At 72.6% G+C, this 54,919-nt stretch carries 56 protein-coding genes and 1 riboswitch; of the genes, 33 read left to right on the top strand and 23 right to left on the bottom strand.

Translation table 11 applies throughout. From position 1 onward, the window contains the following. The first annotated feature begins 189 nt into the window (after nt 1-189). Nucleotides 190-2,928 (top strand): ATP-binding protein, encoded by a 2,739-nt coding sequence (locus tag Ade02nite_RS30565; protein ID WP_203771466.1) that lies wholly within the window; start codon nt 190-192, stop codon nt 2,926-2,928. Further along, on the top strand, nt 2,925-5,645 hold the full coding sequence (locus Ade02nite_RS30560) for a helix-turn-helix transcriptional regulator (RefSeq protein WP_239169187.1): 2,721 nt from the start codon (nt 2,925-2,927) through the stop codon (nt 5,643-5,645). The genes Ade02nite_RS30565 and Ade02nite_RS30560 overlap by 4 nt, the downstream gene beginning before the upstream one ends. Here the strand turns inward: Ade02nite_RS30560 and Ade02nite_RS30555 are convergent. From Ade02nite_RS30555 to Ade02nite_RS30545, 3 genes are read right to left on the bottom strand one after another with little or no spacing between them, the layout of a single operon-like run. After that, a complete protein-coding gene (locus Ade02nite_RS30555; protein WP_203771464.1) occupies nt 5,635-6,354 on the bottom strand; it encodes an SDR family oxidoreductase in 720 nt (239 codons plus the stop codon). The two genes, Ade02nite_RS30560 and Ade02nite_RS30555, sit on opposite strands and share 11 nt — an antisense overlap. Beyond that, complete coding sequence (locus Ade02nite_RS30550) at nt 6,351-7,835, bottom strand: MFS transporter (RefSeq protein WP_203771462.1); 1,485 nt, start codon at nt 7,833-7,835, stop codon at nt 6,351-6,353. Before Ade02nite_RS30550 ends, Ade02nite_RS30555 begins: the two co-directional genes overlap by 4 nt. Continuing rightward, entirely contained in the window at nt 7,832-8,440 is a 609-nt protein-coding gene (locus tag Ade02nite_RS30545; RefSeq protein WP_203771460.1) for a muconolactone Delta-isomerase family protein, read from the bottom strand. The genes Ade02nite_RS30550 and Ade02nite_RS30545 overlap by 4 nt, the downstream gene beginning before the upstream one ends. A 157-nt stretch (nt 8,441-8,597) precedes the next feature. Here Ade02nite_RS30545 and Ade02nite_RS30540 point away from each other — a divergent pair, with 157 nt between their 5' ends. From Ade02nite_RS30540 to Ade02nite_RS30530, 3 genes are read left to right on the top strand one after another with little or no spacing between them, the layout of a single operon-like run. Next, nucleotides 8,598-9,215, top strand: a complete 618-nt coding sequence (locus Ade02nite_RS30540; RefSeq protein ID WP_203771459.1) for a VOC family protein — start codon at nt 8,598-8,600, stop codon at nt 9,213-9,215. Further along, nucleotides 9,212-10,225, top strand: coding sequence for a zinc-binding dehydrogenase (locus Ade02nite_RS30535; protein ID WP_203771457.1), 1,014 nt, complete (start codon nt 9,212-9,214; stop codon nt 10,223-10,225). Before Ade02nite_RS30540 ends, Ade02nite_RS30535 begins: the two co-directional genes overlap by 4 nt. Before the next feature lie 6 nt (nt 10,226-10,231). Beyond that, nucleotides 10,232-10,927 (top strand): SDR family NAD(P)-dependent oxidoreductase, encoded by a 696-nt coding sequence (locus tag Ade02nite_RS30530; protein WP_203771455.1) that lies wholly within the window; start codon nt 10,232-10,234, stop codon nt 10,925-10,927. 3 nt (nt 10,928-10,930) lie between these two features. On the opposite strand, the gene poxB is transcribed toward Ade02nite_RS30530, so the two are convergent. Then, complete coding sequence (gene poxB / locus Ade02nite_RS30525; protein WP_203771453.1) at nt 10,931-12,661, bottom strand: ubiquinone-dependent pyruvate dehydrogenase; 1,731 nt, start codon at nt 12,659-12,661, stop codon at nt 10,931-10,933. Nucleotides 12,662-12,836: 175 nt separating this feature from the next. Here poxB and Ade02nite_RS30520 point away from each other — a divergent pair, with 175 nt between their 5' ends. The 3 genes from Ade02nite_RS30520 (at nt 12,837) to Ade02nite_RS30510 (ending at nt 14,896) form a co-directional block, all read left to right on the top strand. Continuing rightward, nucleotides 12,837-14,162, top strand: a complete 1,326-nt coding sequence (locus Ade02nite_RS30520) for a dihydrolipoyl dehydrogenase family protein (RefSeq protein WP_203771451.1) — start codon at nt 12,837-12,839, stop codon at nt 14,160-14,162. 69 nt (nt 14,163-14,231) lie between these two features. Beyond that, nucleotides 14,232-14,408, top strand: a complete 177-nt coding sequence (locus Ade02nite_RS30515; RefSeq protein ID WP_203771449.1) for a hypothetical protein — start codon at nt 14,232-14,234, stop codon at nt 14,406-14,408. Between the two features lie 56 nt (nt 14,409-14,464). Next, the gene (locus Ade02nite_RS30510) at nt 14,465-14,896 is read left to right on the top strand and encodes a TIGR03618 family F420-dependent PPOX class oxidoreductase (protein WP_203771447.1); all 432 of its coding nucleotides are present in this window, start codon (nt 14,465-14,467) and stop codon (nt 14,894-14,896) included. 197 nt (nt 14,897-15,093) lie between these two features. On the opposite strand, the gene Ade02nite_RS30505 is transcribed toward Ade02nite_RS30510, so the two are convergent. Further along, nucleotides 15,094-16,083 carry a hypothetical protein gene (locus Ade02nite_RS30505; RefSeq protein ID WP_203771445.1) on the bottom strand — a complete coding sequence of 330 codons (990 nt, stop codon included), beginning with the start codon at nt 16,081-16,083 and terminating at the stop codon, nt 15,094-15,096. Nucleotides 16,084-16,121: 38 nt separating this feature from the next. Here Ade02nite_RS30505 and Ade02nite_RS30500 point away from each other — a divergent pair, with 38 nt between their 5' ends. The 4 genes from Ade02nite_RS30500 (at nt 16,122) to msrA (ending at nt 19,540) form a co-directional block, all read left to right on the top strand. Next, complete coding sequence (locus Ade02nite_RS30500) at nt 16,122-16,652, top strand: RBBP9/YdeN family alpha/beta hydrolase (RefSeq protein ID WP_203771443.1); 531 nt, start codon at nt 16,122-16,124, stop codon at nt 16,650-16,652. 795 nt (nt 16,653-17,447) lie between these two features. After that, a complete protein-coding gene (locus Ade02nite_RS30495) occupies nt 17,448-17,951 on the top strand; it encodes a DUF4334 domain-containing protein (RefSeq protein WP_203771441.1) in 504 nt (167 codons plus the stop codon). Next, on the top strand, nt 17,948-18,970 hold the full coding sequence (locus Ade02nite_RS30490) for an NAD(P)-dependent alcohol dehydrogenase (protein ID WP_203771439.1): 1,023 nt from the start codon (nt 17,948-17,950) through the stop codon (nt 18,968-18,970). The genes Ade02nite_RS30495 and Ade02nite_RS30490 overlap by 4 nt, the downstream gene beginning before the upstream one ends. Before the next feature lie 69 nt (nt 18,971-19,039). Next, a complete protein-coding gene (gene msrA / locus Ade02nite_RS30485) occupies nt 19,040-19,540 on the top strand; it encodes a peptide-methionine (S)-S-oxide reductase MsrA (RefSeq protein ID WP_203771437.1) in 501 nt (166 codons plus the stop codon). 41 nt (nt 19,541-19,581) lie between these two features. Here msrA and Ade02nite_RS30480 read toward each other — a convergent pair whose 3' ends face one another. The 5 genes from Ade02nite_RS30480 to Ade02nite_RS30460 form a co-directional block, all read right to left on the bottom strand. Then, nucleotides 19,582-20,970, bottom strand: coding sequence for an FAD-dependent oxidoreductase (locus tag Ade02nite_RS30480; RefSeq protein WP_203771435.1), 1,389 nt, complete (start codon nt 20,968-20,970; stop codon nt 19,582-19,584). A gap of 33 nt (nt 20,971-21,003) precedes the next feature. Continuing rightward, nucleotides 21,004-22,548: a non-homologous end-joining DNA ligase LigD gene (locus Ade02nite_RS30475; RefSeq protein ID WP_203771433.1), complete on the bottom strand. Its 1,545-nt coding sequence runs from the start codon at nt 22,546-22,548 to the stop codon at nt 21,004-21,006. A 30-nt stretch (nt 22,549-22,578) separates the two neighbouring features. Then, nucleotides 22,579-23,532: an NAD-dependent epimerase/dehydratase family protein gene (locus tag Ade02nite_RS30470; RefSeq protein ID WP_203771431.1), complete on the bottom strand. Its 954-nt coding sequence runs from the start codon at nt 23,530-23,532 to the stop codon at nt 22,579-22,581. Continuing rightward, nucleotides 23,529-24,047 carry a GNAT family N-acetyltransferase gene (locus tag Ade02nite_RS30465; protein WP_203771429.1) on the bottom strand — a complete coding sequence of 173 codons (519 nt, stop codon included), beginning with the start codon at nt 24,045-24,047 and terminating at the stop codon, nt 23,529-23,531. Before Ade02nite_RS30465 ends, Ade02nite_RS30470 begins: the two co-directional genes overlap by 4 nt. Before the next feature lie 83 nt (nt 24,048-24,130). Further along, nucleotides 24,131-24,346 carry a hypothetical protein gene (locus Ade02nite_RS30460; RefSeq protein WP_203771427.1) on the bottom strand — a complete coding sequence of 72 codons (216 nt, stop codon included), beginning with the start codon at nt 24,344-24,346 and terminating at the stop codon, nt 24,131-24,133. Nucleotides 24,347-24,584: 238 nt separating this feature from the next. Between Ade02nite_RS30460 and Ade02nite_RS30455 the strand changes: the two genes are divergently transcribed. Genes Ade02nite_RS30455 through Ade02nite_RS30445 form a run of 3 tightly spaced genes read left to right on the top strand, consistent with a single transcriptional unit; the run spans nt 24,585 to nt 27,529 of the window. Next, nucleotides 24,585-25,646: a helix-turn-helix domain-containing protein gene (locus Ade02nite_RS30455; protein WP_239169186.1), complete on the top strand. Its 1,062-nt coding sequence runs from the start codon at nt 24,585-24,587 to the stop codon at nt 25,644-25,646. Between the two features lie 14 nt (nt 25,647-25,660). Then, nucleotides 25,661-26,824, top strand: coding sequence for a hypothetical protein (locus Ade02nite_RS30450; protein WP_203771425.1), 1,164 nt, complete (start codon nt 25,661-25,663; stop codon nt 26,822-26,824). 3 nt (nt 26,825-26,827) lie between these two features. Continuing rightward, on the top strand, nt 26,828-27,529 hold the full coding sequence (locus tag Ade02nite_RS30445) for a TetR/AcrR family transcriptional regulator (RefSeq protein WP_203771423.1): 702 nt from the start codon (nt 26,828-26,830) through the stop codon (nt 27,527-27,529). Here the strand turns inward: Ade02nite_RS30445 and ku are convergent. Beyond that, entirely contained in the window at nt 27,526-28,518 is a 993-nt protein-coding gene (gene ku / locus Ade02nite_RS30440; protein ID WP_203771421.1) for a non-homologous end joining protein Ku, read from the bottom strand. The two genes, Ade02nite_RS30445 and ku, sit on opposite strands and share 4 nt — an antisense overlap. A gap of 184 nt (nt 28,519-28,702) precedes the next feature. Between ku and Ade02nite_RS30435 the strand changes: the two genes are divergently transcribed. Further along, entirely contained in the window at nt 28,703-29,992 is a 1,290-nt protein-coding gene (locus tag Ade02nite_RS30435; RefSeq protein WP_203771419.1) for an ArsB/NhaD family transporter, read from the top strand. On the opposite strand, the gene Ade02nite_RS30430 is transcribed toward Ade02nite_RS30435, so the two are convergent. Then, nucleotides 29,989-30,435, bottom strand: a complete 447-nt coding sequence (locus tag Ade02nite_RS30430; RefSeq protein ID WP_203771417.1) for a CBS domain-containing protein — start codon at nt 30,433-30,435, stop codon at nt 29,989-29,991. The two genes, Ade02nite_RS30435 and Ade02nite_RS30430, sit on opposite strands and share 4 nt — an antisense overlap. Before the next feature lie 42 nt (nt 30,436-30,477). After that, nucleotides 30,478-31,692 (bottom strand): cation:proton antiporter, encoded by a 1,215-nt coding sequence (locus tag Ade02nite_RS30425; RefSeq protein WP_203771415.1) that lies wholly within the window; start codon nt 31,690-31,692, stop codon nt 30,478-30,480. 224 nt (nt 31,693-31,916) lie between these two features. Here Ade02nite_RS30425 and ligD point away from each other — a divergent pair, with 224 nt between their 5' ends. Together ligD and Ade02nite_RS30415 are read left to right on the top strand one after the other, a co-directional pair. Continuing rightward, nucleotides 31,917-33,041, top strand: coding sequence for a non-homologous end-joining DNA ligase (gene ligD / locus Ade02nite_RS30420; protein ID WP_203771413.1), 1,125 nt, complete (start codon nt 31,917-31,919; stop codon nt 33,039-33,041). Nucleotides 33,042-33,239: 198 nt separating this feature from the next. Next, nucleotides 33,240-33,698: an RICIN domain-containing protein gene (locus Ade02nite_RS30415; protein WP_203771411.1), complete on the top strand. Its 459-nt coding sequence runs from the start codon at nt 33,240-33,242 to the stop codon at nt 33,696-33,698. 106 nt (nt 33,699-33,804) lie between these two features. On the opposite strand, the gene Ade02nite_RS30410 is transcribed toward Ade02nite_RS30415, so the two are convergent. Continuing rightward, complete coding sequence (locus Ade02nite_RS30410) at nt 33,805-35,754, bottom strand: beta-galactosidase (protein WP_203771408.1); 1,950 nt, start codon at nt 35,752-35,754, stop codon at nt 33,805-33,807. A gap of 8 nt (nt 35,755-35,762) precedes the next feature. Next, nucleotides 35,763-36,758: a LacI family DNA-binding transcriptional regulator gene (locus tag Ade02nite_RS30405; RefSeq protein WP_203771406.1), complete on the bottom strand. Its 996-nt coding sequence runs from the start codon at nt 36,756-36,758 to the stop codon at nt 35,763-35,765. 128 nt (nt 36,759-36,886) lie between these two features. Between Ade02nite_RS30405 and Ade02nite_RS30400 the strand changes: the two genes are divergently transcribed. Further along, a complete protein-coding gene (locus tag Ade02nite_RS30400) occupies nt 36,887-38,062 on the top strand; it encodes a cytochrome P450 family protein (protein ID WP_203771404.1) in 1,176 nt (391 codons plus the stop codon). Nucleotides 38,063-38,066: 4 nt separating this feature from the next. On the opposite strand, the gene Ade02nite_RS30395 is transcribed toward Ade02nite_RS30400, so the two are convergent. Next, nucleotides 38,067-38,519, bottom strand: coding sequence for an Lrp/AsnC family transcriptional regulator (locus Ade02nite_RS30395; protein WP_203771402.1), 453 nt, complete (start codon nt 38,517-38,519; stop codon nt 38,067-38,069). Between the two features lie 131 nt (nt 38,520-38,650). Between Ade02nite_RS30395 and pdhA the strand changes: the two genes are divergently transcribed. The 4 genes from pdhA to Ade02nite_RS30375 all read left to right on the top strand — a co-directional run bounded on the left by pdhA (nt 38,651) and on the right by Ade02nite_RS30375 (nt 42,432). Then, nucleotides 38,651-39,703, top strand: coding sequence for a pyruvate dehydrogenase (acetyl-transferring) E1 component subunit alpha (gene pdhA / locus Ade02nite_RS30390; RefSeq protein ID WP_203771400.1), 1,053 nt, complete (start codon nt 38,651-38,653; stop codon nt 39,701-39,703). Beyond that, nucleotides 39,700-40,695, top strand: a complete 996-nt coding sequence (locus Ade02nite_RS30385) for an alpha-ketoacid dehydrogenase subunit beta (RefSeq protein ID WP_203771398.1) — start codon at nt 39,700-39,702, stop codon at nt 40,693-40,695. The genes pdhA and Ade02nite_RS30385 overlap by 4 nt, the downstream gene beginning before the upstream one ends. Further along, nucleotides 40,692-41,912, top strand: coding sequence for a dihydrolipoamide acetyltransferase family protein (locus Ade02nite_RS30380; RefSeq protein ID WP_203771396.1), 1,221 nt, complete (start codon nt 40,692-40,694; stop codon nt 41,910-41,912). Before Ade02nite_RS30385 ends, Ade02nite_RS30380 begins: the two co-directional genes overlap by 4 nt. 76 nt (nt 41,913-41,988) lie before the next feature. Beyond that, nucleotides 41,989-42,432: an RDD family protein gene (locus Ade02nite_RS30375; RefSeq protein WP_203771394.1), complete on the top strand. Its 444-nt coding sequence runs from the start codon at nt 41,989-41,991 to the stop codon at nt 42,430-42,432. On the opposite strand, the gene Ade02nite_RS30370 is transcribed toward Ade02nite_RS30375, so the two are convergent. Both Ade02nite_RS30370 and Ade02nite_RS30365 read right to left on the bottom strand, forming a co-directional pair. Further along, nucleotides 42,429-42,821, bottom strand: coding sequence for a DoxX-related protein (locus tag Ade02nite_RS30370; RefSeq protein WP_203771392.1), 393 nt, complete (start codon nt 42,819-42,821; stop codon nt 42,429-42,431). The two genes, Ade02nite_RS30375 and Ade02nite_RS30370, sit on opposite strands and share 4 nt — an antisense overlap. A 10-nt stretch (nt 42,822-42,831) precedes the next feature. Further along, the gene (locus Ade02nite_RS30365) at nt 42,832-43,659 is read right to left on the bottom strand and encodes an aldo/keto reductase (RefSeq protein ID WP_203771388.1); all 828 of its coding nucleotides are present in this window, start codon (nt 43,657-43,659) and stop codon (nt 42,832-42,834) included. Between the two features lie 108 nt (nt 43,660-43,767). Between Ade02nite_RS30365 and Ade02nite_RS30360 the strand changes: the two genes are divergently transcribed. Continuing rightward, complete coding sequence (locus Ade02nite_RS30360) at nt 43,768-44,211, top strand: MarR family winged helix-turn-helix transcriptional regulator (protein WP_203771386.1); 444 nt, start codon at nt 43,768-43,770, stop codon at nt 44,209-44,211. 6 nt (nt 44,212-44,217) lie between these two features. Here Ade02nite_RS30360 and Ade02nite_RS30355 read toward each other — a convergent pair whose 3' ends face one another. Genes Ade02nite_RS30355 through Ade02nite_RS30345 form a run of 3 tightly spaced genes read right to left on the bottom strand, consistent with a single transcriptional unit; the run spans nt 44,218 to nt 46,964 of the window. After that, nucleotides 44,218-45,108 (bottom strand): TIGR03619 family F420-dependent LLM class oxidoreductase, encoded by an 891-nt coding sequence (locus Ade02nite_RS30355; RefSeq protein ID WP_203771384.1) that lies wholly within the window; start codon nt 45,106-45,108, stop codon nt 44,218-44,220. Beyond that, nucleotides 45,105-45,989 carry a LysR family transcriptional regulator gene (locus Ade02nite_RS30350; protein ID WP_203771382.1) on the bottom strand — a complete coding sequence of 295 codons (885 nt, stop codon included), beginning with the start codon at nt 45,987-45,989 and terminating at the stop codon, nt 45,105-45,107. Before Ade02nite_RS30350 ends, Ade02nite_RS30355 begins: the two co-directional genes overlap by 4 nt. 51 nt (nt 45,990-46,040) lie before the next feature. Further along, nucleotides 46,041-46,964: a helix-turn-helix transcriptional regulator gene (locus tag Ade02nite_RS30345; RefSeq protein WP_203771380.1), complete on the bottom strand. Its 924-nt coding sequence runs from the start codon at nt 46,962-46,964 to the stop codon at nt 46,041-46,043. A gap of 63 nt (nt 46,965-47,027) precedes the next feature. Between Ade02nite_RS30345 and Ade02nite_RS30340 the strand changes: the two genes are divergently transcribed. The 9 genes from Ade02nite_RS30340 to Ade02nite_RS30300 all read left to right on the top strand — a co-directional run bounded on the left by Ade02nite_RS30340 (nt 47,028) and on the right by Ade02nite_RS30300 (nt 53,313). Beyond that, entirely contained in the window at nt 47,028-47,576 is a 549-nt protein-coding gene (locus Ade02nite_RS30340; protein WP_203771378.1) for a DinB family protein, read from the top strand. After that, nucleotides 47,573-48,034 carry a VOC family protein gene (locus Ade02nite_RS30335; RefSeq protein ID WP_203771376.1) on the top strand — a complete coding sequence of 154 codons (462 nt, stop codon included), beginning with the start codon at nt 47,573-47,575 and terminating at the stop codon, nt 48,032-48,034. The genes Ade02nite_RS30340 and Ade02nite_RS30335 overlap by 4 nt, the downstream gene beginning before the upstream one ends. A gap of 93 nt (nt 48,035-48,127) precedes the next feature. Continuing rightward, complete coding sequence (paaK, locus tag Ade02nite_RS30330; protein ID WP_203771374.1) at nt 48,128-49,438, top strand: phenylacetate--CoA ligase PaaK; 1,311 nt, start codon at nt 48,128-48,130, stop codon at nt 49,436-49,438. Beyond that, nucleotides 49,439-49,726, top strand: a complete 288-nt coding sequence (locus Ade02nite_RS30325; protein ID WP_203771372.1) for an antibiotic biosynthesis monooxygenase family protein — start codon at nt 49,439-49,441, stop codon at nt 49,724-49,726. Continuing rightward, nucleotides 49,723-50,400, top strand: a complete 678-nt coding sequence (locus Ade02nite_RS30320) for a hypothetical protein (protein WP_203771370.1) — start codon at nt 49,723-49,725, stop codon at nt 50,398-50,400. The genes Ade02nite_RS30325 and Ade02nite_RS30320 overlap by 4 nt, the downstream gene beginning before the upstream one ends. Continuing rightward, nucleotides 50,382-51,005, top strand: coding sequence for a hypothetical protein (locus Ade02nite_RS30315; RefSeq protein ID WP_203771368.1), 624 nt, complete (start codon nt 50,382-50,384; stop codon nt 51,003-51,005). Before Ade02nite_RS30320 ends, Ade02nite_RS30315 begins: the two co-directional genes overlap by 19 nt. Then, nucleotides 51,002-52,066, top strand: a complete 1,065-nt coding sequence (locus tag Ade02nite_RS30310) for an amidohydrolase family protein (protein ID WP_203771366.1) — start codon at nt 51,002-51,004, stop codon at nt 52,064-52,066. Before Ade02nite_RS30315 ends, Ade02nite_RS30310 begins: the two co-directional genes overlap by 4 nt. Before the next feature lie 55 nt (nt 52,067-52,121). After that, nucleotides 52,122-52,409 (top strand): hypothetical protein, encoded by a 288-nt coding sequence (locus Ade02nite_RS30305; protein ID WP_203771364.1) that lies wholly within the window; start codon nt 52,122-52,124, stop codon nt 52,407-52,409. A gap of 118 nt (nt 52,410-52,527) precedes the next feature. Continuing rightward, on the top strand, nt 52,528-53,313 hold the full coding sequence (locus Ade02nite_RS30300; RefSeq protein ID WP_203771362.1) for a hypothetical protein: 786 nt from the start codon (nt 52,528-52,530) through the stop codon (nt 53,311-53,313). Between the two features lie 28 nt (nt 53,314-53,341). Here Ade02nite_RS30300 and Ade02nite_RS30295 read toward each other — a convergent pair whose 3' ends face one another. Beyond that, nucleotides 53,342-54,016 carry a LysM peptidoglycan-binding domain-containing protein gene (locus Ade02nite_RS30295; protein WP_203771360.1) on the bottom strand — a complete coding sequence of 225 codons (675 nt, stop codon included), beginning with the start codon at nt 54,014-54,016 and terminating at the stop codon, nt 53,342-53,344. 2 nt (nt 54,017-54,018) lie between these two features. Continuing rightward, a riboswitch (cyclic di-AMP (ydaO/yuaA leader) is annotated at nt 54,019-54,167 on the bottom strand. Nucleotides 54,168-54,360: 193 nt separating this feature from the next. After that, a complete protein-coding gene (locus tag Ade02nite_RS30290; RefSeq protein WP_239169185.1) occupies nt 54,361-54,735 on the bottom strand; it encodes a hypothetical protein in 375 nt (124 codons plus the stop codon). Nucleotides 54,736-54,919 lie beyond the last annotated feature (184 nt).

The raw sequence follows: 54,919 nt of genomic DNA, 5'->3' as shown, positions 1-54,919 counted from the left end.
GTGTGCGGCTCCCTCGTCTATGCGCCCCGTCGGCGCGACATTCCCTCAGCCCGCTGTCTGCGGCGCCTGTCCCGCCGCGTTCAAACCTTCCCGCTTGAAACCGTGACGCAGGTCATAGGCTGCCGCTCGGCGTGTGGTCAAGACTGACGTGTCATCGCGTTGGGCCTGCTCACAGCCCGGGGGGAGCGTGTGCGGCAGAAGCAGTACGACAGCGGCGGGCTGCTCGTCGGGCGGCGGGCCGAGTGTGCTGCGCTCGACGGGCTGATCGCCGCCGTCCGGGCGGGTGAGAGCCGGGTCCTCGTCGTGCACGGCGCGCCCGGTGTCGGTAAGACCGCTCTCCTGCATCACCTCGAGGGTGCCGCGAGCGGCCTGCGCGTGCTGCGGGCGGTCGGCGTGGAGTCCGAGATGGAGTTGCCGTACGCGACGCTGCATCAGCTCTGCGGGCCGCTGCTGGACCGACTGCCCCGCCTGCCGCCGATGCAGCGCGAGGCGCTCGAGACCGTCTTCGGGCTGCGGGCCGGCACGCCGCCGGAGCGGTTCCTCGTCGGGCTGGCCGTGCTCAGCCTGGTGTCCGACGAGGCGCTGCCGCTGCTCTGCCTGCTCGACGACGCCCAGTGGATGGACCAGGCGTCCGCCCAGGTTCTCGGCTTCGTCGCCCGGCGGTTGCTGGCCGAGTCGGTGGCTCTCGTCTTCGGCACGCGGCGGCGCGGGCCCGCCCTGCTCGGGCTGCCCGACCTGGAGGTGGCGGGCCTGCGCGACGCCGACTCGCACGCGCTGCTCGACACCGTCACCCATTCCGCGCTCGACCGGCACATCCGCGACCGGATCGTGGCCGAGACCCGCGGCAACCCGCTCGCGCTGCTGGAGCTGCCCCGCGGCCTGACCCGCACCCAGATGGCCGGCGGGCTCGGCCTGCTCGACCCGGACGACCTGCCCCGCAAGATCGAGGAGAGTTTCCTGTCCCGGGTCGCCGGGCTGAGCGCGCAGTCCCGGTCGCTGCTGCTGATCGCCGCTGCCGAGCCGGTCGGCGATCCCCTGCTGCTGTGGCGCGCCGCCGACCGGCTCGGCCTGCCCGCCGCGACGGACGGCACCGACGGGCTGCTGGCGATCGAGGAACGGGTGACCTTCCGCCATCCGCTCGTGCGGTCGGCCGTCTACCACGCCGCGGAGGCCGCCGAGCGCCGCACCGTACACCTGGCCCTTGCCGAGGTGACCGACGCCGCTGCCGATCCCGACCGCCGTGCCTGGCATCTCGCGGCGGCCGCCGCCGGCCCGGACGACACGGTCGCCGCCGAGCTCGAGCGCTCCGCCGAGCGGGCGCAGTCGCGTGGCGGCCTGGCCGCGGCCGCCGCCTTCCTCCAACGGTCGGTCGCGCTCACCACCGACGTCGCCCTGCGCGCCGACCGCGCCGTGACGGCCGCCGGCGCCACCCTGCTCGCCGGCGACCTGGAGGGCGCCCGCCGCTACGCGGACATCGCCGAGCGGGAGGCGCGCACCGAGTTCCAGCGGGTCGGGGCCCACCTCGTCCGCGCCCGGATCGCGTTCGCCGCGGGTCTCAACCAGGAGGCGCCGCCGCTGCTGCTGACCGCCGCGCGCCGGCTCGAACCGTTCGACATGGAGCTTGCCCGCGAGACCTACCTGGTGGCGTGGGGGGCGACGGCCCTGCTCGCCGCCGACGCGGACAGCCTCCTGGCGATCTCGAAGGCGATCAAGGCGCTGCCGCCCCGGGCGGGCGAGCCACACGTGCTCGACCTGGTCCTTCAGGGCTGCGCGCTGCTCGTGACGGACGGCCGCGAGGTGGCCGTGCCGGTGCTGCGGCGGGCCGTGCCGGGGCTGATGGAGCTGCCCGCCGCCGACGTCCTCAAGTGGGGCTGGGTGGCCAACGGCGTCAGCTCGGCGGTCTGGGACGACCGGGCCATGCGCGCGATCTACCGGCGCTCCGCCGACGTGATCCGGGCCGCGGGCGCGCTGACCGAGTTGCCGTTCTGCCTCGCGTCGCTCGGCACCGCCACCACGTGGACGGGTGACCTCGCGGCGTCCGCGACGATCGCGGCCGAGGCGGACAACGTGGCCGCCGCGACCGGCGTGCCCATCGCGCCGTACGTACGCCTGCGAATGGCCGCCCTGCGGGGACGCGCCGAGGAGGCCACCCAGCTGATCGCCGTGACGGTCCGCGAGGCCGGGGCGAGCGGCCAGCTGATGGGTGTCACCGTGGCGCAGTGGGCCGCCGCCGTGCTGCACAACGGCCTCGGCGACTACGCGCGTGCCATGGCGGCGGCCCGCGCGAGCACCGAGATCGCCGAGCTGTGGGTGTCGGTCTGGGCCCTGCCCGAGCTCGTCGAGGCGGCGGCCCGCCTGGGCGACGAGGGGACGGCCCGCGAGGCCCTGGACCGTCTGGCGGAGGCCGCGGAGCCCTGCGACACCGACTGGGCGCGGGGCGTGCTGGCCCGGTCGCGGGCGTTGCTGGACGGCGGGGACGGGCTGTTCCGCGAGGCGATCGACCGGCTCGGCCGCACCCCGCTGCGCCCCGAGCTGGCGCGCGCCCATCTGCTGTACGGCGAGTGGCTGCGCCGCGAGGGCCGCGCCGCCGACGCCCGTGACCACCTCACGACGGCGTACGAGATGTTCGTGTCGATCGGCATGGAGGCGTTCGCCGAGCGTGCCCGCCGCGAGCTGCTCGACGCCGGCACGACCGTCCGCCGGCAGCGCAGCGAGCTACCCGTGGGCGACCAGCTGACCGAGCAGGAGAGGCAGATCGCGGTGCTCGTCCGCGACGGCTTCTCCAATCCCGAGATCGGCGCCCGGCTCTTCCTCTCGCCCCGCACCGTCGAATGGCACCTGCGCAAGGTCTACGCCAAGCTCGGCGTGACCTCGCGCCGCCGGCTGCGTGATGTCCTGCCCCTCACCGAGATCGGATCCTCGCATTGATCATCGACCGGCTCACCGAGCGCGCCGCTCTCGACGACCTTCTGGAAGCCGCCCGCGGCGGGGAGAGTCGTGTCCTCGTGCTGCGTGGCGCCGCCGGGATAGGCAAGACCGCCCTGATCCAGTACGCGGAGACGGCCGCCACCGGCCTCCGGATCCTGCGCACCGTCGGCATCGAGTCCGAGATGGAGCTCGCGTTCGCGGCCCTGCACCAGCTCGTGCTGCCCCTCCTCGACCGCATGGCCGGCCTGCCCGTGCCCCGGCGCGAGGCGCTCGAGATCGTGTTCCGCATGCGCGAGGGCGCCGCCCCCGACCCGTTCCTGGTCGGCCTGGCCGTGCTCGACCTGCTGTCGGACGCCTCGGAGCACGGCCCGATGCTGTGCGTGGTCGACGACGCCCAATGGCTCGACCGTGCCTCGGCGCAGGTGCTCGGCTTCGTCGCGCGGCGGCTGCTCGCCGAGTCCATCGTCCTGCTCTTCGCCGCCCGGGTGCCCGGGCCGGAGCTGCGCGGACTGCCCGAGCTCGAGGTCGCCGGCCTGCGCGACGCGGACGCGCATGCCCTGCTCGGCTCGGTGACGCACGCGCCGCTCGACCGCGGCATCCGCGACCGGATCATCGCCGAGACGCACGGCAACCCGCTGGCGCTCATCGAGCTGCCCCGCGGGCTGACCGCCACCCGGATGGCCGGCGGCCTGGGCCTGCTCACCGCCGACACCCTGCCCGGGCAGATCGAGGAGAGCTTCCTCGGCCGCGTGCGGGAGCTGCCCGCACCGGCTCGGCTGCTGCTGCTGGTGGCGGCCGCCGAGCCGGTCGGTGACCCCGATCTGGTACGCCGCGCGGCCGCCCGGCTCGGCGTCCCGCTCACCACCGGGGGCGCCGACGGGCTGCTGACCATCGACCACCGGGTCACCTTCCGGCATCCGCTGGTGCGGTCGGCCGTCTACCGCAGCGCCACCCCCGCCGACCGGCGGGCCGTTCACCTCGCGCTCGCCGAGGTCACCGACCGCGAGACCGCCCCGGACAGGCGGGCGTGGCACCTTGCGGCGGCCGCCACCGGGCCGGACGAGGAGGTCGCCGCCGAGCTCGAACGGTCGGCCGGCCGGGCCCAGGCGCGCGGCGGCGTGGCCGCGGCGGCCGCGTTCCTCCAGCGCGCGGTCGCCCTCACCGCCGAGACGCCCCGCCGGTCGGACCGGATGCTCGCCGCCGCCGAGGCGAGCCTGCGGGCCGGCGAGTTCGAGGACGCGCGCCGGCTCGTGAGCGCCCTGCGCGCCCGGCCGCTCGACGCGGTGCAGGGCGGCCGCGCCGGCGTCCTGGACGCGCAGCTCACCTACGCCTCCGCCGGCGGGCCCGCCGCCGCGATCCCGCTGCTGCTGGCGGCGGCCGGCCAGTTCGCCAAGGCCGACCCACGCCTGGCGCGGCAGACGTTCCTGCACGCGTGGGCGATGGCGAACCTGCACGCCGACCGGGACGTCCTCGCGATGGTGTCGCGCGCCATCCGCGACACCCTGCCGCCCGGCGGCACGGAGCCGCTCGAGCTCATCGTCGACGCGGTGTCCCTGATGGTCACCGACGGCCGCGCCGCCGCGGCGGGGCTGCTGGCCGAGGCCGCCGCGGCCATCCTCGACATGCCCCTGGCCGAGGTGGTCGGCTGGGGACGCGTCTCGACCGCCGCGTTCGTCGGCATCTGGGACATGGAAGGGCTGGGGACGATGGCCGCGCGTCAGGTGCGGCTCGTGCGGGAGGCCGGGGCGCTGCAGAGCCTGCCGGAGAACCTGATCGCGCTCGGGCACGCCCTGCTGTGGGCGGGCGATTTCGAGGCTGCGGCCGCCACCTTCGAGGAGGGCCGGACCATCTCGGAGGCGACCCGCCGCACCGCTCCCCCGCCGTACATCATCATGCGGCTGCGCGCCTTGCAGGGCCGCGAGGCGGAGACGACCGCGCTGGTCGAGCAGACCCTGCGGGCCTCGGCGGCGTCCGGCGTCGGCACCGGCCTGACCGCCGCCCGCTGGTCGGCGGCGATCCTCCACAACGGATTGGCCCGCTATCCGGAGGCCGTGCGATACGCCCGGGAGGCCGAGGAGAAGTACGACCCCTGGCACTCCGTCTGGATCCTGCCCGAGCTGATCGAGGCGGCGAGCCGCACCGGCGAGGAGGCGGTCGCGCGCGACGCCCTGGACCGGCTCGTCGAGACCACGGCCCCGTTCAGCGGCGACTTCCCGGCCGGCCTCCAGGCCCGCAACGAGGCCCTCCTCGCCGACGGCGACGAGGCGGACCGGCTCTATCGCGAGGCGATCGACCGGCTGGGACGCACGAGGTTGCGGACCGAGCTGGCCCGCGCCCATCTGCTGTACGGGGAATGGCTGCGCCGCCACCGCAGGCGCGCCGAGGCCCGCCAGGAGCTGCGCACCGCGTACGAGATGTTCGTCGCGATCGGCATGGACGCGTTCGCCGAGCGCGCCCGCCGCGAGCTGCTCGCCACCGGCGAGAGCGTCCGCAAGCGCACGGGCGATGCCGCGGCCTCCGGCGCCGAGCTGACCGCCCAGGAGCGGCAGATCGCCCTGCTCGTGCGGGACGGCTACTCCAACCCCGAGGTCGGCGAGCGACTGTTCCTCAGCCCCCGCACCGTCGAATGGCACCTGCGCAAGGTCTTCGCCAAGCTCGGCATCGACTCGCGGCGCCGGCTGCGCGACGTCCTCCCGCCCAGCGGGCTCAGCGGATGAGTTGCTGACCGCCGTCGATGTCGTAGGTCGCGCCGGTGAGGGCGTCGTTCGTCATCAGCTGGAGGATCAGCGCCGCCACGTCGGCGGGGCCGACCACCCTGCCGATCGGCAGCGTGGCGCGCAACTCGGCGCGGCGGGCGTCGAGCTGGTCGCCGAGCAGCCGGGCGGAGAGCGGGGTGTCGACGAATCCGGCGGCGACCGCGTTGACGCGCAGCGGGGCCAGCTCCAGGGCCGCGTTCGCCGTGATGGCCGACAGCGCCGCGGTGCCGATGGCGGCGAGGATCAGGCCCTTGCCGGGGCGCCGCGCGCCCGTACCCGTGATGAGGGTGAGGGAACCGCCCGGCCGGACCCGCGCCGCCGACTCGCGGGCCACCCGGAGGGCGCCGATCAGGTGCTCGTCGATCTGGGCGCGGGCCACCTCGAAGTCCATGCCGGCGATCGGCGCGTAGGCCGGCCCGGGACCGCTGAGCAGCACGTGGTCGACCTGGGCGGGCAGCGAGGCGAAGAAGTCGCCGAGCGCGGCGGTGTCGGCGAGGTCGAGCCGGGCGGTGGTGGCGCCCAGCTCGTCGCCCACCACCTTGAGCCGGGCCTCGTCGCGGCCCGTGACGACGATCGACGCGCCGGCGTCGCGGGCCTGGCGGGCGGTCTCCAGCCCGATGCCGGAGGTGCCGCCGATGACGACGACGGTGCTTGCCTGGAGGGTTCTCATGATGGTCCCTTTCGGACGGAAACGGTGGAGGCGGAGGACTGTGGCTCGCCGACGGCGACGGCGCAGGCCTGAAGGCGCGGGGCGGGCGGCATCGCGCGGGGCGCGGCCCGCCGGCTCGGGACGAAGACGGCGGTGAGAATCGCGGCCGCGGCGGTCACCCCGGCCAGGACGAGCATCGCGAAGCGGTAGTTGGCGGCGAGCGGCCCGGCCAGGCCGGCGGCGCCGCGCGTGCCGAGCAGCAGGGGCACGAGCGCCACCAGCACGACCCCGCCCACCCGGGAAGCGGCGTCGTTGACGGCCGACGCCTCACCGAGATCGCTGTCGTCCACGGCGGCGAGCACCCCGGCCGTGAGCGGGGCGACGGCGAGCCCCAGCCCGAGACCGAGCAGGAGGGCGCCGGGCAGGATCGCCCGCGCGTACGGCTCACCGGGTTGCGCGCCGGAGAGCCAGGCGAAACCGGCCGCGACGACGAGGATGCCGCCGGCCATCGGCCACCGGGTGCCCACCCGGGCCACCAGGCCGCCGACGAACGGCGAGACGACGAGGAAGACGGCCGACTCGGGGATGAGCGCCGCCCCGGCCTGGGTCGCGCTGTAGCCCAGCCTCAGCTGGCACTGGAGGATCACCAGATAGCTCACGGCGGCGAGGGCACCGTAGAACAGCACGGTCGCGGCGTTGATGGCATCGAACGGCCGCGACCGGAAGAGCCCGGGCCGCAGCATGGGCAGGCGCTGCCGCCGCTCGACCGGCACCAGCGCGGCCAGGCACGCCACCGCGAGCACCGCGGAGACCACCACCGGACCGCTGCCCCAGCCGCTGTCCGCGCCCGCCGTGAGCGCGTAGATGACGCCGCCGAGCCCCACGACGGCGAGCAGCGCGCCGGCCACGTCCACGCTCAGCGGCCGCCGCATGGTGTCCACATCGGGCACGCGGCGCAGGAGCAGCAGCGCCGCGAGGATGAGCGGCACGTTGATGAGGAAGACGTAGCGCCACGAGGTGTGGTCGACCAGCCAGCCCCCACCGTACGGCCCGAGGGTCGTGCCGAGCGTCGAGATGCCCGCCCAGACACCGATGCCCCGGGCCCGGTCCGGCCGGCGCAGCGTGCCGTTGAGCAGGGCCAGGCTGCTCGGCACGACCAGCGCGCCGCCCGCGCCCTGCACCAGCCGGGCCGCGATGAGCGCCTCCACGGTCGGCGCGGCGGCGCACGCGAGCGAGGCGGCCAGCATCACGAGCAGCCCGGCGGCCAGCACCCGCCGCCGGCCGAAGTGGTCGGCGAGGGCCCCGGACAGCAGCAGCAGCGCGGCCACCGTCACGAGATAGCCGGTCAGCACCCACTGCAGCTGGCTCACGCTCGCGTCCAGGTCCCGCCCGATCGCGGGCACCGCCACATTGATCATGTACGCGTCGACGAACCCGACCGCCGACGCCAGCACGGTCGCCGCGATCAGCGCCCGCCCCACCGGACTGCGCAGCGCGATCATCGCGCCGCCGCCACGCTCGGCGGGTCACTCGGGTGCCGGGTCAGCGGGACCGTCTCGGTCGCCAGCCAGTCGGCCAGCGGCAGCGACCGCAGGAGGTGGCGCATCTGCTCGTCGCCGGTCGCCTGCCAGAGCCCCACGCCGCGGCCGCCGGGCAGGGTCCAGAGCCGCACCAGCCGGCCCTCGGCGGCGAGCTGCCGCGTCTGCTCCGCCTCCTGCTCGAAACGCTCCTCGGCGTCTTCTCGGAGCGTCCCCTCCGGCACGGACACCGTGAAGGAGACCAGGAAGTCCCGGGCCTCCGGCTTGAACGCCACCCGGCCCGGCCCCGGGTCGTTGGGAAAGGCGCCCAGCGGCGTCACCTCGTCGCTGCGCCACACCCGCAACGGCATGCCGGCGAGCGCCGCCTCCAGCTCGTCGGCCCCCGTCGCCGCGAACAACCCGATCGAACGCCACTCCCCCGGGCCCAGCGGCGGCCGCCACAGCCGCAGCACCTGACCCTTCTCCGCCAGCACCCGGGTGTTGCGGGCCTCGCGGGCCCGCATGTCGGCCACCTCGTCCGGTGTCGTGCCGGTCGGCACCTTGGTGGTCATCGTGACCAGGAATTCCATGTCGCTCCCCCCTCGGTTCCGTATCCACCTTCGGCCCTCGGCGGTGCCGGTGGGACCCGTGGCACTCCCTGGCCCCCGACGCCCAGGGAGTCTCACCGGTGTGTCCGCGGCCGGGCGGCGGGAGGCTCGGTCCATCACGAAAGCAGAGGAGTGAGTGATGGACCTGAAGCTGGAAGTCGTCGTGATCCCGGTGTCGGACGTCGACCGGGCCAAGGCGTTCTACACCGGCCTGGGCTGGCGGCTGGACGCCGACCTCGCCACCAGCGAGACCTTCCGGGTGGTCCAGGTGACCCCGCCGGGCTCCCCCGCGTCGGTCATCTTCGGCACCTCGGTCACGGCGCAGGAGCCGGGCACCGCCCAGGGCCTGCACCTGATCGTCAGCGACATCGCCGCGGCGCGCGACGAGCTCAAGCGGCTGGGCGCCGACCCGAGCGACGTCTTCCACGACGCCGGCGGCATCTTCCACCATGCGGGAACGGACGAGCGGGTGCCCGGCCCCGCGCCGGACAACGCGAGCTACGGCTCGTTCCTGTCGTTCGCCGACCCGGACGGCAACGGCTGGCTGCTCCAGGAGGTCACCACCCGGCTGCCCGGCCGCGTGGACCCGGCCACCACCGCGTTCGCGTCCACCGCCGACCTGGCCGCGGCGCTGCGCCGGGCCGCCGCGGCGCACGGCGAGCACGAGGCGCGCACCGGCGCCGAGGACCCGGACTGGCCGGACTGGTACGCCGACTACATGGTCAAGGAGCAGGCCGGACAGGAGCTTCCCCAGTGAGCGACTCCTACCGCGCGGTCGTCACCACCGGCCACCGCCGCTTCGAGCTGGTCGAGCGGGAACGCCGCGACCCCGGGCCGGGCGAGGTGCGCGTCGCGGTGGAGGCGTGCGGGATCTGCCACACCGACGCGCTCGCCGTCGAGGGGCCGCGCCCGGCGCCGATCGTGCCCGGCCACGAGATCATCGGGGTGATCGAGGCGGCCGGCCCGGGCGCCGGCGCGTCCTGGCGGCCCGGCGACCGGGTCGGCATCGGGTTCCTCGGCGGGCCGGACACCACCTGCGAGGCGTGCCGATGGGGCGACTTCCTCAACTGCGCCGACCAGCCGCTGATCGGCACGACCGTCGACGGCGGCTACGCCGAGGTGGTGTACGCCCGGGCGACCGGCCTGGTGCGGATCCCGCCCGGCGTCGAGACGGTGAACGACGCGCCGCTGCTCTGCGCCGGGCTCACCATGTACAGCGGGCTGCTCTCCGGCCGGGCGCGGCCGGGATCGCTCGTCGCGGTGCAGGGCATCGGCGGCCTGGGCCACCTCGGCATCCAGTACGCCCGGGCGCTCGGGCACCGGGTCGCCGCGATCGGCCGCGGGACGGCGAAGAAGGAGCTCGCCGCCGAACTGGGCGCCGACGAGTACATCGACGGCACCGCCGAGGATCCCGGCGAGGCCCTGCAGCGGCTGGGCGGCGCGTCGGTCGTCATCGCCACGGCCGCGGCCGGTGCGGCGATGTCGGCGCTGGTGTCCGGGCTCGCCCGGCGTGGCGAGCTGATCGTCGTCGGCGCCGACCCGGAGCCGCTGGAGGTGCGCCCGGCGCAGCTCATCTTCGGCGGCCACAGCGTGCGCGGCAGCCTGACCGGCACGGCGGCCGAGAACGAGGAGAACCTGCGGTTCGCGCTGCGGCACGCGGTCCGCTCGTACAACGAGGTGTTCCCGCTCAGCGAAGCCGCCAAGGCGTACCAGCGAATGATCTCCGGCGAGGTGCGCTTCCGCGCCGTGCTCGACATGAGGGGATGACCGGTCATGGAAGACAGGCTCCTGAGCGGGACCGTCGCGCTCGTCACCGGCGCGGGCGGCGGCATCGGCGCCGCGACCACGCGGCGGCTCGCCCGGGAGGGTGCGGCGGTGTCCGCGGTCGCCCGCCACCGCGACCGGCTCGACGGGGTCGTGGACGACGTGGCGGCGCTCGGCGGGCACGCGGCCGCGGTGGAGGCCGACCTCACCGATCCGGCGCAGGCCGAGCGGGCGGTGGAGGCCACGCTCGACCGCTTCGGGCGGGTGGACATCCTGGTCAACAACGCCGGCGTGATGCTGCTGGGCACGGCGCTGCACACCACCGTCGAGGAGTGGGACCGGATGGTCGCGCTCAACGTCTCGGCGCTGCTGCACGTCACGCACGCCGCCGTGCCGCACCTCATCGACGCGGCGGCCACCTCGCCGCGCGAGGTGGCCGACATCGTCAACGTCGGCTCGGCGGCCGGCCGGGCCGCCCGGCCGGGCAGCAGCGTCTACACGCTCACCACGTCCGGGCTCACCGGCTTCACCGAGGCGCTGCGGCGGGAGCTGGTGGAGGAGCGCGTCCGGGTCGCCGTGGTCGCGCCCGGGTTCGAGCCGGTGCGGGACGACGACGTCGCGGACGCGATCGCGTACGTCGTCACCCGCGAGCGCCGGGTGGCGGTCAACGAGATCCTGCTCCGCGCGGCCGAGCGGATCTGGTAGCGCCTACTCGAACTCGGTGGCGACCTGGCGCAGGTTGCTGCCGGCGACCTCGAGCACGTCGTCGCCGGCCCCGCCGAGGATCGAGCGGGTCGCCCAGAGCGCGAAACCCGACGCCTGCGCGGCGCTGACCTTCGGCGGCACGGCCAGCTCGTGCCGGACCACGGCGACGTCGATCACGGCGGGCCCGTCGTGGGCGAACGCCTTCTCCAGCGCGCCGTCGAGCTCGCCGGCGGTCTCCACCCGTACGCCGAACAGCCCGACCGACCTCGCCACCTCGGCGAAGTCCGGGTTCTCCAGATCGGTGCCGTAGTTGACGATGCCGTCGGCCTTCATCTCCAGCTCGACGAAGGCGAGCGACTCGTTGTTGAGCACCACCACCTTGACCGGCAGCCGCTGCTGGCGCAGGGTCAGCAGCTCGCCGAGCAGCATGGCGAGCCCGCCGTCGCCCGAGAAGGTGACGACCTGCCGCCCGGGCTGCGCCGCCTGCACGCCGACGGCCTGCGGCAGCGCGTTCGCCATCGTCCCGTGGTTGAACGAGCCGATCAGCCGGCGCTGCCCGTTCATCGTCAGGTAGCGCGCCGACCAGAGGGTGGGGGTGCCGACGTCGGCGAGGAAGACGGCGTCGCGGGCCGCGATCCGGTCGACGGCGGCGACCAGCGCCTGCGGGTGCAGTTTGCGGCCGGGGCGGCCCTGCTGGGCGAGCGCGTCGAACCGCCGCCGGGTGCGCCGGTAGTGCTTCACCATCCGGTCGAGGTGCGCGCCGTCCCGGCCGTCGCGCAGGCGCGGCAGCAGCGCGGCGACGGTGTCCTTGACCGTGCCGGTCAGCGGGACGTCGACGGGCACCCGGCGGCCGATCCGCTCACCGCGCACGTCGACCTGCACCACCTTGGCATGCGGCGGATAGAACGGCCGGTACGGGAAATCGGTGCCGAGCATCAGTAGCGCGTCGCAGTGCTCCATCGCCCGGTATCCGGACGGGAAGCCGAGCAGGCCGGTCATGCCGACGTCGTACGGGTTGTCGTACTCGACGAACTCCTTGCCCCGCAACGCGTGCACGATCGGCGCCTGGAGCCGCCCGGCGATCGCGGTGAGCTCGTCGTGCGCGCCCTCGCAGCCGGCGCCGGCCAGGATCGTCACCCGCTCGGCGCCGTTGAGCACCTCGGCCGCCGTCGCTAGGTCGCCGTCGGCGGGCACCACGACCGAGCGGGTGGGCCGCACCGGGGTCACCGCCGCGCGCAGCTCCGCCTGGAACACCTCGCCGGGCACCACGATGACGGCGACGCCGCGCCGCTCGATCGCGGCCCGCATGGCGATCCGCAGGATCCCGGGCAGTTGCTCGGGCACGCTGACCAGCTCGCTGTAGACGCTGCACTCGCGGAACAGGTCCTGCGGGTGGGTCTCCTGGAAGTAGCCGGTGCCGATCTCCTCGCGCGGGATGTGCGCGGCGATGGCGAGCACCGGCACCCCGCTGCGCTGGGCGTCGAACAGGCCGTTGATGAGGTGGAGGTTGCCCGGGCCGCAGCTGGCCGCGCAGACGGCGAGCTGCCCGGTCACCGCGGCCTCGCCCGCCGCGGCGAAGGCGGCGGCCTCCTCGTGGCGCACGTGCTGCCAGGTGACGCCGCCGTCGCGGCGCAGCGCGTCGGTCAGCCCGTTGAGCGAGTCGCCCGGCAACCCGTAGATCCGCTCGACGCCCGACGCCTTCAGCGTCGCGACGATGTGGTCGGCGAGGGTCATCGTGTCTCTCCTGTCCGATCGGATCACTGGACCACGTCCACCGTCGCGCCCCGATCACTGGTCGCGCGCCCGGGTAAACCCCCGGGATGCGCGACACCAGGGTCTTCCACCGGTACGGGGGTGCGGGCGCGTCCGCCAGGGTGAGGTCAGGAACTCGTCTGCGGGAGGGCATGGCATGAGCGACTACGACGTCATCGTGATCGGGGGCGGCTCGCCGGGCGAGCACTGCGCCGGGGCCCTGGCCGAGCGCGGCCTGCGGGTCGCGCTGGTCGAACGGCACCTGGTCGGCGGGGAATGCTCCTACTACGCGTGCATCCCGTCGAAGACCCTGCTGCGCCCCGGCGAGGCGGTGCGGGCGGCGCGGGACGCGGAGTCGGCCGCCGAGGTGGACGTGAAGCGGGCGCTGGCCTGGCGGGACTTCATGGTGTCCGACTACTCGGACGCGGGTCAGGAGCGGTGGCTGGCCTCGGCGGGCATCACCCTGCTGCGCGGCACGGGCCGGCTCGCGGGCCCGGGAGCGGTGGAGGTGGACGGGGCACGCCACACCGCCGAGCACGTCGTCCTGGCCAACGGAGCGTCGCCGATCATCCCGCCGATCGCGGGGCTGCGCGAGCTCGACGGTGTCTGGACCAACCGCGAGGTGACGGGCATGACCGAGGTGCCGCGCCGGCTGGTCATCCTCGGCGCCGGCCCGGTGGGGGTCGAGATGGCCCAGGCCGTACGCCGTCTCGGCGGCGAAGTCGTTCTCACCGCGCCCGGCGACCGCGTCCTGCCGCACGAACCGGCCCCGCTGGGCGCGGCCCTGACCGAGGTGCTGCGGCGCGACGGCGTCGAGCTGGCCCTCGGTGGCCGGGCCGTGGCGGCGCGGCGGGACGGCGCCGACTACGTCCTGGTGCTGGACGACGGCCGGGAACTACGCGGCGACCGGCTGCTGGTGGCCACCGGGCGGGCCCCGCGGGTGGACGGCATCGGGCTGGAGACGGTCGGCGTCACGCTCGTGCCGGGCCGCAAGGGCATCCCGGTGGACGACCACCTGCGGGCCGCGCCGAACCTGTGGGTCGTCGGCGACGCGACCGGGGCCTGGATGCTCACCCACGTCGGCAAATACCAGGGTGAGGTGGTGGCGGACAACATCGCCGGCCGCCCGCGCAAGGCCGACTACACGGCCGTGCCGCGCGTGAGCTTCACCGACCCGCAGGCGGCCGCGGTGGGCGCGACGTCGGGCGCGATCAGCTCCACGGTGGAGCTGAAGGACGTCGCCAAGACCGCCACCTACACCCGGCAGTACGCGGACTCGAACGGCTTCCTCACGCTGCTCAGCGACGGCGAGGTGCTGACCGGCGCGTACGCCCTCGGCCCGGAGGCAGGCGACTGGCTCCAGCAAGCGACCCTGGCCATCCGCGCGAAGGTGCCGCTGGACATCCTGCGCGACACGATCCAGCCGTTCCCGACGTTCTCCGAGATCTACGTCGCCGCCCTGCACGGCCTGAACCGCGAGTAATCGCGCTGTTCACCAGCATGTCATCGCGCGTTGGCGGCCCGGTGCGGCCGCGACCGGCAGGCTGTGCCGATGTTCGGCTTCGTGCTCGGCGGCCTGGCCGTCTCGTGGGGCGTGCTGGCCGCCTACCTGGACCAGCCCGGCGCCGCGGCCCACCGGCGCGCCAACCAGCTGTGCACTGCCCTGCTGACCGCATGCACGGCCGCCACCGCCGTCGGCGGCGTGGCGTCGCTGGCCGGCGCCTGGTAAAGATCGGCCCGCGTCCCCCGGCCCCGCGCCGGCCGATCGCGGGTAGCGTTCGGCTCATGGGGATGACGCTGGAGCAGGCCTGGGAACTCAGCCGCCAGGAGACCGGGCTGGCCGTCGTGTCGACGTTGCGCGCCGACCAGACCATCCAGAGCTCGCTGGTCAACACGGCCATCGTCCGCCGCGGCGAGCCGATGCTGGCCTTCGTGACGTACGGCAAGGTGAAGCTCGCCAACCTCCGGGCCCGCCCGCAGGTGACCGTGACCTTCCGCAGCGGCTGGCAGTGGGCGGCCGTGGAGGGCCGCGCCGAGCTGGCCGGCCCGGACGACCCGCGGCCGGACATCGACGGCGAGGCCCTGCGCCTGCTGCTCCGCGAGATCTTCACGAACGCGGGCGGCACCCACGACAACTGGGACGAATACGACCACGTCATGCGCGAACAGCGCCGAACGGCGGTCCTGATCACCCCGTCCCGCGTCTACGCGAACTGACCGCCCCGGACCGGTCCCGGCTTCCGTGAGCCGCGTCCGGCTTCCCTTGAACCGCGCCCCGCTTCCCTGAACCGCGCTCTGCCTCCTTGAACCGCGCCCCGCTTCCCTGAACCGCACTCTGCCTCCTTGAACCGCGCCCCTGAGCCGCGCATCGCGAACCACGTGCCGATTCGCTGATTGCCGGCGAGCGGCGGCCGTTAGGCGCCGATCAGGCGCAGCAGGACGGCGCCCTGGTCCGGGCCGTACTTCGCCGCGTACAGGGCGGCCACCCGCTCGCGCGTCTCCGGGCTCGCCTCGGCCAGCACGTATCGCCGGGCGCCGTCGCCGATCACCTGATGGTCGGGGTGGAACGCCTGCGACAGGGCCGCCGGGTTCACATTGACCCAGTGCTCACCCTCGTACAGCACGTACCGCAGTTCGTGCTCGGCGGTCTCGCCGGCGACCGTGAGGCGCAGCGGCATCCGCTCGTGCTCGGCGAGGGTGAGCAGGCCCGGCCCCTTCCAGCGGTTGTCGAAGGCCTCCAGCGCCAGCTCACCCAGGTCGCCGCGGACCCGCACCTCACGCTGCGAGCTTTCGCTCACCCGCCGGTCCCGGAAGATCCCGTACGACAGCCAGTCGTCCACGCGGTAGAGCGCGTGCGCCGGTCCTGCCTGACTGATCCGTACGGTGAACAGGTCCCGGAAGTTAGCGGGCATTCGCCCCACGAACTCGTCGAGCCGCTCGATGTTCTGCCGCATCAGCGCCACCGCGTCCGTGGGCGCCACCTGCCGCGCCCGTTCCGCCGCGGCTGGGCTCGACGGGTCGGTCAGCACGATGCGAAACCGCACGCCACGCTCGAGCGCTTTCAGGACCGCGGAAGTGAACGCCCGTTCGTGCTTGGCCTCCAGTAGCCCGGTCCAGTGCTTCCAGATGTCCACCCGGTCCGCGGCGTCCTCGATCCGCTTGATCACCGCCCGGTAGTCGAGGCGGTTGCGCCGCTTCACCGCGTTGCGGTTGAGGAAGAGAATCAGTGGTTGCAGGACGAGCGCCGCGAGCACCAGGTCGAGCAGGTTGGCCCCGATGTTGATGCGCAGGTCGGTGCCGAACCCCTCCGTGTCACGCACCGGGTAGAGCAGGAAGAAGGCCGCCACGAGCAGCAGAAACCCGATGCCCAGATACACATAGGACAGCCACCGTCCGCGCCACATCCGCCCATGGTCGCAGATCGATGCCTTATCCTCCGCCCATGGAGCAGAGGGCGATCATCTTCCACGGCACCGACGCCAGCCCCGAGGTCGCGTGGTACCCCTGGCTGGCCGGGCGCCTCGCGGCCCGCGGCTACACCGTCGAGGTGCCGCACTACCCGGGCCTCAACGTCGAGCCCATCGACACTTTCCTGCCGCGGGTGCTCGCCGCACACACCTTCGACCGGCGCACGGTGCTCGTCGGCCACTCCGGCGGCGCCGCCCTGCTGCTGGCGATCCTCGAGAAGGTAGCCGTGGACCGCGCCTTCCTGGTCGCCGGCTACTGCACCCCGCCCAACACGAGCGACGAGCCCGTGCTGCGCTCGTCGTACGACTGGGACGCCATCCGCGCCAACGTCCGCGACCCGTACTTCATCAACTCGGCCACCGACCCGTACGGCTGCGACGCCACCCAGGGCCGCGCCATGTTCGACCGCGTCGGCGGCACCCAGCTGATCCGCAACGACGGCCACTTCGGCGACCACAACCAGACCTACGACGAGTTTCCCTTGCTGGACCGCCTCATAGCCTGACCACGCGACCGCCACCAGCATTTCCCGCCGGACCCGGACCGCCACACCTCGGCCCCAGGCACCCAAGAGCTGGGCCCTGCCGCACCAGGCACATCACTGCGTTACACGTTATTGCGCTCGACGCAGCACAGGGCCGAGAAGGTTCCACCGGACCGCGCACCAAAGGCACCGCACCCCCACGGCACTGGAGGCCTGCTGCATGGCACATGCCGTGCGTAACACATCATTGCGTGCTGCACATCACCGTGCCCCATATGCTCCAGTGTCGGAAGCGCTATTGTGCCTTGCGCACCAGGCAAATGAACGCACCACCGTGCCCAGCGCTGTACCAGGCCAGCGCACTACCAGCGCACTACCCGGGCCCAGCGCACTACCAGCGCACTACCGGGGCCCAGCGCACTACCCGGGCCCAGCGCACTACCAGCGCGCTACGCGGCCCAGCGCACTACCGGGGCCCAGCGCACGACCAGTGCACTACCGGGCCGAGCGCACCAGGGCCAACGCACGCACCAGGCCCAACACACACCCACCAGGCCAACGCTCCCACCAGACCCAACGCACCGACGGCCCCAGCACACCACCAGGCCCGACGCACCACGACGGTCCGGAACCTAGCTCCGCATGCCCGATGCTCCGCTCGTACACATCAGGGGAACCGCGGCTAACTTGGCGGCTCGTCGAATGCTGTGGACCTTTCCATTCGTGGCCAGCGACATGAGAATAGTCGTTAACTTGCTATCGATGCGGCCAGCTGAGAGCTTATTGGCGTGACGCCAACAAGGAGGTGGCCGTGGTATGGATGCCAGTGAGGGGCGCGACCGGCTGAAGGCCGTTCGCGCGGCCGGCGGCAAGGTGACGATCGAGGAGCTCGACGCGATCTGGGGTGTGCTTCCGCCCGTCCGGCCCGAGGAGATCCTGGGGGCGTGGGCCGGCAGCGAGTTTGTCAGCGGGCACAGCTTCGAAGGGCAGCTGGAGCGGGCACGGTGGCACGGCAAGACGTTCGCCTCGCTCACGGAGGTCACGCCGCTGGTGTGCCGGGACGAGAACGGCGAGCTGTTCGCCAACGAGGAGATGGCCAAGGGTGGGGCCAGCCTGTGGATGGTGGAGTTCCGGGGTGAGGCGACGGCCACGATGGTCTACGACGGCCGGCCGGTGCTCGACCACTTCAAGCGGGTCGACGACTCGACCCTGCTGGGGGTGATGAACGGCAAGGGCGTGCTCGACAACGGGCGGCACTACTACTTCCTGCTCCAGAGGGAAGAAACCGCTCCGCGGGCCGCGCACGGGGAGGAAACGTGAGGATCCGGGCGGCGGTGGTCGAGGAGCCGGGCGGGGCCTTCGTGGTCGCGGACGTGGAGCTGGAAGAGCCGCGGGCGGACGAGATCCTCGTGCGGGTCACGGCGGCCGGGATCTGCCATACGGACCTTGCCATGCGGCGGGGGTGGACGAGGACGCCGATGGTCTTCGGGCATGAAGGGGCCGGCGTGGTCGAGGCGGTCGGCGCGGAGGTCAGCGCCGTTTCGCCCGGGGACACGGTGTGCCTGACGTTCCGGAGCTGCGGGGCCTGCGAGCAGTGCGGGGCGGGACATCCGGCGTACTGCCTGCGCAGTGATCTGAACGCACGGGGCACCCGGAGCGACGGCAGTACGCCGCACTCGCGGGGCGGACGGGCGGTGTACGGCAACTTCTTCGGGCAGTCGAGCTTCGCGACCTACGCGCTGGCGTACGAGTCGAACACCGTCAAGGTTCCGGCCGGCCTTCCGGCGGCCCTCGCCGCGCCGTTGGGGTGCAGCGTGCAGACCGGCGCGGGGACGGTCTTCACCGTTCTGCGGCCGGAGAAGGGCGAGACGGTCGCGGTGCTGGGCGCGGGCGCGGTCGGGCTGAGCGCGGTCATGGCCGCGGTTGCCGCCGGGTGCGAAGTGTTGGTGGTCGACCGGGTGGCGGAACGACGTGATCTAGCGCTTGAGCTGGGAGCCGTGGACAGGAAGTTAGCGGGTGTTCACTACGTCGTCGACACGACGGGGCGGCCCGAGGTGATCGACGAGGGGCTTCGTGCTCTCCGGCGGCGCGGCACCCTGGCGCTGGTCGGGCTGGTCGGGCGGGCCGAGCTCGACCTGGCGACGGTCCTCTACAACGGCATCCGGCTGCGTGGCGTCATCGAGGGCGATGCCACGCCGGCGGGCTTCATCCCGTACCTCGTGGATCTGCACCGCCAGGGGCGCCTGCCGGTCGAGCGGCTGATCACCGAGTTCCCGTTCGATGAGATCGAGATCGCTGCCCGGAGCGGAACTATCAAGCCCGTTCTGACGTTCAGGTGAGCGATATGACAGTGCCCCGGCGGCGCCGGCGGGTAATGCTGGGGACAACCGACGAATGAGGTGTGCGCCATGGCCACGGAGAAGGCGATTCTCGCCGGAGGCTGTTTCTGGGGTATGCAGGATCTGATCCGCAAGCGCCCCGGGGTGATCTCGACGCGGGTCGGCTACACCGGTGGCAACGTGCCGAACGCGACCTACTACAACCACGACGGCCACGCCGAGGCCATCGAGATCATCTACGACCCGGCGGTGACGTCGTACCGGGACGTCCTCGAATTCTTCTTCCAGATCCACGACCCGACGACGCTCAACCGTCAGGGCAACGACGTGGGCACCAGCTACCGGTCGGCCATCTTCTACACGAGTGACGAGCAGAAGAAGGTCGCCGAGGACACGATCGCCGACGTCGAGGCGTCGGGGCTGTGGCCGGGCAAGGTGGTCACCGAGGTGACGGCGGCGGGCCCGTTCTGGGAGGCCGAGCCGGAGCACCAGGACTACCTGGAGCGCATCCCGAACGGCTACACCTGCCACTTCCCCCGCCCCAACTGGAAGCTGCCCCGCCGCGCCTGATCGGAGGGCGCCGCCCGAGGGAGGCGCCCGCGGCAGAGAGCTCAGGCGCGGGCGCCGATGCTGAGAGCCCGCACCAGGAAGCGCGGGCTCGTCAGCGCGCTCGGATGGGCGAGCATGGTCGTCACCTGGCCCAGGCGGTGGTTCACCGCCTGGTCGCGCATCGACGCCTTGAAGATGAGGCCGCTCGCCCAGCGGATCGCCCGGTAGCCGGCCGGGTACGGGCCGTCGACGTGCGGCAGGGCCAGGTCGGCCATCGTGGAGACCTGCCACGCCGCGTCGACGACCACCTTCACGTCCGCGAAGTAGGCACGCGCCGGGCGGCTCAGATCGGGGTCGCCGCGCAGGTACTCCGACAGGCACGACGCGTGCAGCATCGCCGAGGTCATGCCCTGCCCGTACACGGGATTGAACGACGCCACCGCGTCGCCCGCCGCGACGAGGCGGGCCGGGAAGCGGCGCAGCCGGTGGAAGTCACGCCGGCGGCTGTCCGCCTGGTGGTACGTGTGCACCTCGCCCTCGAGCGCGGCCTTCGTCGCCACCTCGCCGAACTCCGGCGGGAAGTCGCGCACGCACCGCTCGCGGAACTCGTCCGCGTCGCGCCCCGGGCGGTCGGCGTCGTATCCCGAGACCAGCAGGGTCCAGCGGCCCCCCTCGATCGGGGTGAAGCCGCCGATCCGCGCCGTGCGCCCCGGTCCCGGGTTGGCGATCGAGATGCACGTCCACACGTCCGGGTCCGCCGGGCGCCGGTAGAGCGCCGTCGCGTAGTTCAGTTTGATGGCCATGCGCCGCATCGGGGGCTTCGGGAAGTCGTACGCGTCCAGCCAGTCACCGAGCCGGCTCGACCGTCCCGTGGCGTCCACGACGAAGTCCGCCTTCTGCCCCGTGACCGTGTTGTCCCCCTCGGCGACGTAGCGCACGCCGGTGACCGTGTCGCCGTCCATCAGCAACCCCTCGGCGCGCCCGGCGACCGGGCGCACGTTCGGGATCGCGAGCACCCGGCGCCGGATCAGCGCCTCGAGGAACGGCCGGCTCGAGACGATGCCCTGCGCCGCCGCGGGCCCCGACGGCGGGTCCTGGCGGAGCTGACCGTCCAGATAGAAGCGGTTCGTGCCGCGCGGCGGCGTCACCGCGCCCTCGGCGAGCGCCTCCTCGACGAAGCCGGGGAACCAGCGCTCCAGCTGACGCTGGCCCGACGGCAGCAGCGCGTGCACCTGATTTCCCTGCGGAACGCCGGGCCGGACGCCGGCGCCGAGGGCCGTCAGGTCGTCGCGCTCGATGACGACGACGTCCTCGGCGTGGTCACTGAGCACCCGGGCGGCCATCAGCCCGGCGACGCTCCCGCCCACCACCACCGCCCGCCGGAACAACGCTTTCTGGTCCTTCGGTGACTCGGACGACGAGATGACGGCGAAGCGGCGTGCGGCGGACATGCGCCACACGATAGCGGTAAATATTGATAAGCATCAGATAGGCGGCAGCTCCTGCGGACGGTCCAGCACGTCGCGGAAGAGGTCGCCGCGCTCCTCCAGCCGGGTCAGGACATCGCGCATGGTGAAGCCGTCCGGCCGCAGCCCCGGATCGTCCAGCTCGTCCCACTCGATCGGCGCCGACACCGGCGCACCCGCCGCGGGCCGGGGGCTGTAGGGCGCGACGAGCGTGCGGTTGATGGCGTTCTGCGTGTAGTCGAGCCGCGCCAGGCCGCCCCGGTCGCTCTTCTGCCACTTCCAGCTCACGAGCTCCGGCACGACCGCGCCGACCGTACGGGAAAGCTGCTCCACCCAGGCCCGTGTCTCGTCGAAGCCGGGCCCCACCGCGATCGGCACCCAGATCTGGATGCCGCGCCGCCCGGTCACCTTGGCGCGCGCCGTCACCCCGAGGTGCTCGAAAGCCGTGCGGTGCAACCGGGCCAGCGCGAGCACGTCCTCCCACGAGGTGCTCGTCCCGGGGTCGAGGTCGATCAGCGCGTACGTCGGCGCGTGCGGCGCGTCCACCTTGGACGTCCACGGATGCCACTCCAGCGCGCCGAAGTTCGCCGCCCACACCAGCGCCGCCGGCTCGTCGACCACCAGATAGGTGCGCGTCTCCCCCGGATCCGCCTCCGGATTGACCCATCGCGGCAACCACGAGGGCGCGTGCGCCGGCAACTCCTTGTGCCAGAAGCCTTTCGTGCCGGCGCCGTTCGGATAGCGGTGCATGTTCAGGGCACGGCCCCGCAGGTACGGCGTGAGCACCGGCGCGACGCTCGCCGCGTACCGCAGGAAGTCCCGCTTGGTGACCGGGTCCTCGGCGTCCCTCGCCGGAAAGAGCACCTTGTCGAGGTTGGTGACCCGCAGCTCGCGCCCGAAGATCTCCCACGTGCCCCGCGCGCCGATCCGGTCGAGCGCCGCCACCTCGGCCGCGTCGGCGTGCGGCAGGTCCCCGCGCCAGGTCCGGTCCGGGTTCGCCCTGACCTCGTCGTTGGTGCGGCCACTCAGCACCGAGCGCGGGTGCTCCTCGGCGTCCCAGCCCTCCACCGCGTACTCGTCGCGCTTGTGCAGCAGGAGCCACTCCTGCTTGCCGCTGCCGCCCCGCCGGGTGCGCACCAGCGCGAACCGCCCGTGCAGCTTCTCGCCGTGCAGGTCCATGTGCAGCTCGCCGTCCGCGACCGCCCGCCCCGGATCGCCCTGCGGCTCGAACGTGCCCGCGTCCCACACGATGACGTCCCCGCCGCCGTACTGGCCCGCCGGGATGACCCCCTCGAAGTCGAAGTACGACAGCGGATGGTCCTCCACGTGGAAGGCCGCCCGCCGCGCCTTCGGGTCGAGCGTCGGCCCCTTGGGCACGGCCCAGCTGGCCAGCACCCCGTCGATCTCCAGCCGGAAGTCGTAGTGCAGCCGCCGCGCCCGGTGCCGCTGCACCACGAACCGGCGCACGCCGTCCGCGGCGCCGGCCGGGGCCCCCGAGGGCTCCGGCGTACGGCTGAAGTCACGCTTGCGCCGGTAGGGCGCCAGCTGATCGGGCTGTGGCATGCCTGTCTGATACCCCGAGCGGCGCCCGGCTCACCTGCGCCACGACTTCCACGCGGACGACACGGCCTCTTCCAGCGAGTGTCGCGGCCCCAGGCCCATCCGCCGGGCGCGGCCCACGTCGGCGACCGACTCGGCGGCGTCGCCGGGTCGCCGCTCCCCCACCCGGAAGGGCACCTCCGCGCCCGCCACGCGCCCGGCCAGCCCGACGAGGTCGAGCACCGACGTGCCCCGGCCGCTGCCCACGTTGACGACCGCGTGCCGGCGCGCCGGCCACGACGGGCGACGCGACAGCAGTTCCACACCCCGGAGGTACGCGTGGGCGACGTCGCGCACGTGCACGTAGTCGCGGATCGCGCTGCCGTCGGGCGTCGGGTAGTCGTCACCCCGTACGACCAGTTTGGTGCCCTCGGTCAGCGCCCGGAACACCGCCGGAAGCAGGCTCGCCGGTCCGGTGTCCGCCGCGGACGGGTGCGGACCGGCACCGATGACGTTGAACTGGCGCAGTGCCAGCGACCTGAGCCGCGCCGCGCCGAGGATGCGCTCCCCCTCGAGCTTGGTGACGCCGTACGGGTTGACCGGACGCGGCCGCCTGCGCTCCCCGGCCCGATCGCGGCCGGTGTCGCCGTAGACCGCCGCCGAGGAGGCGAACAGCAACTGGCCGACGCCCGCCCCGGCCATCGCCTCGACCAGCATGCGCACCCCGCCCACGTTGCTCAGCCAGAACGGGTCACCGGCCGCCGTCGATTCCGGCACGGCCTTGGAGGCGGCCAGGTGGATGACGCCGGTGGCCCGCACCCGCGCGAACAATCGGCCGAGGTCGTCCGGGTCGGTCACCGAGCCCTGGACCACGGTCACGGTGCCGGGCAGGCGTTCCGGGCGGCCGGTGGAGAAGTCGTCGAGGACCACCACGTCGCCCCGGCCGCTCAGCAGCCGGACGACGTGCGCGCCGATGTACCCGGCTCCCCCGGTCACGATCCAGGTCAACGTCGCCCCATCCAGCGCAGTCGTTCCAGGTGCTTCACCAAGACGAGACACACGTCGTCACTACGCTCGGTGCTGTCGTCGTCGAGCACCTCGACGTGGAACGTGGGTAGGTGCTCCTCTCGCCACGCGGTGAAGGATAGGCCCTGGTAGAGGGCGATGGCCCGCTCGTTCGAGGGATGCACACCGAGGGCGACACGGTGGAAGCCGAGCAGGGCGAGCTGACGTTCGGCTTCGCTCAGGAGGGTCCGCGCGACCCCGTAGTGTTCGTGACCGTCGAGCACGCGCAGGTGCTGCAGCAGCGGTACGCCGGGCAGCCCCGCGCGCAGCTCGGGCTCCTCGGCCGGCGCGAGCCGGAGGAAGATGTAGCCGGCGAGCGCCTCGCCCCGGAAGGCGAAGAGGATGATGCCCCGGTCCCGGTCGAGGTGATCGAGGAAGTAATGCCGATCGTTCCGGTTGTCGACGAGCTTGCGGACATCCTCGTCCGACGCCGTCCTTATCGACACTTCGTCGCTCACCATAGGTCTCCCGATCGGCCGCCCTCCGGTGATCGTGCCGCCACGCGGCGCCGCTGTCGATGGACGACGGCGGCGCCCCGGTGTCAGCGATGCAGCAGGCCGATGGCGACCACGACCGCGACGACAGCCGTGGTGAGGGTGACGGCGACGGCGGCCCGCTGCTTGGCGCCCACGCGGATGACGACGAACACGGCCCAGACGACCGCCCACGCGGCGGCCAGGACGGCGGCGAGAACGACGAGCGCCGCGACGGCGGCGCCCAGATCCTGGGAGTAGGTGCTTGCGGCAAGCTGGCCCATCGAGGCCTCCTCTACACGTCGACCGGGATCTACACCTCGGTCTACCTGTAGTACCAGTGACTTCACTGTAGGTTGCTGTACATCGGCGGAGCAACAGCTGGACGCCGCTGGAACGTGAGAGACGGCATTCATTCACGAGCGCGTCGCTTTCGCTGGTGGGCGGCGAGGTTGTTAGTCTCCCGGCGACGCTGTAGGACTACACAGTTGTAGTACAGTGAACTCTTCTGGAGGTGCTGGAGTGTCCACTGGTGGGGACCCCGGCCGGACCTTGGCGGAGCGGCTGCAATCGCTGCGCTCGTCGTGGGCGCCGGAGGTGAAGGTCAGCCAGGTGCAACTGGCGAAGGCGCTCACGGAGCGGAAGAAGACGAGCGCTTCGCTCATCTCGTCATGGGAGAACGGCACCGAGCTGCCGCCCGAGGAGCGCATCGACGCCATCGCGACGTTCTTCTGCACCAGGCGATCGGTCGAATCGAGCCCCTACCGGCTGATCGACGAGCGAGACTTGACCGCGGACGAGACCACGGCGCGCGCCAGGATCGCCCGGGAGCTGCGCGCGTTGCGCGAGGCCGCCACGACCTCGAAGCGTGCCGCGCCGCCGACCATCGTCGGGCACGGCCCCTGGTTCTACGAGGAAGGGCCGATCATGATCGTCTGCGCCGAGCCCGGCAAGGGCGAGCCGCAGCTCGACATCGACCCCGACCGCTCCAAGCTGTCCCGCCTCGCCGACCTCGACTCGCTCTTCGAGCTCCACGGGCACCTGCGGGCCGTCAATCCCGATCTCGAGGTGCAGTGGGCCAGCGCCTGGGACATGCGCGAGACCGACTGGACCAAGCACCTCGTCCTGCTCGGCGGCATCGACTGGAACAAGGCGACACAGGTCGCCATGCGATTGACCGACGTGCCGGTGACCCAGCACTCCGACGACGACGACCCCAGCCGTGGCTGCTTCCGGGTCGTCACCGACGACGAGACCGAGTCGTTCACCCCAGCGTTCGAGGGTGAGGGAGAGGACCGGGCTCTGGTGGAGGACGTGGGTCATTTCTTCCGGGCACCCAATCCGCTGAACCGGGAGAAGACCATCACCGTATGCAACGGCATGTACGGCAGCGGCGTCTACGGCGCGGTGCGCACCCTCACGCATGACGTCTTCCGGGACAAGAACGCCGGATACCTCACCGAGCGGTTCGCCGGCAAGGAAGCCTTCAGCCTGCTCTTCCGGGTGCAGGTCCTCACCGGCGTGGTGACGACACCGGACTGGACGGCCCCGAAGACCGTCCTGCACGCGTGGCCGAAGGCCTGACTATGCTCCGCGGCGTGTCCACAGTCGACGCTTCCATGGAGAGCCTGCATCACGGCTCCCACGCCCACCTTCTCGAGGAGGTCGACGTGGCCGGGCTGGAGGCGACGGCGCGCCTCGACGCCATCATCGTCCCGACCGCCTGGCCGGCGGGCGCGCTGCGGCACGCCATGGAGGTGGGCAAGGCCATCGGCGTCCCCGTGGTGGCGCTGTGCAGCCGCGCGTCCGCGCCCGAGGAGGCGCTTCGGCTGGCCGGCCACCTGGACGCGGCCGTGCTCACCGTCGGCGTCGACGGCACGCTCGCCCGCCTGCTGCCGTCCTTCGACACCGACCGGCTGCTGCGGGCGAACGGCTTCGGCACGACGAGCGACCTCAGCCTCAAGCGCAACCTCGGGCTGGTCCTCGCGCGCGGGCTCGGCTGGCGGCGGGTGCTGTTCCTCGACGACGACATCCACGTCGAGGAGCCGGAGCAGCTGCACCGGGCGGCCGCGCTGGTCGACCGCTTCCGCGCGGTGGGCCTGGCCAACAGCGGCTACCACGACAACTCCGTGGTCTGCCACGCCTACCGCGCGGTCGGCGGGCGGCAGGGCACGTTCATCGGCGGCGGCGCGATGATCGTCGACGCGCTCCGGACCGAGTCCTTCCACCCCTCCATCTACAACGAGGACTGGCTCTATCTTCTCGGCGACGGGGTGCCCTTCCGCGCGGCCCGCGCCGGCACCATGCGCCAGCGCAGCTACGATCCCTTCGCCAATCCGGCACGGGCTGCCGCCGAGGAGCTCGGGGACACGCTGGCCGAGGGCCTCTTCTGGCTGCTCGACTCGGGCCGCAACATCAGCACCGCGCAGAGTGCCTACTGGGGTGACGCGCTGTTCCGCCGTCGCGGCTTCATCGACCTGGTCATCGGGGAGCTGGACGGCTCGGCGGAGCACCGGCGGATGCGCCGCTCGCTGGAGGCCGCCCGCGGCCGCAGCGCCGCCATCACGCACCGGCTCTGCGAGGACTTCATGGAGGCGTGGCAGGCCGACCTGGAGAGGTGGCGCAAGTTCCTCGTGCAGCTTCCGCTGGGCGGCGATCCGGCCGATTTCGCGCGCCGGTTCGACATGCCCGGCCGCGTGATGGCGTCGAAGGCGCACGAAAGCCTCAGTCAGATCGATGTTAGCGTCGCGGCGTATCATTGATTCATGCAGAGAGCGGAGGACGCTGACGTCCGGGCGGCGCTGATCGCGGCGGCCGAGCGGCAGCTGGCGGCGGCAGCCGACGGGGACATCGCGACACGGGCGGTGTGCGAGGAGGCCGGGGTGACGCAGCCGGTGCTCTACCGGCTCTTCGGCGACAAGCGTGGGCTGCTCGACGCGGTCGCGGACGCCGGTTTCGAGCGCTACGCGAGGCGCAAGGCCGGCCTGGAGGTCACCGACGACCCGGTCGCCGACATGTACGCCGGCTGGGACGACCACATGGCGTTCGCGGCGGAGAATCCGGCGCTCTACCAGCTCATGTTCGCGCCGCGGCCGCGGGCCAACTCCACGGCCCACCGGCGGATCCTGGAACTGCTCGAGGCGACCCTCGTGCGCACGGCGGCGGCGGGCGCGCTGACGACCACGCCGAGGCTGGCCGCCCAGCTGATCCTGCCGGCCAACATCGGGGTGGCGCTCAGCCTCATCGCCCAGCCGGAGCTCTTCGACGACCCGGCGCTGTCCCACCGCGCCCGCGACGCGGTCTTCGGAGCGGTCCTGGCCGGCGCCGGGGAGCCGATCGGGCAGGATCCGGTGCGGGCTGCGGCGCGCCAGTTGCGGTCGCGGCTTTCGCTGTCCGGTACGGAGAAGCTCGAACCCGCCGAGGCGGCGCTGCTCGACCGCTGGCTCGAACGGATCGACGAGCCCTAGGCTGCCGCACGCCGAGCTTTTCGGACCGCCTTCTCCAGCTCGGCGCGGCTCATCGTGGTGCGCTTGGGGACGTCGAGGTCGCGGGCCAGCTTGAGCAGCTCACCCTTCGGCAAGTCCTTGAGGTCGGCGGCCTTGCTCCCCTTGCCGGAAGCGGCAGTCTTCCGTGCGGACGAGGCGGGCTTGCCCTTCGTCTTCGCTGCCGCGCGGCCCTTCTTCGCGGCCTCGACGCTGCGGCGGAGCGCCTCGAAGAGGTCGGTGGCGGCGGTCGGCTCGGGAGCCTCGGCGGCCGGGGTGACCTCCTTGCCCGCCTTCTTCTCGTCGATCAGCTTCTTGACCCGGTCGGTGTAGGTGTCGCGGAAGTCCGCGGGACGCCACCGCCCGGCCATCGAGTCGATCAGCTGCTGGGCCATGTGCCGCTCGGCCGGCTTGGCCGCGTTGCGCCGGGGCAGCTCGTCGATCTGCTCCTTCGGGTCGCGGACCTCGTCGGCGAAGTACATCGTCTGGAGCATCAGCAGGTCGCCGTCGGCGCGGATCGCCGCCAGGTACTCCTTGCCCCGCATGACGAGCGTGCCGATCGCCGCACGGTTCGCATCCGCCATCGCGTCGCGCAACAGGCCGTAGACCTTCGCGGTCTCCTCGCTGCCGGGGCCGAGGAAGTAGGTGCGGTCGTAGTAGATCGGGTCGATGTCGTCCAGCTCGACGAAGCGGTCGATGTCGAGGCTGCGCGACCGGCCCGGCGCGACGGCGTCGAGCTCCTCCTGATCGAGCATCACGTAGTCGCCGCCGCCCACGTCGGCGCCCTTGACGATGTCGTCGTAGTCGACTTCCTTGCCCGTGCGCTCGTTCACCCGCTTGTAGCGGATGCGGTCGCCGGTGCCCTTCTCGAACTGGTGAAAGCTGACCTCGTGCTCGTGCGTGGCGGAGTACATCGCCACCGGCACGGACACCAGCCCGAAGGTGATCGCCCCTGTCCAGATCGGTCGCGCCATGGCATTGCGGTACCCGCCCGCGCACGCTCCGAACCGCCCTCGGCCCGATCCGCTGCCGGCCCGATCCGCTGCCGGCACGGCCCGGGATGGTTCAGGACCGGCGGCGCCGCTGCTAGGTTGATCTTAGGTGTGCCGGGAAGTCTGGTCGGCGATCGGTGAGGGCTGGGCGGAACCGGAGGCACGCGTGAGCACGATCGCCTGGATCGCGGTGGCGGTGTTCGTCGCGGCGTACGTCCTGATCGCCACCGAGAAGATCAACCGGGTGGCCGTCGCCCTCGGCGGGGCGGCGATCATGCTGGCGCTGGGTGCCACCGACGCCGAGCACGCCTTCTTCTCCGAGGACGCCGGCATCGACTGGAACGTCATCTTCCTGCTGCTGGGCATGATGCTGATCGTCGGCGTGCTCAAACGCACGGGGCTGTTCGAGTTCGTGGCCATCTGGTCGGCCAAGAAGGCACGCGCCCGCCCGTTCCCGATCATGGTGATCCTCGTCGTCGTCACCGGCGTGGTGTCCGCCGCGCTCGACAACGTCACGACCGTGCTGCTTGTCGCGCCGGTCACCCTGCTCGTGTGCGACCGGCTCGGCGTACCCCCGGTGCCGTTTCTCATCGCCGAGGTCTTCGCCTCCAACATCGGCGGCGCCGGGACGCTGGTGGGCGACCCACCCAACATCATCATCGCCAGCCGCTCCGGCCTGAGCTTCAACGACTTCCTCGCCGTGCTGGCGCCGTTCGTCCTGGTCGTGCTCGTCGTCCTGCTGGTCCTGTGCCGCATCATGTTCCGCAAGGCGTTCCGGTACGACGCCGAGCGCGCCGCCAAGGTGATGGCCCTGCGCGAGCGCGACGCCATCCGGGATCCGCGGCTGGCCGTGCTCAGCCTCGGCGTGCTGGGCGCCGTGCTCGTGGCCTTCACCCTGCACACCGTGCTCGGCCTCGAGCCGTCCGTGGTCGCGCTGCTCGGCGGGCTGCTCCTGCTGCCCCTGTCCCGGGTCGACGCGACCGAGGTGGCGCGCGAGGTCGAGTGGCCGACGCTGATCTTCTTCGCCGGACTGTTCGTCATGGTCGGCGCCCTGGTCGCCACCGGCGTGATCGACCAGATCGCGCACGCCGCCACCGGCGCCGTCGAGGGCAAGCTCTGGCCCGCGACCCTGCTGCTGCTGTGGGCCTCGGCCGGCCTTTCGGCGATCATCGACAACATTCCGTACGTCGCCACGATGAGCCCGATCGTCAGCGAGCTGGTGAACGCGTCCGGCGGCAACGAGAAGGCGCAGGTGCTCTGGTGGGCCCTGGCCATCGGCGCCGACCTGGGCGGCAACGCGACGGCGGTGGGCGCCTCGGCCAACGTCGTCGTCCTCGGCCTGGCGGAGCGCGCCGGTCACAAGATCACGTTCTGGGGCTTCACCAAGTACGGCCTCATCGTCACCGTGATCTCGGTGGCGCTGGCCGTGCCGTACCTGTGGCTTCGCTTCTTCTAGGTGCCGAGCATGCGGTCGAGCAGGCCGTCCAGGGTGATCACCCCGGTCATCACCCCGGCCTCGTCGACCACCGCCACGAGCGGCACGTTCGACCGGGCCATGATCGACGCCACCTCGAGGACCGTCGCGTTCCCGCGCACCGCGGGCAGCTCCGGCCGCTTCCTCGGCAGCAGATCGGCCACCGTCCGGTCGCCCACCCCGTCGAGGACGACGTCGGCGGCGTCCTCGTCGATCACCCGGGCCAGGGCCGGGTCGTCCTGACAGTACGACGGCAGCGCCATGCGCAGGACCTGGGTGCCCGCGAGCACCGTCAGCGGGCGCCCCTTGCCGTCGACCACCACGAGACCCGGCAGATCCTGGGCGGCGAGCACCCGCACGGCCTCCCGGGCGGGCAGGCTCTCGGCCACCGTGCTCATCGAGACAGCCACATCACGCGCGTGCACCTGCGCCTCCTCACACCTTCGACCACGATACGCGTGCGCGGCTCAGCGCGGCTTCGCCGAGCGGATCGTGCGGCGCAGCACGCCGTGCCAGGCGGGCACGTCCGCCTCGTCGTCGAAGAACCGGGCGACCACCACGTCCGTCGACGAGTGCAGCACGATCGACACGACGATGGTCAGCGCGACCAGGTGGAAGATCTCATCCGCGGCGGTGATGCCGGAGTCGAGCACCAGCAGCCCGTACACGACCGAGGCGAAGCCCTTCGGCCCGAACCACATCGCCGCCGCCTGCTCCTTGAGGTCCAGGCCCGAGCGCAGGAACGACAGCCAGAGCGCGACCGGCCGGGCCACGAAGATGGCCAGGAACGCGAACACCCACCCGGTCCAGGAGATCTCGGCGAGGAACTCCAGCGAGATCAGCGCCCCGAAGACGAGCAGGGCGGCCAGCTTGAACAGCTCCGCGATGTTCTCGCCGAAATGCTCGAACGCCGCCCGCTGCCGCGGCCCGAACGTCGCCACCGTGATGCCGGCGGAGAACGCCGCCAGGAACAGGTTGGCGTGCGTCGCCTCGGCCACCGCGAGCACCAGCAGCCCGATGGCGAACGCGTTGAGCGGCTCGTAGGCGGTCGACGCGGCGAACAGGCGGCTGCGCTCGAGCAGGATCGCCACGACCGGGAGCGCCACGCCGACCAGCAGCCCGAGCGACACCTCCAGCGCCAGCTCGCCCAGGTGCAGGTCGTCTGAGCCCGAGGCCACGGCGAGAAAGACGATGACGAACGGCAGCGCCAGCCCGTCGTTGACGCCGGACTCCACGTTGAGCAGGTGCCGCAGCCGCGCCGGGACCTTGTCGTTGCCCACCAGAGCCGAGGCGAACACCGGGTCGGTCGGCGCCAGGATCGCCCCGATCAGCAGCGACTCCGCACAGCCCAGCCCGGCGACGTAGTGGGCGGCGAGCGCGGTCACCAGCAGGGTGAGCGGCAGCCCCCAGCCCAGCGCCCGGCCGGGCAGCCGCCACGCGGAGCGCAGGTCGGCCCAGCCCACGCGCATGCCGTCGGTGAACAGCACGGCGAACAGCGCCAGCTGCGCCAGGGTGGACACGATCGGTGAGTCCGCTTGCACGTCGAGCACGCCGGTCGTGCCGGGACCGAGCACGAAACCGGCCACCAGGAACAGCACCGCGGTCGACAGGATCGTCCGCTTCGCCAGCGCGGAGACCAGGACCGCGAGCAGCAGGACGACGGCGAAGGCGAGCAGCAGCATCAGCGCGCCCCGCTCCGCGCGGTCACGGCGCGGGGCCGGGCGCGGGCACCGCGGTCCTGGGCGAGGCGCATCCGGCAAGTCCACCCGGTGGGCGGCCCCCGCGCAAGGTGACAGCCGACGGCAATCGGCGAGCGTCACCACCGCCGTCGCCCGCCCGGCGAACTACCGCTGTGTAATTCCTGGTCGGGGGGCATCACGCGGGGCGGCGGGGGTAGCTCGGTCGGATGAGTTCCGACGGGCAGCTCGTCCGGCCGATGCTCGCCGCGCTGGGGCCGATGCCGGCGGGGCCGGGCTGGGCGTTCGAGTACAAGTACGACGGCGTTCGCGCGATCACGTACGCCGCCGACGGCGAGGTCCGGGCGCTGACCCGCAACGACAACGACGTCACGGGCACGTACCCGGAGCTCGCCGAGGTCGCCACGCTGCTGCGCGGGCGGACCGCGATCCTGGACGGCGAGATCGTCGCGCTGGAGGACGGGCGCCCGTCGTTCGCGCTGCTCCAGAACCGGATGCACGTGGCCGCTCCCCCGGTGTCCCTGCTGCGGTCGGTGCCGATCCGCTACTACGTGTTCGACCTGCTCGAGCTCGACGGCGAGAGCCTGATGGAGCTGCCCTACCGGCGGCGCCGGGAAGTGCTCGCGGACCTGCGCCTGGACGGCGCCGTGGTGCGAACGCCCGCCAACTTCCCGGAGGCCGACGGCGCGCGCGTGCTCGACGCGGCGAGGCTGGCCGGCTTCGAGGGCGTCGTCGCGAAGCGCCAGGACGGCGTCTACCGGCCCGGACGCCGCTCCGCCGAGTGGACCAAGGTGCCGCTGATCCGCACGCAGGAGGTGCTGATCATCGGCTACGAGCCCGGCGAGGGCCGCCGCGCCGGCACGATCGGCTCCCTTCTGCTCGCCGTGCCCGATCAGGATCAGCGGCTCCGGTACGCGGGCCAGGTCGGCACGGGATTCACCGACGCCGTGCTGCACCAGCTCCTGACCCGGCTCGAGCCCACCCGGCGCGCCACCGCCCCCGTCGCCGGGGTGCCGCGCGAGCACGCCCGCCACGCCCGCTGGGTGCAGCCGTCTCTCGTCGGCGAGGTCGCCTTCCGCAACTGGACCGTCGACGGCCGCCTCCGCCACGCCTCCTGGCGCGGCCTGCGCCCCGACCGCGAGCGGGAGGAGATCACCGGGACGGTCATGACGCCGGACGCGGCGTGGCGGGTGGAGGCGGTCCGGCGCGACGGGCGCCAGTGGTACCGGATCGTGCACGGCGCGACCGTCGTGGACGGCCTCGCCCTCGACGACGTGCGGCTCGTGCTGGCGGAGGCCGGCGTCGACCTGGCGGACCTGACCGAGGCCGCCTGACCGAAGGTGATCGCCCTGTCCAGGTCGGTCGCGCCGTGCCCGGCCGGCGCCTTCTCCGGCCCGGCCACGACGGGCATTCGCCGGTTTTGATACGTCGGCCTTCAGTGGATTTGCTGTCGCCGAGGCGATTGGCGCGGCCACGGGCATCGCGGTTCAGTGTTCTCGGACCGAGGAGAATGCGACCGAAAGGAAACTCCGATGATGACGAAATTCGTACGCCGAGCCGCGCTCCCGCTCATCGCGACCGCGCTGATCGTCGCCGGCGTCGCCGCGCCGGCGCACGCCGCCGACCAGGTGAACAGCTGGCGCAACCTCGCAACCGGCATGTGCCTGGACAGCAACGGCCTCGGGCAGGTCTACACGATGTCCTGCAACAACGGGCTCTATCAGAACTGGCAGGACAAGCCCATGAGCACCAATTTCCGGAATCACAAGAACGCGGCCACCGGAAATTGCCTGATGGCCGGAGTGCTCAGTTATGTCAACGCCATGCCGTGCGACAATTTCACGACGTTACAGATGTGGACCTTCGGCAGTGGTTACCTGACGAATGTCAACAACGGTTACTGCCTCGACAGCAACTTCCAGGGACATGTGTACGCGGGTCGATGCAACGGCGGCCTGTACCAGCAATGGGAGAAGATCCGGCGCTCGTAGCGGCTCAGCAGCCCGAGGAACCGCCCGCGGTGACCGCACCGCGGGCGGTCGGGTCTCTCCGCATCCGTCTCGCTCCCGGGCCATCACGGCCCGCCAACCGGCGCGGTCACGGTGTGACGGCCCGGACGATGGCCACGCCGTACCGCGGGAGGGAGAGGCCGCGCGCCGGCTTGCCGGTCAGTAGGTCGGTGCCGTCGAGCTCGACCACGTACGGCGCCGGGTTGTGGTTGATGACGTAGGTGTCGGACCCGCTGGTCACCCGCTCGACGCCGGGCGCCGGGCGGGGCAGGCCGAGGCCGAGCCGGCCCAGCAGGGTCTCGGCCAGCGCCGCCTTGCCGTCGGCGGCGAGGTCGGCCGCCACGTACCAGGCGGTGCCGTTGCGGGTGATGGCCGGGCCGCCGGCGGCGGGCCCCTCGGTGAACTCGGACTCGACCGTCGCGCCGGTGAGGCGTACGACCTCGCTCCAGGTCTGCGACGTCGAGGTGACCGTGCCGGCGATCGCGGCCGGGTGGCCGGCGAGCGGGGTGAACTCCTCGATCCACAGGCCCAGCGTGCGCTGGAGCGGGCCGAGGTAGCCGCCGGCGCGCACGCGCAGCTTCTCGTCGACGATGCCGCTCTGGAACGTCACGACGAGCGTGCCGCCGCCTCGCGCGTACGAGTCGAGGTTCTCCAGGTCCTGGTCGGCCGCCAGGAAGAGGGCCGGCGCCACCACGACGCGGTACGGGCTCAGGTCGTCGCCCGCGCGCACGAAGCGCACCCGGACGCCGGCCTCGGCGAAGGCGCGGTACCACCCCGAGATCTGCGCGGCGTAGCTCAGCCGGCTGGGCCGGGCCGCCTGCTCCAGCGCCCACCAGCTCTCCCAGTCCAGCACGATCGCGACCTCGACGGACGGGGCGGCCACTGTGGACGGCAGCACGTCCGACAGCTCGGCCAGCTCGGCGCCGAGCGCCTTGACCTCGCGCCACACGCGGGTGTCGGTGCCGCTGTGCGGGAGCATGCCGGAGTGGAACTGCTCGGCGCCGGCGACGGACTGGCGCCACTGGAAGAACATGATGCCGCGCGCCTCGCGGGCGATCGCCTGGTAGGACCACGCGCGCATCTGGCCCGGGAGCTTCGCCGCGTTCTGCGGGCGCCAGTTGACGGCGCTGGGCGCCTGCTCCATCAGCACCCACGGCTTGCCGCCGGCGAGCGAGCGCATCAGGTCGCGGGTCATCGCCGAGTGCAGGTAGGCGCTGTCGTCCGCCGGATCGGGGTAGCTGTCGTCGGAGACGAAGTCCATCTCCGCGGCCCATTCCCAGTAGTTCGCGGGCTTGAACAGGCCCATGAAGTTGGTGGTGACGGGCACGTCCGGGGTGGCCGCGCGCAGGATCGCCTTCTCCGCGCGGAAGCACTCCAGAAGTTCGTGCGAGGTGAACCGGTCGAAGTCGAGCAGCTGGGCCGGGTTCTTGAAGGTGGGCGCGTCGCGCGGCGGGAAGACCTCCTCGAACGCCGAGTAGCGCTGCGACCAGAAGGACGTGCCCCACGCGTCGTTGAGCCCGTCGATCGTGCCGTACCTGGCGCGCAGCCACGCCCGGAACGCCTCGGCCGAGACGTCGCAATAGCACCGGCTCACGTGGCAGCCGTACTCGTTGTTGATGTGCCACATCTCGAGGGCCGGATGGGAGCCGTAGCGATCGGCCAGGGCCTGGACGAGGCGGGCCGCGTAACGGCGGTACACCGGCGAGCTGGGGCAGTACTGCTGGCGACTGCCGGTCGACAGGCGTACGCCCGAGGCCGTGACCGGAAGCATCTCGGGGTGCCTCAGGGTGAGCCACGGCGGGGGCGACGCCGTGGCGGTGGCCAGGTCGGCGCGGACGCCGGCGGCGTGCAGCTTGCCGAGCACCACGTCGAGCCACTCGAAGTCGAACTCGCCGTCGCGCGGTTCGAGCCGTGACCACGAGAAGACGCCGACGGTCGCCAGGTTGACGCCCGCCTCCCGCATGAGCGCCGCGTCCTCGTCCCACACCGCGCGTGGCCACTGCTCCGGGTTGTAGTCCCCGCCGTACCAGATCGGCATTGTGCCCCTCATTTCCCCGAGTTACGGACCGCGGCGGTGGAGCCGCGAACGATGAGCCGGTCCTCCACAGTGGGCAGCGGCTCGCGCGACGCGTCCGGCTCGAGCCGGTCCAGGACGCGGCGGAACGCGTGCGCCCCGTGCAGGATGAAGTCCTGGCGCACGGTGGTCAGCGGCGGCGAGAAGTACGCCGACTCGGGCATGTCGTCGTAGCCGACCACGCTGACGTCCTCGGGCACCCGGAGGCCGCGCTCGGCGAGGGCCCGCGTGACGCCCAGCGCGATCTGGTCGTTGGCGCAGACGATCGCGGTGGCGTCGCCGGCCTCGGCCGCCGCCTCGTGGCCCGCCGCGGCAGACCAGTCCCGCGCGTAGATCCGCGTGCACTCCAGGCCCTCGGCCGCCTCCTCGAAGGCGCGCAGGCGGGTGCGCGCCGACCGCCAGTCGCGCGGCCCGGCCACGTACGTCACCCGGCGGTGGCCGAGGTCGAGCAGGTGCCGCGCGATGGCGGCCTGGATCTCGACGGTGTTGGAGCCGGGCGCGTGCTCGGCGATGGTGAGAGGCAGGCCGGGCGGCTGGCGCTCGACGGCCGCGCGCAGCTGGTCGGTGTCGGCGATCGCGAGCACGCCGGCGACGTCCTGGCGCACGATGCCGCCGAGCACCTGCTCGAGCTCGCCCGCGTCGCTCGAGTCGTACGTCACGACGTCGAGCAGGTAGCCGGCCGTGCGGGCGGCCCGGCGGACGCCCTCGACCAGCTGCACGGTGCCCACCTCGACCAGCTCGCCGGTGAGCGCCACGACCGTGCGCGACTCGCCGCGGGCCAGCAGCCGCGCCGAGAGGTTGGGCCGGTAGCCGAGCTCGCGGATGGCCCGTTCGACGCGCTCGCGGGAGGCCGGGCGCAGCGGCGAGACGCCGGACAGATAGCGGCTCACCGTCTGGTGCGACACCTCGGCCACGCGCGCGACGTCGTAGATCGTCGGCGCCTTCGGCGCTCGATCCCTGCGCACCATGGACTCGTCCTCACCGAAAGTTACCGGTAACAGCTCGCACGCTAGCAGACCTGTTACCGGTAACAGAAGGGCTGCGCCGTGTCACCCGGCAACGGTTTCGGGCGCGGTTCCGGCTAATCTGGACCGCCATGCTGACCATCACGCCGGACTTCAAGGCCGACTCCCCGCGCCGCTGGGCCGAGCTGCGGCGCCGCGGCCCGGTGCACCGGATCCGGCTGGAGACCGGGCTCGAGGTGTGGGCCGTGGTGACCTACGAGGCGGCGCGCGAGGCGCTCGCGCATCCGTTGCTGCGCAAGGACTCCACCCCCGCCGAGGCGGCGCTCGCGGCGGCCGGGTTCACGCTGCACAAGCCGGGGGTCGGCATCGGCGGCAACATGCTGGAGGCCGATCCACCCGCGCACACCCGGCTGCGGCGGGTGGTCGCCGGCGCGTTCAGCCCGCGCCGGGTGGAGGCGCTCGCGCCCCGCGTCCGCGAGATCGCGGCCGGGCTGCTCGGCGCGCTGGCCGGCCGGTACGAGGTGGACCTGGTCACGGCCTACCATGCCCCGCTGCCGATCGCGGTGATCGGCGAGCTGCTCGGCGTGCCCGAGGAGGAACGCGCCGGCTTCCGCACGTGGACGGCAGCGGCGGTGAGCGCGCCCTCGGCCGCGCAGCGCGAGGGCGTGCGGGCGCTCAACGCCTGCCTCGAGTCGCTGATCGCCCGCAAGCGCGCGGCGCCCGGCGACGACCTGCTCTCGGCGCTGGCCGCGGGCGGCGAGCTGTCCGACGAGGAGTTGCTGGGCACCGCGGCGCTGATGGTGGTGGCCGGTCACGACACGACGGTCAACCTGCTCGGCAACGCCGTCGCCGCGCTCCTACGGCAGCCCGCCGAGCTGGCGAGGCTGCGGGCGCGCCCGGAGCTGATCGCGGGCGCGGTGGAGGAGTTCCTGCGCTACGACCCGCCGGTGGAGCAGGCCTCCAAGCGGTACGCCGCCGAGGACCTCACGCTGGCGGGGCAGCCGATCCGGCGCGGCGACGTCGTGGCCGTGATGCTCGGCTCGGCGAGCCGGGACGCCCCGCAAACCGATGACGGCGACCCCGGCCTCCTCGACGTGGAGCGCGCCGCGGCCCGCCATCTCGCCTTCGGCCATGGCATCCACCACTGCCTCGGCGCCCCGCTGGCCCGCCTGGAGGCGACGATCGCCCTGGGCGCCCTGATCGAGCGCTTCCCCCGCCTGAGCCCCGCCGTCGCTCTGGAGGAGATCGAGTGGATCGCCAGCGGCATGATGCGAGGGCCGGTCGCCCTGCCCGTGCGCCTTTCCTGACCGTTCACGGCTTGAAGGTGGGCGGCTCGGCCTCCTCGAAGACCAGCAGGGTGCGGGTGTTGACGACGCCCGGCATGCCCTGGATCTCGTCGAGGACGAGCCGGCCCAGCGCCGCGTTGTCGGGGGCGCGCACCAGCATGATGACGTCGAACTCGCCGCCCACCAGGGCGATGTGCACGACGCCCGGCAGGGCCCGGAGCTGGTCGGCGACGTCGCGCCACTCGGCCTGGTTGAGGTTGACCGTCACGTACGCCGAGGTGCCGAGGCCCGCGGCCACCGGGTCGACGTCGGCGCGGAAGCCGCGGATCACGTTGGCCGAGCGGAGCCGCTCGACCCGGGCGTAGGCGTTCGCCCGCGAGATGTGCAGCCGCTCGGCGAGCGTGCGCATCGACAGCCGCCCGTCCTGGGAGAGCTCGGCCAGGATGCGGCGATCGATGTCGTCGACGGCGTCGGCCACTTGTCTCGCCCTCCCGATCCACTAGCCGGTTCACCGAGACGTTTGGCTCGTGAAGAAGCCTTACGATCGTACATCTTCTCGGTTTTAGGCCAACAGTGGAAACCAATTGGCAAGCAGCGAAGCATGACGACATGACAGGTGACGCACACCACCTTCTCCCCTCGGCCGAGCCCGTGACGCTGATCGGCGTCGACGGGGCGGCCCTGCACGAGACACTGCCGGACGACGCGGCGCTGCTGCGGGCCCTACAGGGCCTGGTGACCGCGCGCCGGCTCAACGAGCAGGCGTACGCCCTGGTCCGGCAGGGCCGGCTGGCGGTCTACCCGTCGTCGCACGGGCAGGAGGCCTGCCAGGTCGCGGCCGCCCAGGTGCTCGCCGACGGCGACTGGCTGTTCCCGACGTACCGCGACACGGCGGCGATCGTCGAGCGCGGCGTCGACCCGGTCGAGGCGCTCACCCTGCTCAAGGGCGACTGGCACTGCGGCTACGACCCGTACGAGCACAGGGTCGCCCCGCACACCACGCCGCTCGCCACCCAGCTGCCGCACGCGGTCGGCGTCGCGCACGCGGCCCGCCTCAAGGGCGAGCCGACGGTGGTGATGGCGCTCTGCGGCGACGGCGGCACGAGCGAGGGCGACTTCCACGAGGCGCTCAACTTCGCCGCCGTGCTCAAGGCGCCCGTGGTCTTCCTGGTGCAGAACAACGAGTACGCCATCAGCGTCCCGCTCGCACGGCAGACGGCGGCTCCCTCGCTGGCGCACAAGGGCATCGGCTATGGCGTCAAGGGCGAGCGAGTCGACGGGAACGACGTCGCGGCGCTGCTCGCCGTCCTGACGGACGCCGTGCAAAGGGCGCGCTCCGGTGCGGGACCGCAGCTCGTCGAGGCGCACACCTACCGGATGCAGGCGCACACGAACGCCGACGACGCGACCCGATACCGCAAGGACGACGAGGTGGCGGCGTGGGTCGAGCGCGACCCGATCGTCCGCCTGGAGAAGCACCTGCGCGACCGCGGGCTGCTCACCGACGACGTCCTCGCCCGCATGACCGAGGCCGCGGAGAAGACGGCCGCGCACACCCGCGACGGCATCAACCGCGACGTCGAGCCCGACCCGGCCGAGCTCTTCGCCTACGTGTACGCGAAGCCGACGCCGCAACTGATCGAGCAGGGGGCGCAGGCATGATCGCGCACGAGAAGCTTTCGATGGCGCAGGCGCTCAACAGGGCGCTGCGCGACGCGATGAGCGCGGACCCGTCGGTGGTCGTCTTCGGCGAGGACGTGGGGCCGCTCGGCGGCGTCTTCCGGATCACCGACGGGCTGACCGCCGAGTTCGGCGAGGACCGGTGCTTCGACACGCCGCTGGCCGAGTCGGGCATCGTCGGCGTCGCGGTCGGCATGGCGATGAACGGTATGCGGCCGGTCGTCGAGATGCAGTTCGACGCGTTCGCGTACCCGGCGTTCGAGCAGATCGTCAGCCACGTCGCCAAGATGCGCAACCGCACCCGCGGCAAGGTGTCGCTGCCCATGGTGATCCGGGTCCCGTACGCGGGCGGCATCGGCGGGGTCGAGCACCACTGCGACTCGTCCGAGGCGTACTACGCGCACACGCCCGGCCTGCACGTGGTGGCGCCGGCGACGCCGTCCGACGCGTACACCCTGCTGCGTGAGGCGATTGCCTCCCCGGACCCGGTGATCTTCCTGGAGCCGAAGAAGCTCTACTGGAGCAAGGAGGAGGTCGAGCTCTCCGCCCATGCGCCGGCCGCGGGCATCGGCAGGGCGGTGGTACGCCGGGAGGGCTCGGACGCCACGCTCATCGCCTACGGCCCGTCGGTGCCGATCGCGCTGGAGGCCGCCGAGGTCGCCGACCGCGAGGGCCGCAGCCTCCAGGTGGTCGACCTGCGCTCGATCGTGCCGTTCGACGACGAGACGGTGTGCGCGGCGGTCCGCTCCACCGGCCGCGCGGTCGTGGTCGCCGAGGCGAGCGGCTTCGCCAGCGTCTCCTCCGAGATCGTCGCGCGGGTCACCGAACGCTGCTTCCACTCGCTGGCCGCGCCGATCCGGCGGGTCACCGGCTACGACATCCCCTACCCGCCGCCGAAGCTGGAGCACGTCCAGCTGCCGAGCGTGGACCGCGTGCTCGAGGCGGTCGACGACCTCCAGTGGGAGCTCTCGTGAACGACCAGGTCTTCCTGCTGCCCGACCTCGGCGAGGGGCTGACCGAGGCCGAGGTGGTGCGCTGGCTCGTCCAGGAGGGCGACACCGTCGAGATCGACCAGCCCGTGGTCGAGGTCGAGACGGCCAAGTCCCTTGTGGAGGTGCCGACCCCGTTCGCGGGCCGGATCGCGGTGCGGCACGCGCCCGAGGGCTCCGTGCTGGAGGTCGGCAAGCCGCTTCTGACGGTCGGGGCCGTCGCCCCTCCCTCGCCCGAGCAGACCTACCGCGAGGAGGAACGCGCCGGCTCCGGCAACGTCCTCATCGGGTACGGGACCAGCAGCGCGCCGGCCGGCTCGGGGCGCCGCCGTCGCCGCTCCCCCGCCGCACACCCGCCGCCCGTCGCCTCCCGGGTGCCACTCGTGGTGTCGCCGCTGGTGCGCCGGCTCGCCCGCGACGGCGGGCTCGACCTGCGAACGCTCACCGGCAGTGGCCCCGGCGGCCTGATCGTCCGCGCCGACGTGGAGACGGCGCTGGCCCACACCGCCGAGGCGTCACCGCTGACGGTGGCGGGCGAGACCCGCATCCCGCTGAGCGGCTTCCGCAAGGCCGTCTCGGCGGCGCTCACCCGCAGCCGCGCCGAGATTCCCGAGGCGACGGTCTGGGTCGACGTCGACGCCACCCCGCTGTGGGAGCTGCGCGAGAGCCTGCGCCCCGGCCCGGGGATCCTCGCGTACGTCGCCCGGTTCGTGGTCGCCGCCCTGAAGCAGTACCCGGTCCTCAACTCCCGGCTCGACACCGAGCGGCAGGAGATCGTGCAGTACGACCGCATCGATCTCGGCATCGCCGTGCAGGGCTCCCGCGGTCTGGTGGTGCCCGCCGTCGCCGACGCCGGGTCGATGACCACGACCCGGCTCGACGAGGAGATCCGCAAGGTGACCGCGAGCGCGCGGGAGGGAAACGTCTCGTCCCCGGCCGGGACGTTCACCCTCAACAACTACGGCGCCTTCAACGTGGACGGCAGCGCGGCCATCATCAACCACCCGCAGGTGGCGATCCTCGGCCTCGGCCGCATCATCGACCGCCCGTGGGTGGCCGGCGGCGAGCTGTGCGTCCGCAAGATCACCCAGATGAGCTTCGTCTTCGACCACCGCGTCTGCGACGGCGGCACGGCCGCCGGCTTCATGCGCGCGGTAGCCGACGCCATCGAGAACCCGGCCGCCGCCATCGCCCGCCTCTGACCCCTGCCGCCGGGCCCCGTGATCCGCCCCTCATCGCGGTTGATCGGGGCCCGGCCGCGCTGTGAGGATGACCCTCATGGCATATGTGTCGGGGGCGCCGGACGTCCACGTGACCGGGCGCCGGATCGTCGCCACCGTGATCGACGGGTTCGTGCTGGGCCTGGCCGGCGGATTTCTGTCGCAGCTGTTCGGCTTCGACTTCGGCGTGTCCGGGTGGAGCCTGACCAAGCTGTCCAGCGGCGGCAACTTCCTGCTGCTCGTCGTCGCGATCCTCTACTACGTGCTGATGGAGGGCCTGCTCGGCCGCACGGTGGGCAAGATGGCCGTCGGCATCCGCGTGATCGACGGGGAGACCGGCGCGAGCCCGCCGGGGATCGGCAAGGCGATCCTGCGCACGATCTTCCGCGTCGTCGACGCCGTCTTCGGCTACCTGGTCGGCTTCATCGTCGTGCTGAGCTCGAAGCGCCGCCGCCGGGTGGGCGACATCGTCGCCCGGACACTGGTCGTCCGCGGGCGCTAGGGGCGGCGCTCCTTCGTCGCCGCGAGGGCCCAGGCGACCAGGGCCGGCTGGCCGAGCAGGCGCAGCGCGCGCTTGCGGTCGGTGTCGAGGCCGAAGCCGTCCTTGCGCTCGGCGTACTGGGCGATGTTGCCCGGGAAGACGCCGACGAAGAACGCCGCCGCCAGCTTGCCCAGGCGGCCCCGGGCCGGCTGCCGCCACGTGGACAGCAGCGCGGCGCCGAGGGCCAGCTCGGCGATGCCCGACGCCACCACGACGACGTCGGGGTCGACGGGCATCCAGGACGGCACCTGGGCCTGGAACTCCTGCCGCTGGGTCGTGAGGTGGCCGGTGCCGGCGGTCAGGAGCAGCAGGCCGAGCGCGGCCTGCCCGAGGGTACGGGTCTTCGACATGCCCGGCGTCTTACCCGTTGTAGCGCGCGGGATGCGGGCCCGTGCGGCCGTCGTTCTCCAGGGCGTCGATGGCGGCCAGCTCCTCGGTGGACAGCTCGAAGCCGAAGACGTCGAGGTTGGCGGCGATCCGCGACGGCGTCACGGACTTCGGGATGACGATGCGGCCCTGCTGGAGGTGCCAGCGCAGCACCACCTGGGCCGGGGTGACCCCGTGCGCCCCGGCGGCGGCCACGACGGCGGGCTCGCCGAGGACGGCGCCCTGGGCGAACGGGCTCCACGCCTCGGTCGCGATGCCGTGCGCCTGGTTCGCGGCGACGGTCTCGCGGTTCTGCAGGGCGGGGTGCAGCTCGATCTGGTTCACGGCGGGCACGGTGCCGCCGAGCGCGGCGACCCGGTCGAGGTGCTCGGGCAGGAAGTTGGAGACGCCGATCGCCCGGGTCAGCTTCTCGGCCTGGAGCTCCTCCAGCGTCTGCCACGCCTCGAGGTAGGCGTCGGTGGCGGGCGCGGGCCAGTGGATCAGGTACAGGTCGACCCGGTCGAGCCCGAGCTTGTCGAGGCTGCGGCGCAGGGCGTCGCGCGCCCGGGTACGGCCGAGGTCGGAAACCCACAGCTTGGTGGTGACGAAGACCTCGTCGCGGAGCAGGCCGGAGGCCGCGATCGCGCGGCCGACGCCGGCCTCGTTGCCGTAGACGGCGGCGGTGTCGATGCTGCGGTACCCGGCTTCGAGGGCGGTGGCGACCGCGGCCTGCGTGTCCGCGTCGGGCACCTGGAAGACGCCGAACCCGAGCTGGGGGATGGTCACGCCGTCGTTCAGCGTGATCGTGGGGATGCCGGCCATGTGTTTCCTTCCGCAATATCCAGCGTTTGCAACTAAACGATAGTTGCAGGCGCGTTCTATCGGCGCAAGGCGGTGTACAGTGAGACGCATCTCGACGGGAGGCCGGGCATGGGGATCAGCAACGACGCGGTCGAGATCCGCGCGCAAGGATGGCGGCGCCTGGCCGCGCTGCACGGCCTCATCGAGACCGCGCTCGAGAAGGAGCTCCAGGCCCACCACAAGCTGTCCGTCGTCGAATACACGGTCCTCGACGCGCTCAGCCGCCAGGACGGCTGGCACATGCGCATGCAGCAGCTCGCCCGCGCGGCCGCCCTCTCCAGCAGCGCCACCACCCGCCTGGTCACCCGCCTCGAGGACCGCGGCCTGCTGACCCGCATCCTCTGCGCCGACGACCGCCGCGGCATCTACACCGAGCTCACGCCCGCCGGTCAGGAGCTGCTCGCCGAGGCCCGCCCGACCCACGACCGGGTGCTGGAGCGGTCGCTGGCCGAGGCCGAGCGGATCCCCGAGCTGGAGGGCCTCGCCGCCGCCGTGCACCAGCAGACCGTCTGACCGGCGCTAACCGATGGCGAGCACCTGCCCCAGCCACTCGATCGACTCGACGGTGATCGGGTCGACCACCAGCTGGAGGTGGGTGGCGCCCGCCTCGGCCATGGCCGCCAGGTGCCGGGCGATGTCGGCCGGCGAGCCCTCGACAGGACGGGTGCGGGTCTGCCGGCCCGTGCCGCCGGGGAGCCGGAGCAGGACGGCGGCGGTCGCCTCCACCTCACCGGGAGCGCGGCCCGCCGCCGCGGCGGCCTCCTCGACGCGCGCACGCACCTCGGCGAAGCCGGCCGGGGTGTTGCCGTAGTCGGACCACCAGACGTTCCACGCGTCCACGTGCGGCAGGCCGATGCTCAGCATGCGCGGGCCGACCGAGCCGAGCCACAGCGGCGGGCCGCCGGGGCGCACCGGCCGCGGGTCGAGCGTGCAGTCGGCGGCGTCGTAGTAGGTGCCGTGAAAATCGGCGTGGCCGTCGCGCAGGAGGCGGCGGACGATCGTGAACGCCTCCTCGAAGCGGGAGACGCGGTGGTCGTACGGGAAACCGAACGCGTCGAACTCGCGCCGGTTCCAGCCCGCGCCGAGCCCGACGATCAACCGGCCGCCCGAGATGGCGTCGACCGTGGCCGCCTGCTTGGCGAGCATCGCCGGGGCGTGGAACGGGGTCGCGGCGACCAGTGGGCCGAGCTCGACGCGCTCGGTCACCGCGGCCAGGCCGGCCAGCGAGGTCCACGCCTCCCACGGGCCGCGCACCCCGCCCTCCGGCAGGTCGTAGAGCAGGTGGTCGCCGACCCACAGCGAGTCGAAGCCGACCCGCTCGGCGGTGCGGGCCATCTCGGCCAGCTCGGGCCAGGCGACGTGGCGCTCGATCTCGGGCAGCTGGACGCCGACGCGGTACGGACGTGTCATGTGGTGAGTCCTCGAATCAGCTCGACGGTACGGGCGAGATGCGGCTCGGCGCGGTCGGCCCGGTGCGCCAGCGCCAGGTCGACGGTGGCAGCCGGGCGGACCAGCGGACGGTAGACGACGCCGTCCAGAGCGAGGGCGGTCACCGGCTCCGGGACGACAGCGGCACCCAGCCCTCCGGCGACGAGGGTGATCAGCGTGGACGTCTCACCCACCTCGTGACGCACCCGGGGCTCGAGCCCGGCGTCGCGGAACAGGCCCAGCACGACGCCGTACATCACCGAGCGGCGGCCGGCGGAGTGCACGATCAGCGGGGCGTCCCGCAGGTCCGCGACGCGCACCTGCTTGCGCCGGGCCAGCGCGTGCGAGGCGGGCAGCGCGACGACGAGGCGGTCGCGCCGCAGCGGAGTGACGGCGAGCGACAGGTCGGCGACCGGCGGGCGCAGCAGCGCCAGGTCGATCTCGCCGGACCGCAGCGCCTCGACCTGGTCGGGGGCGAGCATCTCACCGCGGAACGAGAAGTCGACGCCGGGCAGCTCGACGGCGAGGTGGCGGGAGAGCGCGGGCAGCAGGCTGTACGTCACCGAGCCGACGCACCCGATCGCCAGGTGACCCACCGCGCCGGCGGCGACCCGGCGGGCCTCGTGGCCGGCCTCCTCCACGGCGGCGAGGACCTCCCTGGCACGGGCGAGGTAGGCGCGGCCGGCCTCGGTGAGCTCGACCCGCCGGGTGGTGCGGTGCAGCAGCTCGACGCCGAGCTCGGCCTCCAGCCGCCGGATCGCCTGGGACAGCGGGGGCTGAGCGATGTGCAGCCGCGCGGCCGCGCGGCCGAAGTGGCTCTCCTCGGCCACCACGAGGAAGTACCGCAGGTGCCGCAGCTCCACCGTTGATACCTCATACGTCTCAATGCCACCGGATATAGGCGCTTGAGCGTATCAAGCGGGCCGCGGACCGGTAGCGGCGAGCAATCGGGCGGCCAGCAAGCGGCATCGTTCCGCGAGTTCCGGCGGGTCCAGCACCTCGAAGTCATGCCCCAGCAGAACCATGTGCATGAGGATGAAATCGAGGCTGTCCGCACCACTGACCACTTCGGACATGCCGTCGGGGCGCTCGTGCACCGCGGCCGCCGACGGCGGCACGGCCGCGCGCACCACCGAGGCCGGGGCGTGCACGAGGAAGCGCCCCTGATGCTTGTAGACCCGGCTGGCCACACCCTCCTGCACGAAGGTGGCGGCGTCCGGCGCCGGGCGCGGGGCGAACCGCCACGTCCGCGCGGCCACCTCGCTCATCCGGTCGACCCGGAAGGTGCGCCAGTCGTCGCGATCCAGGTCGTACGCGAACAGGTACCACCGCTTGTCCGAGGCGACCAGCCGGTACGGCTCGGCCCGCCGCGGCGCCGACGAGTAGGCGAAGTCCACCAGCACCTGGTCGCGGCAGGCCCGGGCGAGCGTCATCAGCGTCGCCGGATCGGCGGGCCAGCGTGACCCGCCGAACGACGACACCGAGCCGGACAGCGCCTTCACGGACTGCCGCAGCCGGGCCGGCAGCACCTGGTCGAGCTTCGACAGCGCCCGCATCGCCGCCTCGCCGCCGACCCCGGCCAGCAGCGAGACCGCGGTGGCGATCGCCTCCTCGTCGTCCAGCAGCAGCGGCGGCAGCGCCTGCCCGGGGCCGAGCTGGTAGCCGCCGCCGGCGCCCTGCCCGGCGTTGACCGGATAGCCGAGCGTGCGGAGCCGCTCGACGTCGCGCCGCACGGTCCGGGACGTGACCCCGAGCCGTTCCGCCAGCTCCGGCCCGGTCCAGACGCGGCGCTGCTGGAGCAGGCCGAGCAGGGTCAGCACCCGTTCCGTCGTGTCCATGTCACCCAGCCTCCCAGAGATAGCGGACCGATCCTGTCCGCCTTCGGTGGCAGGGTGGGTGACATGGACTGGAACCGAGCACTTCGCGAGCAGTGGGAGTTCCACTGGCAGCAGGTCCGCAGGCGGCTCGACGGGCTGACCGACGAGGAGTACTTCTGGGAGCCCGTCAAGGGCGCCTGGAACGTCCGGCCGCGCGGCACGTCGACGGCGCCCGTGCAGGCCGGCGCCGGTGACTTCACCATCGACTACGGCTTTCCCGAGCCGGTTCCCGCGCCCTTCACCACGATCGCCTGGCGGCTCGGTCACGTGATCGTCGGCGTTCTCGCGGCGCGCAACGCCGCGCACTTCGGCGCGCCGGAGGCCTCGTACCAGAGCTGGGTCTATGCCTCCGGCGCGGCTGGGGCGCTGGAGCAACTTCAGGAGCAGCTGGCGGTCTGGCTGGCCGGCGTGGACAAGCTCGACCTGGAGCGGAAGGCCGGGCCCGCGGAACCCTATCCGGACGCCCCGATGGCCGACCTCGTGCTGCACATCAACCGGGAGCTGATCCATCACATGTCCGAGGTCTGCCTGCTGCGCGACCTCTACCTGCACACGAAGGGAACTCAGCGGTGAGCAGCGAATTCCAGGTCACTTTCGACGCGCACGACCCCAAGGCGCAGGCCGAGTTCTGGCGACAGGTCCTCGGGTACGTCGTGCCGGCACCGCCCGGCGTCGAGCTGCCCGAGGGCGCCGACGTGTGGGCCGCGTGGGAGGAGGCCCTCGACCGCTTCGGCGTGCCCGAGGAGCGCCGCAACGCCCAGTCCGCCATCGAGGATCCGGAGGGCCGGCGGCCGCGGGTCTTCTTCCAGCAGGTGCCGGAGGGCAAGGTCGCGAAGAACCGCGTGCACCTCGACGTGCGGGCCGCGCCCGGGCTCCAGGGCGACGAGCGGATGGCCGCCCTGGAGGCCGAGCACGACCGGCTGGTGGCGCTCGGGGCCAAGCGGTTGCGCCGCGAGGAGCCCGCTCCCCCGCTGAGCTTCGGCTTCATCGTGATGGCCGACCCCGAGGGCAACGAGTTCTGCCTGGACTGACCGTCTTGCGCGGTTGTGCGTGACCGGTCTTCCGAGTTGCGAACCTTGTTTCGCCGGGATTACGTGAAGGGGAGCACCCGATCGGAGGCCCCCATGACGTTCGGTGACGCGCCCGGCCACGCCCTGCTCGACGACGCCGAGCGGATGAGCCGGGACGAGCTGCGTGAGCTTCAACTGGAGCGCCTCCGGTGGACGCTGCGGCACGCGTACGACAACGTGCCGCACTACCGGCGTGCCTTCGACGCCGCCGGCGTCCACCCGGAGGACTGCCGCGAGCTGGCCGACCTGGCAAGGTTCCCCACCACCAGCAAGGCCGACCTGCGCGACAACTATCCGTACGGCATGTTCGCCGTCCCCGCCGACCAGGTGCGGCGCATCCACGCGTCGTCGGGGACGACCGGACGGCCCACCGTCGTCGGCTACACCCAGCGCGACCTGGACACCTGGGCGGCGGTGATGGCCCGCTCGATCCGCGCGGCGGGCGCCCGGCCCGGCGACCGGCTGCACAACGCGTACGGCTACGGGCTGTTCACCGGCGGCCTCGGCGCGCACTACGGCGCGGAACGCCTCGGCTGCACCGTCATCCCGGTCTCCGGCGGCATGACGCCGCGGCAGGTGCAGCTCATCACCGACTTCCAGCCGCGGGTCATCATGGTGACGCCGTCCTACATGCTCACCGTCATCGACGAGTTCGAGAAGCAGGGCCTCGACCCGCGCAAGTCGAGCCTCGAGATCGGCATCTTCGGCGCCGAGCCGTGGACCGAGCAGATGCGCCTCGAGATGGAGGAGCGCGCCGGCATCCACGCGGTCGACATCTACGGCCTGTCCGAGGTCATGGGCCCCGGCGTCGCGCAGGAGTGCGTCGAGACCAAGGACGGCCTGCACATCTGGGAGGACCACTTCTACCCGGAGATCGTCGATCCAGCGACGGGCGAGCCGGTCGCCGACGGCGAGCAGGGCGAGCTCGTCTTCACCTCGCTGACCAAACAGGCCATGCCGGTCATCCGCTATCGCACGCGCGACCTGACCCGGCTGCTGCCCGGCACGGCCCGGCCCGGCATGCGGCGCATGGAGAAGATCACCGGCCGCTCCGACGACATGATCATCCTGCGCGGGGTGAACCTCTTCCCCACCCAGATCGAGGAGATCATCCTGCGGACGCCGGGACTCGCGCCGCACTTCCAGCTCGTGCTCACCACGCGCGGCCGCATGGACCACCTCATCGTGCAGGTCGAGGCGCGGCCCGACTGCCCGGTCGAGCGCCACGGGCCGGCCGCCGCCGAGGTCGCCGCGACGGTGAAGGACACCATCGGCACCAGCGTGGAGGTGATCGTCGTCGAGCCCGAGACCCTCGCCCGCTCCGCCGGCAAGATCCAGCGGCTGATCGACCACAGGGGGCGGTGAATGGCCGTCTTCCGCATCCTCGAGGCGACCGCGCGGCCCGGCGCGGTGGCCCGCCTCTCCGAGCTCGTCGTGCGCCAGGAGCAGGAGATCGTGGCGAAGGCGCCCGGCATCGTCTTCGTGCAGACCCTGCGCAGCGGCGACCGCGTGATGGCGGTGTCGAGCTGGGCCTCCGTCGACGACATGAAGCGCTACCTCGACCGGCCCGAGACCGGCGCGTTCTACCGGGCGCTGCCCGAGCTGCTGATGGGCGTGCCCAGTGTGCGCACGTACGAGGTGATCAGCCCATGAGCTGGTACTACCCCAAGGGCTGGACCGACCAGGAGGACGGCGTCGAACAGGTCCTCATCCATTACGCCGCGACGCCTCCCGGCCAGTGGCCCGACTGGAGCTGGGGCCACGAGGCGCGGGTGCTCCAGGACCTCGGCGGCCACCCGCGACGGCGGCTCAAGGTGCTCCGGATGCCGCGCGCCGTCTGGGACCTGGAGAACAACCGGTCGACCCCGGAGTACCGCTTCCACTACTTCTTCGAGGTGTTCCAGCACGGCCACCGCTGGACCACCGACCTGTTCACCGAGGACATCGTCTACCGCGACCTCGAGTACGCCGACGGCGACGGCTGGATCACCAACATCTGCATCTACTGGTCGATCGGCGACTGGACGGCGCCCGTCTACAGCCCCATGGAGGATCCGCGGGTCCCGGCGGGCTCCGAGTTCCAGGCGAAGAACTACTACACGTACGAGGACAAGGACCGCTTCCACCACGAGAAATACCACTTGCTGTACGCGCTCCCGCTGCCGCACCAGTTCCGCTCGCGCATGTGGGGGCCGCGCGGGTCGACCCTCGTGCAGCAGTACCACGTCGGGCGCATGTACCCGCCGGAGGAGAGGAACGAGACGTGGCTGGGACCGGACGGCCCGTCGGCGCCCGGAGGGGGAAACTGTTGGCACCACCACCTGTGAGCGTCTTCGGCCTGCGCAAGACGTGGCACGACCCGGTTCCCGGCATCGCCATGGTGCAGGCCCACTACGCGTGGTCGCCGGCGGGCACGCCACCCGACTGGTCCGGCGCCGAGCAGGTCGTGCTCGCGCCGGCCGAGGGGCGCACGCGCACGGCCGTCCTCGAGGTGCCGCGCACGGTCGACGGCTCCACCGATTTCTCGTTGCACCACTTCTTCTTCGTGGTGGGCGAGCACGACCGGACGACGTCGCCGGTCTTCACCGAGGACATCGTGGCGCGCGAGGTGGTGTACGACGATGCCGCCGGGGCGTACACGTCGGTGGGCTTCGTGTGGAGCGCGGTGGATGCGGCGGTGCCCAACTACACCAGTGGGGCGATGGACGGGCTGCCGTTCGCGTCGCCGGGCACCGCGCCGGCCGAGGGCGACGTCTACGAGTTCGTGCGCGCGCAGCCGCTGCCGCACGTGTTCCGGGGCATGGTGTGGGGCGTGCGGGGCAGCACCATCCGCTACGGCTACCACCTGCTGCGGCAGGGCCTGCCCGATCCGGCGGACGACGGCGAGAGCTGGGACGACAACGGCGGTCACGGCTGGACCGTCGCCCTGTGAGGCGCTACGACCGGCCGCTGCGGTTGCTTCGCGACGGGCAGATCCGTTACACGGGCCCGATTTCCCCTCCGATCCTCCACTTCGGGTACGACGGGTGGTCGTCCCCGCGGGATCTGCCGATGGAGCGCGACGACGCCGGCTGGGTCGCCGAGGTGCCGACGTCCGGCCGGCATGTCGTCGACTGCGTGGTGCGCTCGGCCCGCTCCGGCTCGTGCGACAACAACGACGGCGCCGACTACCGGCTCTGGATCGGGCTCGACCCGGTCGACGCGCACACCCACGTGCGCGCGCCCGGCGGCGGCACGCTGGGCTTCGACAGCCTGCGCACGGCGGCCTTCGCCGGGGGCATGACGCACGCGCTGGTCTCGTGGACCGACAACGACTTCGTCGAGATCGCGGCGGAGGCGACGCCCTGGCTCACGCAGCTGGTCTGGGTGCGGCCCGGCGGTCCCGATCCGGACGACGTCCGGCGCCGGCTCGCGGCCGGCTGCGCGGGGCTCAAGCTCCATCCCGCGTACGACGGCTATCCGGCCGACGTGCCCGGGCTCGACCCCTATCTCCGCGTGGCCCAGGAGGCCCGCGTGCCGGTGACCGTGCACAGTGCGCCGGGCCCCGCCGACCCGGATCTCATCCGGCGGCTGGCCGAGCGGTTCCCGGCGGTGCGGTTCGTGCTCTACCACACCTATCTGGGCCCGCCGGAGGGCCGGCGGCGGGCCGCACGGCACGCGGTCGCGCTGCCCAACCTCTACCTCGAGACGTCGTGGTGCCGGTCGGCGGAGGCGGAGCGGCTGATCGACGAGGTCGGGCCGGACCGGGTCCTCTTCGGCTCGGACGCGGCGACCGACGGGCCGGACCACTACGTGCGCCGGCCGCCCAACATCGAGATGACGGAGAACTACAACACCGGCTTGCTTCGGCTGGCGCAGCGCCTGGCCCCGCCGGTCTTCCGGGCCTTCGCCGAGGCGAACGCCCGTAAACTTTTCGGGCTCACGCGGGTAACGCCTGTCGCACGGCCGGCCGCCGTCCGCCGAGCACGTCGCCGCCGGCGGCCGTCACTCTGACGTGGCGGTGTGGCGTACCGGGCAAGATCTCCCATGAGTCGCTATCTTGGGACGCATGACGACGACCGGCGCGCGCAGGACACTCCTGCTGCGGTCGTTGCTCGCCGTTCTGCTGTTCGTGTTGCTGGCGCAGGTCGCCACGCCGCAGCGGCCGTCCGTGCCGTCTTCCGCGCGGGCCGCTGTCCCCTCCTCCGCTGTCACGCAGACCACGCCGGCCTCTTCTCACGAGCCCGGCGACGACGCGGAGTCCGAGCAGGCGCCTTCCGACCGCGCCACCGTCCTCATCACACAGTTCACCGCGGGAGTCCGCGGTTCTCGCGCGCCGCCGGCCGCGTCCCTCTGATCACCGCTCGACGATCGACGGTCGCGGCCGCCTCCGGCCACGTCCCTCCGTTCGCCCACCGGTGATCGTGCCTCGGTGATGAGTGGACGTTTACCCGCGAGCGGACGGATTGACAGTCATGAATGTTGTTGCGGAGATGCTGGTTTCCTCCCCGGCCCCGGCCATCTGGGCCACGCTGATGCTGCTCACCCTGCCGGCGCTGCTCCTGCTGGGCAGCCCGCAGGCGATGCGGCACCCCAGGAAGGCGGCGCTGGAGACCGTCGCGGCCCTGCGCGAGCGCGGCCTGCAACGGCGGCGGCGCCAGGAGGAGGCCGCCCGGGCGGCTCAGTTCGCGTCGGAGGTCCAGGTGGCGGCCGAGCGGGCGGCGGCGAGCGCCGGGCGCTGGCAGGAGGTCTGGGAGCAGGCGTCGGCCGCGTTGACCACGGCGTACGGCGCCTGGCTGGAGGCCGACGCCCGGGTGCGGACCGCGGCCTCGGCGGCGGCATGGGGCACGCCCTGGTCGGTGCGGACCTGCGAGGAGTACGCGGCGCGCGAGCGCTACCTGCACCGCAACGTCGCGGCCGCGGTGAGCCGCGGCGAGTTGCCCGCCTCGGCGATGGCCGACGCGGTCGCCGGCCGCAACGGCTGGGACGCCCGGCTGCACCAGGTCGAGCAGGAACTGGTCATCGCGCGGGCCTCGGCCGCGTGGCTGCGGCAGCGCTACGAGGCGGCCGTCGCCGCCGAGGCCGCGGCCTGGCACGACACCTCGCTGGCGCGGCGCGCCGCGGGCAGCCTGCGCGACGAGGCGCAGGCGGCCGCGGTGCGGGCGGCGGCGATGGCCCCGGTGCGGGGGGACACCGAGGTCAGGGCTCGCCGCCAGGTGGTGCTCTTCGCGGGGAACTTCGTGCAGAGCGCCCTGCGCTGAGCCTCGGGGGCGGCTCAGCCGTTGCGGCTCAGATGGAGATGCGCTGGCCCGGGAAGATCAGGTTCGGGTCGTCGATGATGCTCTTGTTGAGCTCGAAGAGCCGTTCCCAGCCGCCCTCGATCTGGTAGCGGTTGGCGATCTTGGCCAGGGTGTCGCCGGAGCGGACGACGTAGAAGTCGCCGGTCGCCTTCACGCTGCCGCCCGACGACTTGTGGGTGGTCGTCGCCGACTTGCGGGTGGTGGTGGACGACGACTTCTTGTGCGAGCTCGTGGACTTCTTCGAGCTCGACTTGGTGCTGCTCGCCTTCTTGCTCTCCGAAGCGCCACCGGTGTTGGTGCCCTTGTAGCTCTTCGAGGAGCCGGCCTTCTTGCCGCAGACCGGCCAGGCGCCGATGCCCTGACCGTCGAGGACCTTCTCGGCGATGGCGATCTGCTCGCTGCGGCTCGCCTTGTCGGCGGTGCTGGCGTACTTGCCGCCGCCGTACGCCCGCCAGGTGCTCTTGCTGAACTGCAGGCCACCGTAGTAGCCGTTGCCGGTGTTGATGCTCCAGTTGCCGCTGGACTCGCACTGTGCGACGGCGTCCCAGTTGACGCTGCCCGCGGCCTGCGCCGGCTGGGAGGCGCCGAAGAGGGCGAACGCGCCGGCCACGCCGGCAGTGGTCAGGCCGAGCGCGACGCGGGTCTGCTTACGGGTCTGTGCCATGGAAGAACAACCTCCACGCCTGCGAGGTGAGCTGTCGGGTTCGGGCTGAGGTGCCCGGCCGCGCGTGGCGGCTTCACCCCGAGGCGCGCGCTGCGGCGCGCCGAGGAACGTGTGGGTCCCCCGCTCCTTGCCCTGGGTTCGTTTCCGTCGGGCGGCGGCAAGGACTCGGCGTTCCGCCCGCGGTGCCCACGATCGTGGGACCGGCCGACCGTAACCACGGCCGGCGACGACCGGCAAAGCCGCCAAGGGCGATCGTGACGTTGTTCTCAATACCCGCGATCATGGAATGTGCCCCGGTTCGACCCGAATGTCGCTCGCCGCGCGCAAGCCTCTGACCTGCGAATTCAGTCCGGCGTTACCAGCCCCTGAAGCCCGACGACGATCGCGATGATGCCGAAGACGGCGAGCAGCAGCCCCCGGCCGAAGGGCGCGGCGCCCGGTTCGACCGGTTTGCGCCCGGTCAGCCGGTCCCAGAGCAGCGCCACGCCGACGGCGATCCCGACCACCTCGAAGTGGAAGACGTGCGGCCCGTCGAAGAGGTGCACGAGCAGGTAGTAGCCACCCGCCACGAGAGCGGCCACGCCGACGATCCAGCCCCAGGGCGCCACCCGGTCGGCGAAGCCCCCGATGCCGCCGCCGACGCGCGGGATCTGCCGCAGCAGGGCCGCGGCGAGCAGAAGTCCACCGAGAATGTTCGCGAAATCGAGTATCAGCGCCATGAGCATGCCTCCCGGTTACCCATACGGGAGCGCTCCCATGTTCGGTTCAGCGTTTCCGGGACGAGCGGTCCGCGACGCGTTCGACACGTCCAGGAGGAGCAGTCCACGCGGAGACGCCGGCGCGTTCAGCGTTCGCCGTGTGACCAGTTGGGCATTGAACGTCGGCGCGTTCAACGTTCGCCGT

This window comes from Paractinoplanes deccanensis (genome assembly GCF_016862115.1).
Taxonomy (GTDB): Bacteria; Actinomycetota; Actinomycetes; order Mycobacteriales; family Micromonosporaceae; genus Actinoplanes; species Actinoplanes deccanensis.
This window is presented reverse-complemented; position numbering and strand designations above follow the sequence as displayed.

Coding starts and splice junctions, on each gene's coding strand:
- Ade02nite_RS30555 (WP_203771464.1), bottom strand. CDS start 6,354: ATGAGAACCCTCCAGGCAAGCACCGTCGTCGTCATCGGCGGCACCTCC.
- Ade02nite_RS30550 (WP_203771462.1), bottom strand. CDS start 7,835: ATGATCGCGCTGCGCAGTCCGGTGGGGCGGGCGCTGATCGCGGCGACC.
- Ade02nite_RS30545 (WP_203771460.1), bottom strand. CDS start 8,440: ATGGAATTCCTGGTCACGATGACCACCAAGGTGCCGACCGGCACGACA.
- Ade02nite_RS30540 (WP_203771459.1), top strand. CDS start 8,598: ATGGACCTGAAGCTGGAAGTCGTCGTGATCCCGGTGTCGGACGTCGAC.
- Ade02nite_RS30530 (WP_203771455.1), top strand. CDS start 10,232: ATGGAAGACAGGCTCCTGAGCGGGACCGTCGCGCTCGTCACCGGCGCG.
- poxB (WP_203771453.1), bottom strand. CDS start 12,661: ATGACCCTCGCCGACCACATCGTCGCGACGCTGAAGGCGTCGGGCGTC.
- Ade02nite_RS30520 (WP_203771451.1), top strand. CDS start 12,837: ATGAGCGACTACGACGTCATCGTGATCGGGGGCGGCTCGCCGGGCGAG.
- Ade02nite_RS30515 (WP_203771449.1), top strand. CDS start 14,232: ATGTTCGGCTTCGTGCTCGGCGGCCTGGCCGTCTCGTGGGGCGTGCTG.
- Ade02nite_RS30510 (WP_203771447.1), top strand. CDS start 14,465: ATGGGGATGACGCTGGAGCAGGCCTGGGAACTCAGCCGCCAGGAGACC.
- Ade02nite_RS30505 (WP_203771445.1), bottom strand. CDS start 16,083: ATGTGGCGCGGACGGTGGCTGTCCTATGTGTATCTGGGCATCGGGTTT.
- Ade02nite_RS30500 (WP_203771443.1), top strand. CDS start 16,122: ATGGAGCAGAGGGCGATCATCTTCCACGGCACCGACGCCAGCCCCGAG.
- Ade02nite_RS30495 (WP_203771441.1), top strand. CDS start 17,448: ATGGATGCCAGTGAGGGGCGCGACCGGCTGAAGGCCGTTCGCGCGGCC.
- msrA (WP_203771437.1), top strand. CDS start 19,040: ATGGCCACGGAGAAGGCGATTCTCGCCGGAGGCTGTTTCTGGGGTATG.
- Ade02nite_RS30480 (WP_203771435.1), bottom strand. CDS start 20,970: ATGTCCGCCGCACGCCGCTTCGCCGTCATCTCGTCGTCCGAGTCACCG.
- Ade02nite_RS30475 (WP_203771433.1), bottom strand. CDS start 22,548: ATGCCACAGCCCGATCAGCTGGCGCCCTACCGGCGCAAGCGTGACTTC.
- Ade02nite_RS30460 (WP_203771427.1), bottom strand. CDS start 24,346: ATGGGCCAGCTTGCCGCAAGCACCTACTCCCAGGATCTGGGCGCCGCC.
- Ade02nite_RS30445 (WP_203771423.1), top strand. CDS start 26,828: ATGCAGAGAGCGGAGGACGCTGACGTCCGGGCGGCGCTGATCGCGGCG.
- ku (WP_203771421.1), bottom strand. CDS start 28,518: ATGGCGCGACCGATCTGGACAGGGGCGATCACCTTCGGGCTGGTGTCC.
- Ade02nite_RS30425 (WP_203771415.1), bottom strand. CDS start 31,692: ATGCTGCTGCTCGCCTTCGCCGTCGTCCTGCTGCTCGCGGTCCTGGTC.
- ligD (WP_203771413.1), top strand. CDS start 31,917: ATGAGTTCCGACGGGCAGCTCGTCCGGCCGATGCTCGCCGCGCTGGGG.
- Ade02nite_RS30415 (WP_203771411.1), top strand. CDS start 33,240: ATGATGACGAAATTCGTACGCCGAGCCGCGCTCCCGCTCATCGCGACC.
- Ade02nite_RS30410 (WP_203771408.1), bottom strand. CDS start 35,754: ATGCCGATCTGGTACGGCGGGGACTACAACCCGGAGCAGTGGCCACGC.
- Ade02nite_RS30405 (WP_203771406.1), bottom strand. CDS start 36,758: ATGGTGCGCAGGGATCGAGCGCCGAAGGCGCCGACGATCTACGACGTC.
- Ade02nite_RS30400 (WP_203771404.1), top strand. CDS start 36,887: ATGCTGACCATCACGCCGGACTTCAAGGCCGACTCCCCGCGCCGCTGG.
- pdhA (WP_203771400.1), top strand. CDS start 38,651: ATGACAGGTGACGCACACCACCTTCTCCCCTCGGCCGAGCCCGTGACG.
- Ade02nite_RS30385 (WP_203771398.1), top strand. CDS start 39,700: ATGATCGCGCACGAGAAGCTTTCGATGGCGCAGGCGCTCAACAGGGCG.
- Ade02nite_RS30375 (WP_203771394.1), top strand. CDS start 41,989: ATGGCATATGTGTCGGGGGCGCCGGACGTCCACGTGACCGGGCGCCGG.
- Ade02nite_RS30370 (WP_203771392.1), bottom strand. CDS start 42,821: ATGTCGAAGACCCGTACCCTCGGGCAGGCCGCGCTCGGCCTGCTGCTC.
- Ade02nite_RS30365 (WP_203771388.1), bottom strand. CDS start 43,659: ATGGCCGGCATCCCCACGATCACGCTGAACGACGGCGTGACCATCCCC.
- Ade02nite_RS30360 (WP_203771386.1), top strand. CDS start 43,768: ATGGGGATCAGCAACGACGCGGTCGAGATCCGCGCGCAAGGATGGCGG.
- Ade02nite_RS30355 (WP_203771384.1), bottom strand. CDS start 45,108: ATGACACGTCCGTACCGCGTCGGCGTCCAGCTGCCCGAGATCGAGCGC.
- Ade02nite_RS30345 (WP_203771380.1), bottom strand. CDS start 46,964: ATGGACACGACGGAACGGGTGCTGACCCTGCTCGGCCTGCTCCAGCAG.
- Ade02nite_RS30340 (WP_203771378.1), top strand. CDS start 47,028: ATGGACTGGAACCGAGCACTTCGCGAGCAGTGGGAGTTCCACTGGCAG.
- paaK (WP_203771374.1), top strand. CDS start 48,128: ATGACGTTCGGTGACGCGCCCGGCCACGCCCTGCTCGACGACGCCGAG.
- Ade02nite_RS30325 (WP_203771372.1), top strand. CDS start 49,439: ATGGCCGTCTTCCGCATCCTCGAGGCGACCGCGCGGCCCGGCGCGGTG.
- Ade02nite_RS30320 (WP_203771370.1), top strand. CDS start 49,723: ATGAGCTGGTACTACCCCAAGGGCTGGACCGACCAGGAGGACGGCGTC.
- Ade02nite_RS30305 (WP_203771364.1), top strand. CDS start 52,122: ATGACGACGACCGGCGCGCGCAGGACACTCCTGCTGCGGTCGTTGCTC.
- Ade02nite_RS30300 (WP_203771362.1), top strand. CDS start 52,528: ATGAATGTTGTTGCGGAGATGCTGGTTTCCTCCCCGGCCCCGGCCATC.
- Ade02nite_RS30295 (WP_203771360.1), bottom strand. CDS start 54,016: ATGGCACAGACCCGTAAGCAGACCCGCGTCGCGCTCGGCCTGACCACT.
- Ade02nite_RS30290 (WP_239169185.1), bottom strand. CDS start 54,735: ATGGCGCTGATACTCGATTTCGCGAACATTCTCGGTGGACTTCTGCTC.